Source organism: Leptospira meyeri (assembly GCF_004368965.1).
GTDB classification, from domain to species: Bacteria; Spirochaetota; Leptospiria; order Leptospirales; family Leptospiraceae; genus Leptospira_A; species Leptospira_A meyeri.
In genome coordinates this window covers 230,687-288,357 of the sequence record NZ_SORO01000001.1, presented here as the reverse complement: position 1 = coordinate 288,357, position 57,671 = coordinate 230,687, and the positions used below count along the sequence as shown (strand labels likewise).

Genomic DNA, 57,671 nt, shown 5'->3' with positions numbered 1-57,671 from the left:
TCCTAGAGAGTCGAACCTAATCTCCGTAGTTGAAATAATTCCTTCTGCGACAAGAGATTCCTTTCGGATTACTTTTCCTTTCAAATTGGAAGTTTCCTTTGACCAAACACTTCCGTCCTCAGATTGCGTAGTTGTTTTCGTAGCGAACCGAGAACCATCAAAATAGTATTCAATTGATTCCTGCTTTTCTCCGTTTAGGAAAACACCAATTTTCCTTCCATATGAATCATATTCATAATTCGTTATATTCCCATTGGTATCTTCGACGCTAAGTTCAACATCAAACTTTGGATCATAATTTTTTCGACTAGTTTGATTCAAAGCATTTCTGGTGAGTGTCGGTTTGCTTCTGGTAATATCTTGATATTCATAAGATAAAGTTCTTCCCAATGAATCCGTCGACGTCATCATATTTCCGATAGAATCATAAGAAAAATATAATGAATACCACTGCCCTAAACCAACCAATTTACTTTCGGAAACAACATCTACTCCCGAATATGAATATTTTTTATTTTCTATCAAAGTCCCATTGATTGATTTCTTGATTTCGATGAGTTGAGCTAGGATTTTTAAACTGCTATTATTAGTATAATAAAATTCTTCCGTGGTAATTTTCCCGTTAAAATTTTCCTCACTGGAACTAATTTCATAACCGTGACTAGAATCGTAATTTAATGTCCGAGAAATCTGATCTTTCAACTGTCCATTTTCGTATGATAAATTATTCTGATATGATTGTTTAATTAATTTTGTAATACTACCATGAGGCTGAAATTTACTATAACCTATAAACTCTTCAGAAACAATCGTATTATTCCCTGTATAAATCTGCTTGCTTCCGACTAGACCAGGGAAATTAGGATTGTGCATATAGTTAATAATTTCTTTTAATTTCAGAGTCCCATCTAAGTAAGTTCTTTTTGTAATAGATTCAAATCCGTAATTTTCGTTTGTGTCAATATCTCCAGGCTTAAATCGAGCATTGTAATATGAATAAACTATTTTCTCTTCAGTAAAATCTGGGCCTGAAGAAATGCGAATATCAGAAACCAACATTTGCGGAGAAAGGTTAGGCAGTGATGTGGCATAGCTTCCACTACCCTTAACAACTGCTCCTGGCATATTCTTTTTCCATACATAAGCAATTTCTGTTTCAACACCATTTAAATTATTGATAACCTTTGTGAGCATTCCTCCTTTTACCAATGGAGAATCGGAGGATATTTGCCTTGTGGCACTATTTTTCCCAAATTGATAGAAAAAATCAGGTATTCCATCACCGTTGCGATCTTCGAAGCGACTCCCATTGATTTCAGTAGATTCAACATTAAAGTCAAATCTACCAACAAACTTCCCATTTCCTTTACCGTGGTATACGTGATAGTTTGTCGTATTCAATTCTTTGACAACGAAATCTAAAATTCCGTCTTCATTTAGATCAGCAAAATCAAAACTTGATACTTTACTAGCATACGGATCATCTTTTTCTGCGAAACGATCTGGTCTCACCACAGTATTTATATAATTACTCGAATAGTTGTCAAAATCAAATTTCCCACCAGTATTGAATGCAACTTTAACTTCATTATATAAAGAATAAGCATCTTCAACTCCATAATCATATGGATTAAAATGACTATTACGATTTGTAAAAGAAACATAATCTGCTAGTCCATCACCATTGATATCAACTAACCAATTTTTTCCCATATAACCAACAAGATGACGGGGGACATCCTGGATAGTTTGAGAAAGTGTTTTATTGTTTAAATTTATTTTTGTAACTACTAGCTGATATGCAGACCCACTTAAGTCCGCATTTCGGATACGACTGATCTCAAAATCTAGTTCATTCGCATGTCTATCAACAATCTCTTTGAGTCGATCCTCAAAAAATTGTCTATCAACTGATTTTGTTATAGTATCCTTTTGTGCCGCAGTAGCCGTGTTGGGATTGTTAACTAAGTCCCAATACAAAGGGCGATCATCAGGAAATACTCTTTCTGCTAGAAAATACTTACGGGCGTCATCCGTCTGTCCCCCATCAAAAAAAGAAAAGATTTCATTAGTATAGGAAAGTCTTTCTGCTTCGGCTGCACCAACTTCCTGAAACTGCCTTTCCTTGAGTGCTGCTAATTGGTATTGTTCTGGTGGTGGATTTACATTTACGACAAGGAGATGCTCTGGAATCCCATCTCCGTCAATATCTGCAAACTGATTCATACGGTGGGCGATAAAAGGATTTGAATCCATTGTTTCTTGCAGAGGACTACGATGCCCCTCGAACCAAATCACCTTTTCTGTAGCAAAACTTCTGCCTTGTGAGAGATAAATTGACATTCGATCATTCCAAAAATGAACAAAATCGGTTCTTCCATCTCGATTAATATCTACTGTATAGTCCCTTGGTGCTAAATTAGCTGTACGAGTATAGTTTTGAATGTAAGGTGTTAACGTAACATTTACAAAGGCAGTTGGATTTTCAAATCCACTCCCATTAGAAAAAGCAACGTGAAGTATCCCTGATCTTTCAAAAATAAAATCGGTTTTTCCATCGCCATCTATATCAGCTATGTCTATGTAAGTGTTATATTTAATAGGAAAATTCGGAGAACTAAAAACACGGTTGTTTACATAGTCATTGGATCGAATGTAAATTTGATCTCCGTCTGCTCTTCCTAAAAATCTAGAATATTCTGTAATTCCATCGCCATCTACATCCGTTGGCAGAACAATTCTATTGGCAGATAAAACGCCGTTATTGCATGAATCAACACCGAAGAAGGCAAATTCTCCGCATTTCATTCTAACATATGGTGGGCAAGCTGGGTAAAGAGTACAAATACATGCAATCGGTCCCCAGTTACATGAATCTCTGTTTTTATTCCCCAATGGATATCTTCCAATAAACTCTGTTTCTGGATTGTATTGAGGCATATCAACATTCAAAGCATTATAATCAAAACCATTCCCTGTTCCACCACCAGCCCTTGGAACTGCCCTGGGCATCACTTTATTATAAGCTTTAGCAAGCTTAACTTGTGACTTTGGAGGCTCAGATGCTTTCATCGAGAGATACTCAAAAATCACTCTCTTAAGAAGCTCAAACATTCTATCTCCAATATCCTGGTCTGCACCATAACCATCAGAAATGTTGTTAGCACCAGTAACTAATTTTGAATCGATGCCATTATGGCTAGTTGCATAAACAAATTCTAAGGGAAGGTGGGTTGATAATGAGAAAAAATTGTCTTTCTCAAAATCGATTTTCGCTAAAAGTGAATCCTTTGTTTTCGGATCAACGCTGTAAGTAAATTCATAAGAATGAACATGCGAATTATCTGAATAAAACTTTATTTCCTTTAACCGCCAATCACGAACAACTAGCTGTTTTTCTGAATAATCGTTTAAAAAATCTTCACGTTCTTCATAATTAAGTTTGATGTATCTAACTCCACCAGCATACGTAATTTTAGAAAGGTAAAGCTCTCCTTTTCTTAATTCCCACTCATAACGAATTACTTCGCCATGCGGTTCTCGTTGCTCTGCAAGTGCCCAAACACGGACTGCACCGTTATCAGCGAGAACTTGGGCATTTTCTCCGCCATAGGTAAAGCGATTTCCTGATTTGTCGTATGCAATGATTTGGCTTGGACCTAGGCCGAAGCTACCTTGAGGATAGAAAGAAACTAAGCTTTCATTTTTGGAATAGTATAACTGACCAGAACCATCACTATCTACTAATTGTCCATATTCCGACGACACAAAATGATCAGCATTTGATAAAGAAATACCATAAAGACTATCTCTCTTGATGTATTCAGCTCCATCTAACGACCAACCTTTCCCTAATAATCCATCACCACCGCCAGAATTATATGATAAACTCAAAGTCGGAGTAAGTCCACCAGTGCCCGAAGGAATCTCCAAAGGAATCGAAAATGAAGCATTCCCACCTGCATCAACGTTAACCTCAGGCATCTGTTGGGGTAATTTTTGTCCTCCTAAAAACGACAAAAATGAAAAAGAAAATAAAACGATAATAATTAGATTAAATATAACTTTTCTCATAACTCTCACAAAACTAATAAAGAATATAGTCTTGCCATCTAACAGGCATCCAAAGACCATGTCAACGAATACTTCCGAGAATTGATGAACCGAAGCACATTATCTCTGTTAACAATATTAAATATCTTTTTCCTAGGTATTTTCGCCATCCCAACCTATCCTGCCGAACTACGATTTCCAAATGGAGAAGTCTTCCATACGGAATTCGTTTATGAAGATGAACGTCTGCTTGTTGTCAGATTTAAGGGTTCTGAGTATAAAGTCCCTAAAAAAGATCTTGAATATTATGATTTAGTTAACAAGAGACAGCTAAATAATTCCTACAAAATTGCAATTTTATCGTTAAAAAATGGAAGTGTGATCAAAGGAACCATCGCAGACAAAAGCAAAGATGAGGTGATTATTAAGTCAGAACTGGGATTTTTGACAATAAATAAGAATGAAATCAAGAACGACGTGTCAGAAACCGACGAGCGTCCAGAATTTCCGATTATTTACCTAGCAAATGATAAACTTGATAACCAAACAAGAGTTGGAGGGAGCATTACATATTTGCCACTATTCCCGCCGTTAGGCAATCAAACTCCGCCGCTTTATGGAGTATCTATGTTTACCGAACCAGCTTTTTTACGTTTTAAAAATACGTATCAATTGGGCTTTAAGTTTGAGTATTTACAGTCCACTGGTCCAATCAATGAAATTACAACTCAATCTGGCTACGTTTACCTCCATCAATCCAAAATCTTTCAATCAAATCCTCTATTAGATTTTTATGGAATTGTAGGTATAGGAATCTCATCTATTTCCTTTCGCTTTGATCAGAACAATTCTATAATAGGGCAAAATCCATCTGCATATATCGAATTAGGCTGGCAGGGTCTTAAATATGGACATTCGTTCTATCGCATCGGCTGGAAGAACTTGTGCTTTTTTGAAATAGAAAAAATCCATTGTGGTTCGGGGCTGGAAATGTCAGGAGGAATCAATTTCTAATGAAATTTATTAAATCATCATTTTTCTTTATATTCTTTTTGATTTGGAATTGTTCAAATCCGCTGACTGAGGGAGGAAAAGCTAACAATGCTAAGGTTGAATGGCAATTAGTTGCCAATTTATCAACTAACTCAGCGGTAGTGACCTGGAAATGCTCGGGCAAGGTTCCTGGTTTTTTAGTTACTACAGGACCTAATTACAATAATGTTGATACATCCTTTTTAGACAATGAAGTTCATGCAGTTGTCCTCTCCAACTTGGTTACAGATTCGGATTACAAATATGTTCCTTCCTGCGGAACCAAAGAGATCGGTATTGGTATTCCATCAACTTTTAAAACTCTCTCGGATAATGCAGTTATATTCCGTCGGAGTATCTGGATTGTAGGAGGAATTGGTTCTGATAAAAATGCAGTAAGTGAAATTGATTATTTTGATCCAGTTGAAAATATTTGGCACTCAGCTGTTACAAATGTTCCGACACCAAGGCTCAATGCTCAAATAGTATCGTTCAAAAACAAAATCTATGTAATTGGCGGAATTGTCAAAAACGGTGCAGTTTATACAATGAGTCGATTAGTTGAAGCTTATGACCCACTAACTAATACTTGGAATCGAAATCTGTCCGATATCCCCTCTACTCTGCAAGGAGGCGTCATTGGTTCCTTTGATGAAGAAATAGTCATTTTAGGAGGAACCACTACTACTGATATGACCACTGGTACAATTTTTAATACTATTTATAAGTTTTACCCAAACATCGGAAATACTGGGACTTGGGTAAGTTTATTATCTAGCACGAACATTTTTCCAAGAATTGATATGGCTGGGTGCACTTACAACGGAAGTTTAGTTTTTACTGGTGGAAGATTCTATTCCGATGGTCTTGCTTATGCAACTACAGATGCCTATGCTCCATCACTCAATTCAACATCAGGTAAAATTGAAGCATCTATTTCCCTAGCTCGTCACGGCTCAGGGTATGCGTGTTATCGACCTATTTCCACAGATCCATTCCCAACTGACACTCCCGCATTATTCATTGCAGGAGGTTCTACTGGAACGAATATTTCTCAACCAGTCACTGCTGTAACAAATTCGAATCGATTTGAGTATTCATATTTGGGAACCGCCTCTAATGCTTTTGTCACAGGATCAAATACTCCTATAGCTCTTTATTATCCTGCGATGGAAGTTTCCTATGAGAAAAGGAAACTATATCTATTCGGTGGTGCATCAGAATTCAACCTACCTGTTGATCAAGTATACTCTCTTGATTTAGCAAATCCTGGCGGGAATCCGTGGGTTCCTGAATCAATCAATATGCCGAGAAGTCGCTTCGGTCATAAAGCGATTATCTTAAGTAGGTAAATATGAAAAAGATAGGTATTGTTTTCTTTCTCCTTATTACCTCCTTTTTACTTGCAGACTCCATTTCTGAAGAAGATATTTTTCTATACAGACATTCCCTGAAAGAGAAGAAGTTTTTTGAAGCTCAAGATATGCTTTCTAAGTTTCAGAATTTGAAAATCGACCAAACTAAACTAGAATTATTAGAAACTGAACTGTGGATAGCTAAAGGTGAAGACCTTTATACTAGAAAACAATATAGATCTGCTTTTCCCTATTATAGTGATGCTTATGCTCGATGGAGAACAAATCCGTTGATAAAAGAAAGGTATACTGAACTTTCGGGAAAGTTACTCCACGATGAAGAGCTTCCAAAACAATCGATGACTCAGAAAACATTTAAACTGCCGATTGAAAAAGAAAAGGAAATTGTTTATTTACCCACCAATGCTGAAGCATATTTCATAATTAATAGTTTTCGAATCGGTGATTTAGAAGATCAAACTAAGTATTTTTATGGGATTGGAGGTTCTATCTTTACCTTACTACTCATTCAGGTTATAATAAATCTGATGCTGCTAATAAGAAAATAACAAACCGAAGTTGACTATTGATAAACAATTACGAAAATATATTCCTTGAAGTTCATCTATAGAAATAGACTATGCGATTAGCCTATCTTCTTTCAAAACTGAAAACTGCATAGATTGACAAACGATGGAGAGAGACATTATTTCACGGTGTGCCCTCGATCACGTAATCATAAAAAGCGGGAACCTAGAATCATTCCCGATATGGGTTATAGGGATTACTAAACAGGTATTTTCAATTTATTTCGAATTGCATTTTTTAGCTTAGAAATATGATATTTTAAATAAATCCAAAAATCTACAATTAACCAATTTCTACTAATTTCCTTTTTGACTTTACTATCTTCAAAGTATTCTGGTAATTCTTTTAAGTATTGATTTCTAAAGTCAGCATCTAGATACTCCACTTGGTCGACTTTATATCCATTCCCTGCCCTATTAGCTTGAATAACAGATATATTTGGTATATCTTCACCTTCAAGACTACTTACGAATCTTTTATATTTATAACTATAAAAAGAAACGCTATACTTTTGTGAAGATGCAATAATTTCCTTAAATTCATTAGTAAAAGTTTTATCATAAAATACTAAATAGTATCCTTCATCCAAACGAGATAAAACTTTCCCTGCATATACATTGTCTTTTGTAAATATGTAAATTTTATGATCATTTTTTGAATAGCCAACTAAATCTCCTTTTTTCAAATTAATGTTAGATTTAAAGATATAGCAAAAATTTTCGGAATGGTTTACGTTACCCGCACTATGCGTTTCAAAGGTATATTTAAGCATTTGCTCCCATCTTTTAGCAAAGGTATCCTTAATTCGATTGATTTCATTTTCTTTATTTTCAACCAACTGAATCAATCTTCTGTGATCATCAGTAATGACTTTAATTTCTTCTCTTTCAATCCAGTTTTTAGTCCATCTTCTAACAACTGCCAATGTTTTTTGGTGAAATAAATTAATTAATGGTTCGATAACAAAAGGGACAAAAATCGTAACTAAAATAGGTAAGCTAACCCTCCATTCATCATTCCACAAAGAAGATTTAAAGCATTCTAAACCATAATAAATATCGTTTTTATTTAGTTTCGTGAATAAAATTAGTAATATGTCAAAATTTTTAAAAGTAAACGAAGCAATAAAGGTTCCAATAAACGGATGACTTAATCTAGATTTTATAACGTCTTCAATTAAATTAGATTTCTTTTCTGAATCTTCGGGCATTTTGTAACCTCTTTAGGTATAAAAAAAGCGAGGAGGTTTATTCCTCGCTGCCAATAACCTAACATATTGTTAAATCTGTCTAGTCAATTATAGTAATATTATGGCGATTGTAGTTCAAGAATTGCGGCCTCTGATTTACAAACCTTTTTTTACAATTTAAAAACCTTAATCAGATAACCGATCCAGAATGAGGACGCTAAGAACGGAATATAATCTATGTAAAATTCTTGTCTCTTTTTACGGTCACATCGACAAAATATACAGTTCAGAAGACTTAAAAAGTAATAGTGAATATTTTCTTCGAGTAGATATAAAAATTGAAAATTTTGTTTAGCTATCTATTCATGGAAGACGATTAAATATTCTAATATATAAAAGGGATATACCTATATGACTTATTTTTATATAATCTATACTCTTCTCCATACAAATTTTCTAGAAAATCTTCCTCGCAACGAACCTGTATTTCAAATATCAAAACAAAAATAATATTTAAATAGAAAACTAGGTGTGTCGGCCAAATAAGGCAAACACCAAGATTTAGGAGAAATAATCCAAGATACGTAGGATTTCTTACAAAACGAAAGATACCGTCAGTAATCAAATCCTCTTTAGAATTCTCATCTATACCAACTCGCCATGAATTTTTCATTTTTATTTGTGCATATAAGCAAAAACAAAGACCAAACAACCCAACGATAAAACCAGTAATATCCCATTCGATTCCAACCAAGAGATTGAATTGGGCATTTAACCCAAAGAAATCTATTTTTAAGGTATGAATTCCAATAATTAATATTACGTAATAGGTAATTGCTTTAAAAAGGATATTCATTAAGGCTTGTAAATTGGATTTTGATTGACCGATTACTTCTGGATCTTTTCCAGTTTTTTTCTTTTGAATAACCCTTTTAGTTTTCCATAAAAATATATAGAGCGAAAACAAAATTCCAACAAGAACGGTTTCTATTAACATAACAATCTCCCATCAATAACACGAAACTTTAGAACTTCAAAAGACATCTTACAATTCACTAATTAATTGCGAATTTTTTCATCTGTAATCTGACTGAATTTAAAATCGCGAGAAGTGCAACCCCGACATCTGCGAAAACGGCTTCCCACATTGTTGCCAGTCCACCTGCACCTAAGATCAGCACAATACCTTTTACCACAAAAGCTAGAATGATATTTTGCCAAACAATCAGTCTTGTCTGCTTTCCAATATTGATTGCCATAGGTATTTTACTTGGTTTGTCGTCTTGTATTACTACGTCGGCAGTTTCAATTGTGGCATCACTTCCTAGGCCACCCATCGCAATACCCACGTCACTTAACGCTACAACAGGTGCATCATTAACCCCGTCTCCGACAAATGCCACGGTTTCTCCTTTCGATTTGATTTCCTTTATCTTGTTGACTTTATCTTCTGGAAGCAAATCGCCAAAAGCATTCTTTATACCTAGTTTTTCTGCAACGAATTTGACGATCGTGCTTTTATCGCCGCTTAGCATTGTAGATTTTACACCAAGCAAATTTAACTTATGAATTGTGATTTGAGCATCTTCTTTTATGCGATCAGCAATAGTAATATAGCCGACAAACTTTTTATCGTAAGCGACCGCAATTACCGTATAAACAATAGCTTTGGGATCAATGTCGTAAACGATCGCAAATTTATCCATCAGCTTAAAATTCCCGACTAATAACTGCTTTCCATCCACCTCAGCTTTTAATCCATATCCAGAGATTTCCTCTATATTCTGCAAAGAAATCCCATCACTTACTGAGTCAACAAAGTCGATGATAGCAGTTGCTACTGGATGACTACTATGACTTTCCAGAGCCTTTACCATTTTTAGAATTTCAGCTTGGTTAAATCCTGGAATGAAAACAACTTCTTGGACTTTAAAAACTCCTTCAGTCATTGTCCCAGTTTTATCCATAACCAAGTTTTGAATGCTAGCAAGAGCATCTAAAAAATTACTACCTTTAATCAAGATTCCATTTCGACTTGCTGCACCAATGCCACCGAAGTAACCCAAAGGAATGCTTATCACTAATGCACAAGGGCAAGAAATAACCAGAAAAACCAAAGACCGATACAACCAATCCTTAAATTGATAGTCTGATATAAAAAAATAAGGGAGTAAACATGTTGCTATAGCTAACAGAACAACAATAGGTGTATAAATCTTTGCGAATTTCCGAATAAGTAATTCTGTAGGTGCTTTCCTAGAAGTCGCGTTTTGAACTAATTCCAAGATTTTACTTAGTTTACTATCTGCGTATATTGCTGTTACTTTTACCTGGGAAACAGTATTAAGATTAATCATACCAGCCAATACGGTATCGCCTTTTGCTTTCGTATCAGGTTTACTTTCACCAGTTAAAGCCGCTGTGTTAAATGATGCTATCTCAGATATTAATATTCCATCGAGACCAAGCTTTTCTCCTGGTTTAAGTTGTATAATCTCATCAATGTTTACGATTTCGGCCTTTACTGTTTGTTGCTGATTATTTTTTAAAACAGTCACTTCATCTGGTCTTTGATCAAGCAAAGACTTAATGCTAGACTTAGCTCTTTTAACCGCTATGGTCTGAAAGACCTCACCAATGGCATAAAATAACATTACTGCAACACCTTCAGGATATTCACCAATCGCAAATGCTCCGATAGTAGCAATACCCATCAAAAAGAACTCAGAAAAGATCTCTCCATTTCCAATGCTAATGCCAGCTTCCTTCAATACAGGGAAGCCAACAGGACTGTAAGAAAGTAAATACCAAAATATCCTAACCCAACCATTAAACCATTCAGGCTTTAATACATTATCGAAAAAAATCGCAATGAGAAGAAGCACTAGAGATATAAGGCTTGGTAAAAATAATTTTATCGGATGACTGTGATCATCCTCATTTTCCTCACCATGTTCGTGATTATCTATTTCATTTTTCAATCCTTTTGCCTCTACTTTGGAGTATTCATCTTCTTCCTGAGTGCAACAGAGGGACTTAACCTTAGCTTTCTGAATATATTTATCTTTCATGTTCAATTTCCTCACAAATAATCGCTGAACAATTCTGCTTCTGCTTAATCTTCCTCGAGCCATTCGTAAAATACTGGAAGTAGAAATAATGTTAATAATGTAGAGGAAATAAGTCCTCCGATGACTACAGTTGCCAATGGCATTTGTACTTCTGCACCTAACCCTTCACCAATTGCCATTGGAATAAAACCTAAAGATGCAACCAAAGCTGTCATTAAAACAGGCCTTAGTCTCGATACAGCAGCTTCTTGCACTGCTTCTTTAAGAGACATTCCACTCTTACGCAAATGATTTATGTTATGTATTTTGACAACTCCGTTGAGTATAGCAATGCCAGATAATGCGATAAATCCGATTGCCGCCGAAATGCTAAAGTTCATTCCTCTCAAGTAAAGAGCAAAGATGCCTCCTGTCGTTGCAAAAGGAATACTCAAATAAACTAAAATTGCTTGTTTATAACTATTTAAACTCTTGAGTAAAAGAAAAAATACAGAGAACAAAGTTACAGGAACGACAATTGCAAGTTTTGACTTCGCCTTCTCCAAATTTTTAAATTGTCCTCCCCAAAATACCTGATAATTATCAGGTATGCGAAGGTTAGCTTCAATTTTTTCCTTTGCTTCTTTAACAAAACTTTCCATATCACGATTTTCTAAATTAATAGAAATCGCAGCATAACGACGACCATTACTTCTGGAAATAGTAATTACTTTTTTTTCCAAAGTATAATTAGAAACCTCACTCATAGAAACTGCACCCAGATCCAGCGTTCCTATCGGCATTTGTTTTAAATCAGAAAGTGAATCACGATATTCTTCTGCAAGCTTCACAACAATCGGAAATTTTTTATCGTTTTCATAGTAGTTACCAACGCTTCGACCACTCAAATATGCATTATATGTGCTATTGAAATCTTGAATGGTGATACCATATCTAAGGATACGATCGTAATCTGGCTTAAAATCTAAAACTTTTCCGTGTCTAAGTGCTAAAATAGGATCAAGTTCAACATCACCCACGCCATCGATGGATTTCAGATTTTCTTCAGCTGCGTTTTGAAGTGAAATTAAGGTCTCTAAATCGTTTCCTAAAATACGAAAGGTAATATCTGCACGACTTCCTTCCAACAATTCGTTGAATCTTGCTTCGACAGGTTGGCCAATAGATATCTCATCTTCAGGAAATTCATTATTCAATCGAATTCTTAACTTCTCGATAAATTCATTCCAGTCCTTTTCCTGAATCAGGGAATCGATAGAGTCCTTTTTCAGGATTACAAAAGTATCAGACATATAAGTGCCCATCGGATCATTCGCAACTTCTGTAGTCCCAGTTCTTGAAAACACAAATTCAACTTCTTTGAATTCACGCAAAAAAGTCTCAATCTTCTTCTGTGATTCGGTGGATTTAGATAAACTGACATTACTATCTCGAACCACAGTAATCATAAGGTCTCCCTCTTTCAGCTGAGGAATAAAATCACCTCCCAACCTAAAGAAAATTAGGCAAGAGACACAAAATAAAGAAACAGCAATTAACAGAGCGAATCGTCTCTGTTTAAATCCGAAAAGAAGAATAGGTATATATAGATTCTTAAGTTTATCGAATCTGCCGTTCTTTTTAGATTTTTTAATGTATCCTTTCACAATGAACAGACATAGTGTTGGAATGATTAGTAAGGTAATTAAATAACTTCCTCCAAGTGCTAATAATACTGCCTCCGCCATAGGACGGAACATCTTTCCTTCTACTCCATCTAAAGTTAAGATAGGAACATATACAGTTGCTACTATGATAATACCAGATGTGACTGGTGCCAATATTTCCCTAGAAGCATCCAGCACAAATGATATTGGATCAGAAACAGGACTGTCACCTAATTCTTCTCTCTTCGCAAGCACATTCTCGACCATAACAATGGCAGCATCAACGAGTAGCCCGAAATCAATTGCACCGAGGCTCATTAAATTTGCAGATATATTAAAATAATACATCCCTATTGCCGTGAACAACATAGAAAGAGGAATAATGATGGCGACAAAAATGGATGCTCTAAAATTTCCCAAAGCAAGAAATAGAATCAATACAACTAGTAGTGCACCTTCTGTTAAGTTTTTAAATATTGTTGCGATTGTCGCATTAACAAGAAAGCTTCTTTCGCTTAATATGTTGATCTCTACATCTTCGGGCAATTGAATCTTCTTTAAGAAGTCTTTCAGATCACTTACAGTTTCCCTACTATTCGATCCCATCAACATCATCACTGTTCCAAGAACGATTTCTTTTCCGTTATGTGTTGCTGATCCTAGCCTCTGCATTCCATGAACTCTTACAACTGCTACATCACCTACTCGAACTAAATTACCTAAACCATTCTGACGGATTGGAATTTTTTTCAATTCTTCCAATTTCAATCCACTTCCGAAAGATCTGGCGATGATCATTTCATCGTTTTTCTCTATATAACCTCCGCCAAAATTATCTCCAACGGAATCAAGAGCATTAACGATCTCATTAATACTAATGCTTTGTGCCTTTAACTTATTTGGGATTAAGTCAATATGTATTTCCTGTGCATATCCTCCTATTGTATCCACTTCAGCAATGTTCTTCACATTAGATCTGATTTGATTTCTTATACTTAAATCTTGTATCGTTCGAAGATACGTCAGTTTTTCTGATTCATCTAACATATCCAACTTAGAGCCAGATTTTGCAGTAACAGAATACATCAATATCTCTCCAAGCCCTGTAGTAATAGGCGTTAATTCAGGCATAGCCCAAGGTGGGATTCTATCTTTTACATTCTGAAGTCGTTCCATTACGATTTGCCTAGCACGATAGACGTCAGTCCCATCTTCAAAAGTCAAAACCACATTAGACAATCCGAACTTGGACAATGACCTAATATCGACCACACCAGGAATTCCCGATAACTCCGTTTCGATAAAGAATGTTATTGTTTTCTCTACCAGTTCTGGATCTAAAGAACCTGATTTTGTATTCACTTCGACGATTACATTAGAAATGTCTGGTAATGCATCAAGAGAAACCCTGGAGAGAGAATACAATCCTAATGAGATCAACAGAAACGAGAAAATGATTACAAAACTTCTATTTTTGAGCGAATACTCTAATATTCTACTTAACATTGATGGCTCCTTCGAAATCAGGATTATTAGTTAAAAACAAAATCTCGGTGATGTTGTCCACAAACTGCATTTGATAGTCGTATATAGCTTCATGAGTCTCATGAAGTTGTGTTTCAAGTTCCAAATAATTAATTAGGCTGATACGACCTTTGATAAATTCATTATCCGCATAACTTAGTTTTTGTTCTATGGAAGAAACTAGAGAAATGGAAAATTTATCTAAGGATTTGTTAATGGAATCGTATTCTATTAAGCTGGAGTTTAGCCTGGTCGTTAAGATTCTTATTTGATGATTGAGAAGATAGTTCTCAGATAAGGTTCTAGCTTGCATACTCTTAACAACATCCTCGTTAGTGTCCAACGACGGTATAGCAAACGAGACACCTAAGTCAAAGAATCTATTGGCAACCCCAGACTTATCTTCCCCAACCGAACCTTGCAGTTTTAAATCTGAATACTTATCTAATCTTGCAAGTTCTACTTCTTCCTTTGCTTGTTGGATTCTGCTCTGAGATTGTTTTAATACAGGATTCTTACTGATCATTGCTGACAAAAGATCACTTTTAGGTAAAGGTTTTCCTTTCTGAAGCCAAGGAGATCGAATTGAAATTTCCTTTTCCAATCCTAAGAAAAAATTCAGCTTCTCCCATTCAACCGATCTATTTTTCTCAAGAACAATTAAGTGCTTCTGAAGTGTTAACAAACGATTCTGCACAAGATACAGCTCAACTTTTGTTTCAGGGGAAACGAAAACTTTCTTCTCGATAAAGGATTCAATTTGAGAGACTCGCTTGATCCTATCCTGAATGTGAGAAGCCTTTTCTGAAGCGATTAAGTAGGAGTATACCAACTTAATCACACTGAATCTATATTCTAACTTACTTTGCTCTAGCTCTGCTAAAAGGGACTTTTCATTTGCTTCGGCAATTTTGATTCGCAAGTCTCTCTTTCCTGGATAGTAGAAGTCTTGGCTTAAACCCAATGCGTATTCGGGACCAGATTCATTACTTGCCCGTCTTCTACCGTAATCCAAAGAAATGTTCGGGTTCTTATATTTTCCCGCTTTTTGTTTTAAATTTTCAGCTTCTTCTACTTTCGCCTGCCCAGAGAGGATTAAATCCGCTTTGGATTCGGCAATACTCAGTATCTGATCAAGAGAAAAAGACTGAGAATATAGTGGTACCGTCAAGACGAAGCTGAACGCAAACGCATTCCTTAATAATAACATATTTTACTCCAATATAATATAAAGCGAAGGAAGAAGTGAGCTTTATATCAGATTTGAAGTTTTGTTTGAGTTAGTTGTTGGGAAAAATAAAGATCTGAAAATACCAACTCAGGATTTTGGTATTCAAGATGGTCAATTAGTGAGATTGAAATTTCAGAAATAAAGGATACGGAAAAAACGATAAAAACAGGTTTGAAATACTTAGTCGATTCGAAGATAGAATAATCTTTCTGACAAAAACAATCTTCGAAGCTATGGCTTTTTCCATCACAGGGGGCTTCCGAATTTTGATGTTCCTGATCGATTACTTTGGAAATAAACTCATCATTTAAGCACTGAATATCAAATGTCTCAAGGAAATTACAGAATACAGAGATAGATATTCCGAATAACAATATAGATGTGAATATTTTTCTTAACATTCTTTTAAGCCAGCATCATACGAGGAGACGATCTAACTTTCCAAAAGTTAACTAGATTTACAAGAAAATTTACTACCTAAATGCAACTGGTTATCAACATCTTAAAAAAATCGAAGGCTTTCTTATTTAACAGACCAACTTAATTTATTCGCTTCCCAATCATAAAACCATCGACTCTTCAAGTTCACATCTTTCAGCATTACTTAAAACTTTCTATAGTGATACCTATGCAATGTGACGAACTAATACTAAAAGACATACTAAACAAATCACTCCACGATGATGAGCATCCAAAGCAATCGATGACGCAGAAAACACTTAAAGTGTCGATTTAAAAAGAAAAGGAAATTGTCTATTTGCCATCAATGCAAAAGCCGACTTTATAATATATGGTTTACTACTTAAAAATCAGTTACGAAACAGAATTCCTTAAAGTTCATCTATAGAAATAAATAGAGATTTAATCTACACTTTCTCAAAAACTGAAAACACTAGAGATTGACCGATGATGGAGAGAAACATTATTTTACTGTTTTCCCTCCATCATGTAATCATAAGAAGCGAGAACCTAGAATCATTCCCGATATGGGATATTATCGTTAGGGCATAAAAAAAGCGAGTGGTTTTAATCCTCGCTTTCAATCAGCTTCCGATTTATATATATTTTTAATGTTTAACTAGTTCTCTCTTTTTACGGCCTCTACCAGAAAAATTTACTGAATTTTTTAATCGTAAAACTTCTTGTTTAGACTCTTTTTCAATTTCATCCTGAAATAGTATTTTGAAATCAATTTCTAAATACTTATTCAAAACTATTGCTACTTTTTTCGAAATTTCGGCTTTACCAGATAAAAGTTTCGATGTCAATGGGGCATCTCCTAGAAGAATTGATAAATGATTCTGAGTAATTCCCTTTTGATTCATTTGAAAATGAATTAGGGCTGGTAAGTTTACTTTATCAATTCCCAACTTACCATTCTCATATTCTTTAACGGCTTCTAGTAATGCTCCATATCTAGTTTTCTCTTCTATCGATTTTTTTTTAGTCATTAAGATTAAAATTTCTTTTAACGCTGTTTCAAATTCCTCCTCAGTGTTTACCTTTCTGACCTTCACGACGTTGTTTAGTTTTGTTCTCATGGGTTTTAAGTTTATCTTTATTATCTTTAAGTTTATCTTTATTAGTATTGCTGTTATTCTTTGCTATTTTCTTAATATTTAAAGTATCGTATTCATCGTGTGTAAAAACGCCATAAAAAATAAATGTCCTATTCTCCAAATCAATGAAGAGGATCATTCTAATTTTGTTTGTAATATCAAAAACGTAACAATTCGGAGAAACATAATCCACCCGCCAACGAAGTTGGTAAATTTCAATGATTTCCTTGGAAGTAGTTACTTTTGATACTTTAAAACTTTCTATTATTCCGATTATAGTTAGTTTATGCTCCTGAAATTTCTTTTCCTTTAGTTTTCTTTCTAGATGTATTCTGTTTACAAATTCCATTAAATTTACCTTTCAGATTAATTATTGACCTTTCGATCCACTTCGATTGCGACATTGTTCTCTCCTAGTGGGGTATAAATTATTCATTTATACCCATGAAAGCAGGGTATCTAATTAAAAAAATCTGTCAAGTATTAATTTGTATTTTTTACAACTAATTATACTGATATAAAAAAAACCTAGAATTTATTCCAGAGGCTCTAATTGAACGGAGTATTTTTTTGTTAAGTGTTATGATAAACTCCTAACTGATTTTCTAGAGTTTCGGCTTCGGTCTTCCTTACCCTCTTTTCAAGTTTAAAAATCCTACTCGGAGAATTAGACCAAAATGATGTAACTAGAAATGGAATGGAGTCTATGTAGATATCTTGTTTATTCTCTAAGGCAACTTCCCCGTAATAAACCGTTTGATTCTTATCGAAGATCCGAACTATTAACCTGTGTTTGTATCCACCGAGTAAGGAATCTCCTCTCGCTGTCTCAAGACCTAAGTCAATCAATACCGAAGGATTCTCTCTATTCCTTTTCCACCATAGCCTTGTCGCCTTGACTTCAAAAACCTTAGTTAAATGTGCGAAGTCATACCCTTCCCTATAAACGAAATCATAGGTTTGATTCACCCTGATTTGATCTAATCCATAGGAAGAAATCTCTGTTTTAACTGTAGATTGGCAATTGAATGCGATTAGTGTAAGTGTTTTTTTATGTTAAATTAGTAGGCTCCTTTGGTCATTTTAAACCGTTACTTTAACAAGCATAATTTGTACAATACATTTGTATGGCACACTTATGTTACGTATTTTTGGAAATCGGGACATAATAAGTCAAAAACCTTGACGAATTATCTACGATCCGTAAAGAATCGTTTATATGACTCAAGCCGAAACAGTGGAAAAAAGCTCGAAAAAGAGGATTCTAGGGGATACTACAGGAAATGAACATCTTACCCCTGATTCTTCCAAGCCCACTAGGTCTTTAGCACACACTAACCCACTTAGAAGCTCCCTCAGACCCCGCAAAAATAAACCATTCAGAAATTACACAAACCCCCTCAAAGCTTCTCCAGAACTCGACAAAATCTATGCCACAAAAACCTTAACGATACTTTCCAAATTATTTCCTAAGTCCTGCAATTGTCCTAACCCCAATTTAGTTTTCCACAAATTCAAAAACAGACCTACAATGGCAAGATGTAGTAACTGTTACAAACAGGTTAGTATAACAGCTAACACCCCTTTAGATAGATTCAAATTACCCCTATCCTATTTTTCATATATCCTAGAAAATCAAATTCTAAGTTACCCTAAGTCTTACACTTCTAGCGAGATTTCCAGAAAGTTAAATTTACCGTATAAGGCTAGTTATAGACTCAAAAGACGAATTCAAATCTTTTGTTCGCTACTTAATGATAAACTAAGGGAACAAATGTATCGGGAACTAGATGAACATTATAAGAAAAATCCAATCACACTTCCAAAGGAAGGAAGTTATAAAGAAATAGCTAAGGAAAACCCTGTTTGCGTAGCAGATTCAGTGATTTTGTTCAGTTCAAGTTTGAGAGCAAACTCTTTCCGTTCTAGAAGATATAACACTGGAACAAGTTCAATATATCTTTCCAATTCTGTAAGAAACGGAGAGCAAATGGGAATTTTGTGCCATACTACTGGAGTTGTCGGCAAGTGGACATTCTATGAGTCCTTACCATTAGCTAACAGTTATTATCTTCAAAAAGATTTAGAATCCAAAATTCCTAAGAGTGCAATTCTTTGGACAGATCAAGGTTATGAATTTTTGTGGGATTATAAAAATCATAAATCTGTGAACCATTCGAAGCGAAGTAATGATCCTAGATACAATATGTCTAGGGAAAGGTGGATTACTAAGCAAGGTGTCACTAGTAATAGTGCTGAAGCAAAGAACGCACTTATTAAGGGAAGCTTTAAGGCTTATCAATATATAACCCCACGCCTCTCAAAATTGTATATGGATGAGTTCTCTTTTCTTTCTAACGTGAGGTTTGCAGAACACTTGAGAGAGCTTCTAATTGGGTCTAGTGTGTGTGAAGGAGATAAGTTTTGCTCGAAGGGGGACTCGAACCCCCACACCTTGCGGCACTACCACCTCAAAGTAGCGTGTCTACCAATTCCACCATCCGAGCGGGTGTATGTAGGACAGGTTAGGAAAACGGGTTCTTTCGTCAAGGAGATGAATTTTCTCTTGTCACTCCTCCTTGCCATTCGGTAGGTTGTAGGGGTCATCCATATGCAAGTATCCGATCTAACCTTTCGACTCAAACTCCTCTTTATCGGTTTTTTTTCTCCCCTTCTTATTTTGATTGGTCTCCTCCTTTCGGCGCCCTACTGGTTGAAATCATCTGAAACTTACCAAAAATCAGATGCAGCTGTTTTAGAGATAACAACCACTCCGCTCACAAAAAAGAATTTAAAAGCGGTTGTCACCTTATCCAGCCGCTCTGATTACAGAAAACTGATTCTTGTTATACGAGAAGATAAATCGCAAAACCAAGTTTTTTCCCCTTTGGAAATCGAATCCAAAATTAAGGAACAACTTGTCTCACAAGGTATGAGCCAAAACTTGCTCTCTTCTCTTGTAATCCAAACATCCAAAATGGGTGACACAGACGAGGCATCCAAAAACCTATTAAAAATAGCCGTTTCCGATAACCTAGGAAGCATTTTACTTCTCTGTCGGGAGTATGAAACCAAAAGAGTTTTAGGAACCTATCGTAAAACCTTAGCCAGTTTGCCAGTCAAGGTTACCGCTTACGGATTTCCTTCAGAGTTCTCAGGTTCCAATTGGTTTTTAACCGAAGATGGGGTCAGAGAAATCACTGGTGAATTTGTACGTTATCTGTATTCTTATATTAGAGGTATCCTTTAAATGGATGAAATTAAAGATTCCAACGAACTGATTGAACAACGCATTCAAAAAATTAACGATTTAAAAGCAAAAGGAATCAATCCTTACCCCCTTCGTTTTTTTCCCAATGCAGATTCAAAATCCCTAATTGCAGGATTTGATCCAAACCAAACAGAAAAAAAATCATTCAAACTGGGTGGACGTTTGCATGCAAAACGTGTGATGGGTAAGGCAAGTTTTGCTCATTTAAAAGATGCAGAAGGACTTATCCAACTATATGCGACCCGTGATGATTTAGGAGAAGAAAATTATTCTCTGTTCAAATCATTGGACTTAGGAGATTGGATTGGAATCGAAGGTTGGTTATTCCAAACACAAAAAGGAGAAACCACACTCCACTTAACAAGCGTTCAACTTCTCGCAAAATGTATTCGCCCTCTTCCTGTTGTCAAGGAAAAAGACGGAGTAGTTTATGATGCATTTTCTGACGTAGAACAAAGATATCGTATGCGTTATGTGGATTTGGTCGTGAACGAAAATGTAAGAGAAACATTTAAAATGCGTTCCCGAATTATTTCCGAAATTCGTAAATTTTTAACAAATGAAGGATTTTTGGAAGTTGAAACTCCAATGATGCAACCGATTGCTGGTGGCGCTGCGGCAAGACCGTTTGTCACCCACCACAACACGCTCGATATGGAACTGTTTCTACGAATTGCTCCTGAGCTCTATTTGAAAAGACTTATCGTGGGTGGGATGGATCGGGTGTTTGAACTCAATCGAAACTTTCGTAACGAAGGGATTTCCACAAAACACAATCCAGAGTTCACGATGATGGAAGCCTATATGGCTTTTGGTGATATGGAAACCATGTTATCTCTCACAGAAAGAATGATTGTATCTGTAGCACAGTCCATTGGCAAAGGTCTAAAATTTGCTTATGGGAAAGACCAGATTGATCTTTCTCCTCCATGGAAACGGGTCAAATACATTGATATTATCAAAGATTATTCAGGAATTGATTTTAGTAAAATCACAGATCTAAAAGATGCAATCGCACAAGCAAAAGCCAAAGGTGTGGATTCTTCTGATTCTGTATCCATTTGGAAGGTATGTGATGATGTGTTTAGTTCGCTTGTCGAACCACACCTCATCCAACCTATCTTCATTACTGATTTTCCAAAAGAACTCTCACCGCTAGCTAAGTCCGGGGAAGATGACCCAAAATATGTGGAACGATTTGAACCTTATGTGGCTGGACGTGAAATTGGCAACGCCTTCACCGAGTTAAACGATCCTTTTGACCAAAGAGAAAGGTTTGAAGAACAAGTAAAACAAAGAGAAGCTGGTGATGATGAAGCCTTTATGATGGATGATGATTATATCCGCGCTTTAGAATATGGACTTCCACCAACAGGTGGACTTGGGATTGGAATTGACCGGCTCGTGATGTTACTCACAGACTCACACTCCATCCGGGATACGATCCTATTCCCACTTATGAGACCGGAATAGGATTTAAGAACCAAACCATACTGGCCATGAAAACTTTTCTCATGGATAAACTCTGAGAAAAGTTTTTGGGAATAAAAAAAGCCTCTGCGGATTTTTTCCGAGAGGCTCTTTTTATTTAACAATCCTAAACGATTACTTTTTGTTGATGTTGAGTTTTGGTTCTGACTCGATGGTGCGAATCAGTTTGGACAAATTCGACTGAAAGTTTGCTGTTTGCCCCGAACTTAGACTGAAGTTGATGGTTTCCTTTCTGTTTGTATAACTAACCGCAATGTTTTGGCTTTCTCCGATTTTCGGGATGAGTTCAGATGAAATCGCAGAGCTAATGATGATGGTATCAGAATAGTCAGTATTTGTCCGTTTGAGATTATACCAAGTATCCCCTAACTTTAACGACACACCAATGGGAATATCTACGTCAAAGGTTCCTATTTCATAGAGAAGGAAATACTGCACAATGCCCGTGCCGTTGTCCCTTTCTGCTTTAAAATACATACAAGGGCGTTTTCCAGGAAACAACCCAAGAAATTTTCGCAAGCAGATATCCTTAGAAATTGCCGTTTGTTGCTCTAAGGTTGGTTCCGGTGTGACCACATAGGCTTTGGTTCCTGAGCAGGAAACAACAACCAAAAAAGTGAGAAAAATGGAGGAAATTCGGGTGAGGGAGAAGATTCTTTCCATGGTAAGCTCAACCTTTTTCGAGGTGCAAGGTTTAGCAAAGGAAAAAATCCTGTTCCTATGGTATCTTATCCCAAAGGAAAAATAAAAGTCCTACTCCTGGAAAACATCCACAAGGATGCTTACGAACTTTTCCACCGAGACGGTTTTGACGTCACCCTCGTCAAAGATGCAATGGAAGAAGCGGAACTCATCGAAAGAATTTCAGATGTACATGTTTTAGGCATTCGCAGCAAAACAAATGTTACAATCAAAGCTCTTGAGAATGCTAAAAAATTAATGACCATCGGATGTTTCTGCATTGGAACCAACCAAGTGGAATTAGAAGAAGCAGAAAAACGTGCTGTCCCTGTCTTCAATGCGCCTTACAGCAATACAAGGTCGGTGGCAGAACTTGTGATCGCGGAGATCATTATGCTGGCACGAAAAGCAACCGATCAGTCTCGAGACGTCCATTTGGGTAAATGGAATAAAATTGCAAAAGGTTGTTTCGAAGTCCGAGGAAAAACACTCGGGATCATTGGCTACGGACATATTGGATCACAAGTATCCGTACTCGCCGAATCCATGGGAATGAAGGTAGTTTTTTACGATATCATTTCTAAACTTCCTCTTGGAAATGCATCTTCTGTCCATAGTTATGAAGAACTACTCAAACAATCTGACTTTATAACCTTCCATGTTCCCGAAACAGATGAAACCAAAAATCTATTTCGCAAAGAACACTTGAACCTTGTAAAGCCAGGTGCTTATTTATTAAACCTATCTCGCGGGAAAGTATTAGAAATTGATGCTCTTGTGGAAGGATTAAAAACGGGGAAACTTGCGGGTGCCGGTGTGGACGTATTCCCAGAAGAACCAAAATCAAACGATGATCCGTTCTTAAGCCCACTCCAAGGTTTGCCAAACCTAATCCTTACGCCACATATCGGTGGTTCTACGGAAGAAGCACAAAAAAACATTGGAACTGAAGTTGCCGAAAAACTGTTGAAATATGTAAACAATGGATCAACAACTTTTTCTGTGAACTTTCCCAATATTGAGCTTGGAAATTTAAAATCAGGATACCACCGAATTTTAAACATCCACCAAAACCAACCAGGATTTTTAAGAGATATCAACTCGATCATTTCCGATTTAGGTGGGAACATTTTAACACAAAATTTAAGCACCTCATCTAATATTGGTTATTTGAGTATGGAAATTGATAAAAATTTGGGTGATGAGTTAAAAGACAAAATCAAAGCCCATAAACATTCCATTCGGACTCGAATCCTGTATTAAGAACTTGGGAAGGAACCATCCAAATGATCGAAATCCTTCCCATTTTTACAAACTCTCCCCTTAGAAATTTTAGTTACCTCGTTTATTCAAACAGAACAGGCGAGGCGTATTGTATTGATCCTTTTGATGCAAAACAAATCCTAAACCAATCGAAAAGGTTAGGAGTGAAAATCAAAGGTATACTTAATACCCATGAACATGGAGACCATACTCAAGGCAATTTAGAATTAAAGGAAGAAACAAAAGCCATTGTTTACGGTCATAAAAATGCAAAAGATAAAATACCCGGATTAGATCAAATTTTAAAAGAAGGTGACATTGTTTTTTCCGTGGAGGAAGAATTGCTAACAGTTTGGGACACGCCCGGTCATACATTTTCTCACCTAAGTTTCGTTCGAAAAAACCAAAAAACTATATTAGGAATTTTTTCCGGAGATACTTTATTTAATGCAGGTGTAGGAAACTGCTTTCGAGGTGGAGATCCCCAGGTATTGTATGAGACCATTTCTTCGCGTTTTGAATCCCTTCCTGATTCTTGTTTGCTTTATCCAGGCCATGATTATTGGGAAAATAACCTCAAATTTTCTGAACATATCGACCCCAAAAATGAGTTTCGGAACAGTTACAAATCATCCTTAAAACCTTTTCAAATTTCAGAAATGGATGCGGAAAAAATAATAAATCCTTTTTTTAGAAGAAATACGAACTCAGTCAAAGACCGACTAACAGAGTTAAAAGAAACCTATACCGATGATCGTTCTGTATTTTTGACACTTCGAAAACTAAGAGATCATTGGTAATTTTGTATTTTACAAATGACAAAGAAAGTTTAAACTTTAGCCAATGACGATCATTACTATTTGTTTACTTGCCTCTATTGGCCAAATTTATTTATCAAAAGGAATTGTTGCCATTGCAATGGCAAAAGAAGGAAAAGGATACGACAACCACCATCCGAGGATGCAACAAGCAAAACTTACTGGTTGGGGAGCTCGTGCTAATGGAGCACATCAAAACGGATTTGAGGCATTTTCCATTTTTTCTATCGCCATTTTATTCAACCTACTCCTAGAAGTTGATTTTTATTGGTTAGAGATTCTTGCGATGAGCTTTGTGGCTTTGCGATTTATATATATATATCTTTACATTGCGGATCTACCAAAAGCTAGGTCTACCATTTGGACTTTAGCTTTTCTTTGTACAATGATTATGTATTTACTTCCGATTCTACCTTGAAAAAAATTCATCTGCTCTATCTCAGTGTTTTTCTTTTGGTTGGTTTTTTCCTTTATGCCCAAACAGAAGAAAAAGAGGCACCAAAAGAATCCATCCCAAGAGAGTTTGATTTTCAAAAAGCCAAACGCATTCTAAAAAGATTTTATAAAAAAGTGGGAACCGACTTCTATTGTGGCTGTTCTTTTACTGAAGATAAAGAAAATTTTGGCAGACTCAAAATTGATTTTTCATCTTGTGGGCTCGCAAGCAGAAAAGACCGCGATCGCCAAACATGGATTGAGTGGGAGCACATTGTACCTGCTCATAGTTTTGGAAGCCAACGGGAATGTTGGACACAAAAAAACTGTGAAGCCAATGGGAAATCAGTGCGCGGACGAAAATGCTGCAGGGCAGCTGATCCTGAATTCAACCGAATGGAAGCGGATATGCACAATATTGTTCCCGTTCCCGGAGAAATCAATTCTGACCGAGGGACATTCTCCTACGGCGAAATTGAAGGGGAAGATAGAATCTACGGGCTTTGCGATTTTGAAATCAATTTCAAAGAACAAACGGCAGAGCCGAAATCAAACATCCGCGGGGATATTGCTAGAGCCTATTTTTATATGGAGTGGAAGTATGGAATTCCCGTTCCAGAAAATAGAAGAAAACTCTATGAATCTTGGAACCAACTGGATCCGCCCGATACATTTGAAATTCGAAGAAATGAAATCATTGAGAAAATTCAGAAAGTAAAAAATCCATTTATCGACTGAGTTTTACACGACATTCCGTTTCTAAAAAATTCCGAAACACCATCATTCTCCGGGATGGTGTTTTACTGAAAGGATGAACCAACCAAACACTTCCAAAATTTTTTAAAGGATAGTCTTCTAAAACAGGAATGAATTTTCCCTCTTGGAGTCCTTCCTCAATATCCCAAAAAGAACGAATAAGGATCCCTTTCCCCTTTAATCCCATTTGCACAAGACTTGCTGCATCGTTTGATACAAAATTTCTTTTTTTACTCAAAGATTCTAATGTATGATTTGTCCCAGAAAATTGGAGATTTTTATGAAGGTCTAAATATAAAAGATTATGTGTTTCTAAATCTTTTGGGCTTTGCAATTCTCGATTTGTTTTGAGATAACCTGGACTTGCAACAGCTACAATTCGATTTTTAAACAATTCCACTCCCATTAAACCAGGTGGAATATCCGAACCAACCCGAATTCCTAAGTCAATTGATTCCTCCATTAGATCTAACAAACTATCGGTGACAATGAGTTGGATGGTAATTTTGGGATTTTGGACTTGGAACTTCTCAATGACATCGGCAACAAAATTATGAGACATGGAACTCACACAAGTAATACGGAGTGTTCCCTCTAACTCGTCTTTGTTGGTTAGTGAATTTTCTAATTCTTTGACACTCTCCAAAATGGCTACGACCTTTTGATAAATCAAATCGGCATCTCTTGTCGGGATCACTTTTCTCGTATTTCTATAAAAAAGCTGTGTATTCCAAATCTTCTCCAAACCCTGGATTCGCTTGGCAACAGCAGCCTTCGTCACACCCATTCGACTGGCAGTTTGGGTAAAACTTCGGTCTTGGACCACAAAGACAAAGGTTTTAAGGTCATCAACATCGCGAATGGAAGAAATCATCTCACCATTGTAAACCAAAACGATACAAATTGTCAATTATATGTTATATTGAATATTTTTTATATACAAAAAAGAGAACCAATAAAGACCGGGTTCTATGAATGCAATTGAACTCAACGGAATTTCACTAGCAAGTTTAGTGTTACGAATCGCTATCGGAACAAACCTTTTAGGACACGGCCTAGTCCGAATTGGAAATAAGTATGGAGTTTTTCGAGAATGGATGAACACTCTTTTTTCCAATACACCAATACCATCGACCCTGATTAGTACAATGGGTTACATCATCCCTCCCATGGAACTTCTATTAGGTGTTTTAATCCTAATCGGCTGGCAAACAAAATTAAGTTTATTATTAGCCAGTCTTTTGATGTGTTCCCTTATTTTTGGAATGTGTTTGTTAGAAAAATGGGAAATCGTTGGAATTCAAATGATCTACATGGTATGTTATTTTTTAGCTTTATACTCTGTAGAAAACCAAATTCTATCCATCGATTCATTTTTGAAAATGAGGAATTTATGAAAGCAATCGCAGCTGTTTATGATTCAAACGAAAAAAAATCAGTATTACGAACGTTAGATATTCCATCCGAGCCAATTGGGCCCCATGATGTTCGTGTGCAAATAAAGGCAATTTCTGTCAATCCAGTCGACTACAAAATCAGAAATTCAATTACAATGGAAAATCCAGGTCCTAGAGTATTAGGATGGGATGCTGCGGGTGTGGTGACTGAACTGGGTGGGAAGGTTTCGACTCTACAATTGGGAGAAGAAGTTTTTTATGCAGGGGACCTCAAACGTCCAGGAAGTAATGCTGAATTTCAAGTCGTGGATGAATTCATTGTAGGAAAAAAACCAAAAACTTTAAATTTTAAAGAGGCAGCTTCACTTCCTTTAACAACGATTACTGCTTATGAATCCATTTTTGAAAAATTAAAACTTAATCCTTTGGCAAATAAAACTGTCCTCGTAGTAGCCGGTGCAGGGGGTGTGGGAAGTATTACGATTCAAATTTTGAAACAAAAAACTAATTCAAAAATTATTGTGACCGCTTCTAGAGAAGATTCGATCTCATGGGTAAAATCCCTCGGTGCTGATTTTGTCCTGAATCCCAAAAAAGATTACTTAGAACAAATTCAGTCCATTGGTCTAAAGGGTATCGATGAAATCCTTCTTTTTAGTGATCCAAAAGACCATTTTGAAAACTTAGCCAAAGTGATGAATCCCTTTGGAAATATATGTTCGATTGTCGAATCTGGTTCTCCCCTCAACATGAATCTCCTCAAGTCCAAAAGTAATGGATATTTAAATGAATTTATGTTTACGAGATCCATGTTCCAAACAGAAGACCGAATCAAACAAAAACAACTGTTAGAGGAAATTGGAGGGCTTGTGGATATGGGAAAAATCACCCCGACAAACAAATTAGATTTGGGAGAAATGACAATCGAAAGTCTAAACAAAGCACACGAACTGTTACAAACTGGAAAAACAATTGGTAAAATTGTACTCGGAGGAATGAAAAAATGAATACAGGCCTAAAAGACAAAAAAGTTTTAATCACAGGATCCACAAAAGGAATTGGATTTCAGACCGCCCTTAGTTTTGCAAAAGAGGGTGCCGAAGTTTTCCTCCATGGTAGATCAGATGCTGCAGTGAAAATTGCCACTTCTGAAATCAAATCAATTGTACCGAATGCAAAGTTAGGTGGTGTGTCAGCCGATTTAGCTTTAGAAGAAGGTATCCAAAAACTTACGAAAGAAATTCCATACCTTGATGTACTTGTAAACAATGCAGGGTACTTTGAACCAAAACCCTTTTTTGAAATTAAGAGAGAGGATTGGAAAAAAATGTATGAAACCAATGTCTTAAGCGGGGCCGAACTCACGCAGCACTATTTGAAAGGAATGATCGAAAGAAACTACGGTCGTGTTGTTTTTGTTTCAAGTGAATCGGCCCTAAACATTCCTGTCGAGATGGTGCACTACGGGATGAGTAAAACTGCACAACTTTCCGTATCTCGAGGAAGTGCGGAAGTTTGTAAAGGAACAAATGTGACAGTCAATTCGGTTTTGCCAGGTCCCACTCTATCAGAAGGTGTGGAAGATTTTATCGAATCCCTAGCAAAGGAAAAAGGAAAATCGAAGGAAGAAATGGCAAGGGACTTCATTCGAGAAAACAGACCCTCATCCTTAGCAGGGCGTTTTGCAAAGCCAGAGGAAATTGCAAATGTCATCCTCTTCTTAGCAAGCGATCTTGCTTCCATGATCAACGGTGCCTCCGTTAGAGCAGATGGGGGAGTTTATAAATCCATATAAAACCTGGATTACGGAAGGATCTGTTTTTCTAAATTTAGGAAAAGGAATTTTGCTTCATTTACAGAAAAACGGCAAATTTCCAAGCTGGAACCAGTATGAAAGAATATGACATCATTGTCATTGGTGCGGGAGCTGGAACCAAACTTGTCACCCCACCTTCCAAAATTGGTAAACGAGTTGCTGTTTTTGAAAAGGAAACTCCGGGAGGGACTTGTCTCAACCGGGGCTGTATCCCTTCCAAAATGGTCATCTATCCTTCCGAACTCATTCGTATGGCAACGGATACGGAAAAATTTCCCGTTTTTTTTAAAGAAAAACCCGTAGCAGATATAACTCAGATTTTCAGACGGGTCAATGAAACGGTAAAGTCAGATTCCGATTCCATTCCCCTCGCCTACGAAAAAAATCCAAATATTGACTATTATCCAAAACAAGTTCGATTTATCGATAGTCGCATCCTTTCAGACGGAGAAGAAACATACACCGCCAAACATATATTTATCGTTACAGGAACAAGACCCAATATCCCAGAAATTCCTGGACTAAAAGAAACTCAGTTTTGGACATCCAGAGAGGCTCTGTCCCCAGACAAATTTCCCAAATCCCTTATCATCATTGGAGCAGGATTTATTTCTTTGGAATTAGGTGCAGCTTATCAGGCATATGGTTGTGAGGTGACAGGACTTACCAGAACTGATATTTTGCGAACGGCAGATGGAGAGATCAAAAAGGAATTAAACAAACATCTACCTTTCCCGATAGAATCTCATTATCAAATTGAACAAGTGGAATTCAAAGATGGATTCTTTACTGTAACAGGAGTTACAAAAGAAGGAAAAAGGACCATTCATTCTGCAGAAAGGCTACTAGTGGCTACCGGAATTCGACCTAATACCGATGATCTTGGTTTAGAACATACAAAAATCCAAACAAACACAAACGGATATATCCAAGTGAATGATCACTTAGAAACTACAGAACCTGGAATTTATGCTTTTGGCGATGTGATCGGTCGGTATTTCTTTCGCCATAGTGCCAACTTTGAAGGGGAATATCTCTTCGACCTTTTGTATGGAAAAAAAGAGAACCAACCCATCAAGTACCCTCCGATGCCAGAAGCTGTCTTCACCCATCCTCAAATTGCGAGTGTGGGATTCACCGAAGAGGAACTCATCCAAAAACAAATTCCTTATTACAAAGGTCTGAACCCTTATTCTTCAAGTGCCACGGGGATGGCAAGAATGTCCAATTCTGGATTTGTAAAAGTTCTTGTCTCAAAGGAAACCGAACAGGTGCTTGGTGCTCATATCATTGGTGAAGAAGCAGCAAACCTCCTGCACCAAATCCTACTTGGGATGTATTTAAAAGCCAAACTAGACGATTACTTAGGAATGATCTATATCCATCCCGCTATTTCTGAAATTACAAGAAATGCTTTCCGAAAAGTAAAAGAAGAAAAAGGAAAAGATGTTAAATGAAAAAGTTTTTATTCAATCGTTATGATAAAGAAACATTAAAAAAACGCGTGCAGATGGACACAAGGGAGCGCCGCGTTATTTCATTTTACCGTTATGTGAAACTAAACGACCCAATTCAATTTCGGGACAAACTGTATGATGCTTTTGAAGATTTGGGAATCCTCGGTAGAATCTATTTGGCAAAAGAAGGAATCAATGCTCAATTTTCAATCCCGGTAGAAAACTATGATGCCCTACGTTCTGCCGTAGATTCAATTCCTGAACTAAACAAAATCTATTTTAATGATGCCGTCGAAGATAAAAAAGAAAGTTTCATCAAACTCGCCATTAAAGTTCGAAAAAAGATTGTAGCAGACGGACTTGATGATTCAAAGTTTGATGCTTCGGATGTAGGAACTCATCTAACTCCATTAGAATTTCATGAAGCACTTTCCGAACCTGGCGTGGTTGTAGTGGATTTACGGAATAATTATGAATCTGAAGTAGGACATTTTGAAAATGCCATTCTACCAGATGTCGGAACTTTTAGGGAAGAACTACCTCTGGTGGAAGATCTCTTAAAGGAAAACAAAGATAAAAAAATTCTACTCTACTGCACAGGTGGGATTCGTTGCGAAAAAGCCAGCGCTTATTTGAAATACAAAGGTTTTTCTAAGGTCCACCAATTACGTGGCGGAATTATCAATTATGCAAAGGCAGTGCAAGATGCCGGAATCCCTTCTAAGTTTAAAGGAAAAAACTTTGTTTTTGATGATCGGTTGGGAGAAAGAGTGACCGACGATGTCTTGACAGTTTGTTATACTTGTGGAAAACCAAGCGACAGACATACCAACTGCGCCAATCTCGGTTGCCATGTTCTTCTTGTTCAATGTGAAGATTGTTCTAAAGAACTTCTTGGTTGTTGTTCAGAAGAATGTAAAAATATCATCTTACTCCCAGAAGATGTACAAAAAAACTTACGAAAAGAAAATATCAAAAACAAAAAATATCCGACACACCATCTAACAAGGAAACTAGTAGGAAAATAAATGCAAAAATTTGCCATCGAATTAGAAGGTCTAGAAAAAACTTATGCCAACGGAGTGAAAGCCCTTCGCTCCATTGATCTAAAAGTAGAATCAGGAGATTTTTTTGCCCTACTTGGGCCCAATGGTGCAGGGAAATCAACAACCATTGGAATATTAAGTTCTCTTATTAATAAAACGGGAGGTAAGGTCAAAATCTTTGGAACAAACATTGATTTCCAACCTGACCTAGCCAAAACCTTCCTAGGAATTGTTCCCCAAGAATTTAACTTTGGAATTTTTGAAGCGGTGGAACAAATTCTAATCAACCAAGCGGGATTCTATGGGATTCCTTATAAGGAAGCCAAAGAAAAAGTGGAATACTATTTAGATAAATTATCGCTTTTCGACAAACGCAAGTCTGCTGCGGGCCAACTCAGTGGAGGGATGAAACGAAGACTTATGATTGCTCGTGCTCTAATCCACGATCCTAAACTTCTTATTTTGGATGAACCTACTGCCGGAGTAGACATTGAAATCCGTCGGTCTATGTGGGAATTTTTAAAAGAATTAAACAAAGCAGGAAAAACCATCATTCTGACAACCCATTACCTAGAAGAAGCAGAATCTCTTTGTAAGAACATAGCCATCATCGATAAGGGTGAGATTGTGGAAAACACTTCGATGAAAAAACTCCTCCATCGTTTGGACAAAGAAACTTTTATCATCGACTTAAAGAAATCGATCAAATCAAAGCCAATGTCAAAGAAGTTTTCCTGGGAATGGCTAGACGACCATAGTTTGGAAGTACAATTAGATAAAAAAGATTCAGTAAACCAATTGTTTACAGAACTAACAAAACTAAACTTAGAAGTGCTGAGCCTAAGAAACAAATCCAATCGTTTGGAAGAACTCTTTTTATCATTAACAGGAAAAAACTAATTATGTGGAAACAAAACTTCACAGCCTTACAAACCATTGTGCGAAGAGAATGGATTCGCATCATTCGGATCTGGGTTCAAACTCTCATCCCACCGGTCATAACTATGGCCTTATATTTTTTGATCTTTGGAGAACTGGTCGGTCGTCAAATTGGGAAAATTGGAGAATTCACCTACATTGAGTTCATCGTACCGGGACTCATTATGATGAGTGTCATTACCAATTCATACAACAATGTAGTATCTTCCTTTTTCTCAAGTAAGTTCCAACGAAACATTGAAGAGTTACTTGTATCACCAACCTCACCTTACACTATCGTCATCGGCTATACCTTTGGTGGTGTAGTGCGAGGAATTTTTGTGGGAGTTCTTGTCACTCTCACCTCTCTATTTTTTACAAACCTTCGGTTCCATAACCCTTTTGTGATTCTCTTTACTGTCCTTATGACATCAATTTTGTTTTCTCTGGGCGGATTTTTCAATGCTCTCTTTGCAAAAAAATTTGATGATGTCACCATCATCCCCACCTTTATTTTAACTCCACTCACGTATCTTGGTGGAGTTTTTTATTCGGTGAAAAACTTACCTGGATTTTGGCAAATTATTTCTTACTTCAATCCCATCCTTTATATGGTGAATCTGTTTCGTTATGGATTTATTGGTGTTACCGATGTGAATTTATATTTTTCTTTTGGATTCATCATTCTACTTTCAGGAATTCTTTTTATCATCAATGTGAGGTTAATGAAAATTGGTTATGGAATCAGAAACTAAACACTCAAGACTGAATCGTATGGAAACCATCCTTCAAAACAAATTCCAACCACAGTCTATCCAACTCCGAGATGTTTCTCTCGAACATGCGGGTCACCCAGGAATGACCAAAGACTCGAAAGAAACCCATTTTAGATTAAAAATGGTTTCCTCCAAATTTTCGGGAAAATCTACAATAGAAAACCACCGATTGGTCTACGCCGAACTCGGAGAAGAATTTAAGAAAGGGCTCCATGCGTTAGAAATGGATCTTTCTGCTCCTTAAGTGAGTCTAATCAGTATGACAAAACCTGTTCTCATCAGTTTTAAACTTTGTCCCTATGTCCAACGATCTGTGATCAACCTACTAGAAAAAAATGTAGATTATGATATCAAATACATTGATCTCGCAAACAAACCCGATTGGTTTTTAAAGATTTCTCCGTTTGGGAAAGTTCCCGTTTTACAAGTCGGGGATGATGTGATTTTTGAATCCGCAGTCATCAACGAATATTTAGACGAAACGAGTGCACCCGCACTTCATCCAAAAGACCCCATCCAAAAAGCAAAACATCGCTCCTGGACGGAATTTGCCAGTGCCCTACTTGTGGACCAATACGGATGGACGATGGCAAAGGAAAAATCTGACTCCGATAAAAAACGTGACGAGCTCCTTTCCAAATTTAAAATTTTAGAAGCGGCCCTTCCATCTCCTTCCGACAATACTCTTTTCTTTGCAGGATCCAAAATGCATTTGGTGGACACCGCCTTTGCCCCATTTTTTATGCGTCTACAATTTTTGGCCGATCACAAACCAGAACTCTACTTACTAAAAGATTTTCCTAAAATCCGAAAATGGAGTGAAACTCTACTTTCATTGCCATCGGTAAAGAATTCTGTTTTACCGGAAGTGCCTAAAGAATATCTTGAATTTATCAAAGCCCACCATTCCTGGATGGGAGGAATACTATAGGATGACAATCCCAGAAATCCAAAAGAAAATTGAAGATGGTCTACCCGGTTGCCGAGTGGAAATTCTAGATCCGTACCGGGATGGAGTCCATATTAAAGCAGTGGTTACCTTTTCTGGCTTTGCTGGCAAGGGGCTGATTGAACAACACCGGATGGTGTATGCCACTTTAAAAGATGAATTAAAAGAAGAAATCCATGCTTTGGCATTGGAAACTAGGAGCGAATAACCATGGAACAAGAGTTAAAGGATAAAATTGAATCCTTAATCAAATCAGAAAACGTGTTTCTATTTATGAAAGGAACACCGGAAATGCCACAATGTGGATTTTCAGCAGGAGTTGTCACAACTCTCAAACAACTCGGAATTCCTTTTGGTTCCTTCAATGTTCTATCTGACATGAAAATCAGAGAAGGAATCAAAGAATACACAAATTGGCCAACCATTCCACAGCTTTATATCAAAGGTGAATTTGTTGGTGGCCATGACATCACGGTACAAATGGCTCAGTCCGGTGAGCTCACTAAAAAAGCAGGTTAATTTCAGATGATTCGCCTCTACCAGTATGATACTTGCCCCTATTGCAGACGAGTGATCCAAACTACGGAATCTCTCGGTCTCATACCAGGCAAAGATATTGAATATGTTGAGGCATCGTATGGGACTCCCGGCCGAGCAGAAGTAGTTCGGCTTGGAGGACTATCTCAGGTTCCCTTCCTCGTAGATGGTGATGTTCAAATGTACGAATCTGCTGACATCATTGCGTATTTAAGATCTAAGTATTCTTAAATAGATTAGAAAAACCAAAGAAAATCATTTAAATCCTAATAAATCCAGGATTTTATCACCAACAAACCTTGGTTTACCGCTGAATGGGAATTCATGGATATACAAAACAGGGTTGAAATTGATTTCAAGAATAGCATAAGTTTTGGGATCTGGTTTTGATTCAATCTGTGAGGAAATGATATCAATCCCACAAATCACTGCCCCAGCCGCTTTGGCACAAGAAACAGCAATGGATTTAAAATCAGGATGTACTTTGTCTGTAACATCGAGGGAATCCCCTCCTGTAGAAATATTAGAATTTTTTCGAAGGAAAATTTGTTCCCCAAGACTCGGAACCGAATCAAAACCAAGGCCCTGATCTTTTAGGATTTGCGATTCGACTTCCGACATCTGGATTTTTTCCAGAGCAGTTTTATGCCCTTCCCCACGCCTAGGATCTTCATTCTTTTTTTGGATCAATTGATGAATCGTATTTTTTCCATCTCCTATGACATTTGCAGGAACGCGGTTACAAATAGCCACCACTTCATCACCTAACACCAAAAATCGATATTCCGGACCTTCAATAAACTCTTCAATGATGATGGAATTAGAAAGTTCCAAAGCAATTTTAACAAAGGAGGTAAATTTTTCTAAACTATCTCCGGGCACAGAGATTCCAATCCCTAGTCCAAAGTTGGTTGTGACAGGTTTGATGACTTTCTTTTTATCCAAAAAGAAAGTATAGTCTTCCAATGCAGATTCTAAATTTGAATAATTTCTACCGATTGGTACTCGGATTCCATTTTCCTCTAACACTAGTTTGGAGGCAATTTTATTCTCCATCACCAGATATGTCATCAAACTATCAAGTCTAGTTTTACTCGCCTCTTTGACAAACTCAGAATGATTGCCTTGAATGAGGCGAAGAAAATTTTCTTTACGGTCGACCATCTCAATTTTGATTCCTCGAGTTAGGGCATCCCGAATGATGATCTGTGTGGAAATTTCTAAATCTTCAAACCCTGGTGGTAATGGTTTTGTTTCTGCCACTTCAAACCCCGCTACAAAGTTTCAAGGGTTTGATTTGAATGGGTTTTTGATTTTTCTTTAAATGACTTCCCTCTAAGTTTTCGATCTTTTGTTGTTCATAAATGGACTGTATACTTAAATCTTCATAATACTTAATTACGTTTGGTGGTAGTGGGTATTGTAAAAGTTCTTCTTTATGCAATTTTGCAAGTGTAAGACCAAATTCTCGGAAACTAAGGTGATGAATTTCTAAATCAAACTCTGACATAGTGGACCCAAGCCCACTTGGATCGTTCCATTTCTCCCAGAAATTTTCCCATGCTTTGCTATAAGGGCCATTTGCATTATTTTCATCCAAAAGATCTGCAATCGGTTGGATTTCGACAAAGAGTTGGTAGGTTAAATCCCGTAGACTCATCTCTTCCCCAAGAAACTTAATTTTAGTTTCTTCCTTTCTGCCGAACCAAGTAGTGACTTCTTGGTTTTTTCTCCAATCGATCATCTCCACCAAATCTGCTTTAGGTGATTCATTTAGCATACAATAGAGAAGGACCATATGTAAAAAATAGAGCCTGTTTTCTTCAACACCTATGGCAGAAAAAGGATCCAAATCCAAAAGCCTGATTTCTAAGTATTCTACCCCACGTTCCACAAGAGCATCGACCACCCGTTCGTCACCCTTAGGCACTTGTTTTGGGCGGACAAGCGAGTAGTATTCATTTTCCAATTGTAAGATATGGTCATTCAATTGATTCGTTGGTTTTCCGTTAAACTGTTTGTATGGTGTGTAAGATTTAGAAACTACCTGACACATATCAGAAGCATACTCTTCCAAAGAATTTACCGAAATTGGATATTTGCCTTGCACTTTACTTGTATATCCAATGTTCGAGAGTCGAAGGGTTGTAGCAAAATCTGATTTTAAAGTTTTGGAATCTATTTTTTTGATTTGTTTGGATTCTTCTGTAAACGTAATATCCGTTAAACTAGAAGAACCAAATAAATACAATAAGGCTGGGGATATTCTGTAAAAATTTCGGATGGTATCAAAATAAATTTGAGATTTAGTCACTGGCGTTAAAGGTTTTTTGAAACGTTTTTCAGAGACCACCGACAACATACAAGTGTCGAAGGAAATATTGTAATGCACTCCTGAAATGGTTTGCATCTTCTTTCCATAACGGTGACCGAGCCCATTCCGATAGATGGTTTTTTTTCGACCTTCGATGGAAGTTCCATAGTTTCCTACATCAATTTTGTTTTCCGATGGCAAAACCGGTGGCATACTAAAGGGCCAAAGATATTCCGAATCCAATCGGCTAGCAGTAAAGGCATGTAACTCAGTGAGTTCTCGTAAAGCATCGGGAATGGATTTATGAACATTGGTGGCATATTCGATTTGTGCTTCAGCAAAATCGGTTTTAATGAGCGGATGGGTAAGACTTGATCCGAGTGATTTGGGATGAGGGTTCATGGAAAGTTGAGATTTTCCATCCACACGTACACTTTCTCTCTCTAATCCATGTTTGGCGCTAAGTAAACAGGCTCTGTATTCTTCTGATAATAAACTGCGGGTTGAATTTTTTTTGGTCGATGTTAATAACTTTCGTTTCATGGTTTAAAAACCTAAAGGGACTCCTTCCCCTTTGGGGTCTGACACGCCAATTAGACGGTCTCCCTCTCTCACAATGGCAAATACTTTTGCACGATGCCTAATATATTGGACTTGGTAAAATGGTAATTCCGTTTCATGAAAGGAGTCTTTTATTTCCGGATCTAGAAAAATACGATCAGGTTGGAATTGGTGGTGGATTCTCGGATAAGAAACACTTTCATACAATCCTTCTTTTTGGACCAGATACCGGTATAAAGTATTAAAGATGGAGGTTGGAATTTGGGAACCACCGGGAGCCCCAATCACCATTTTGGTTTTCCCAACCCCATCCAAAAGAATGGTTGGACTCATACTGGAAAGAGGAGTTTTCCCGGGTTCAATGGCATTTGCCTTGGAACCTACGAGTCCATAAAGATTGGGAACTCCAGGGGCAACAGCAAAATCGTCCATTGTATTGTTTAAAACAAGACCCGTTCCTGGCACCATCTGCACTGCCCCGAAAATTCCATTGATTGACTGGGTTGAGGAAACGGAATTTCCATCCTTATCCATAATGGATATATGAGTTGTATTATAAGATTCTGGTTTTTTATTTTCTTCTTTTGGTCCGGGCCAACTTCCTGAGACTACTTTTTTTTCAATCTCATTCACTTCCTCTTTCGCATACGCTGATGACAAAAGTTTGGATACTGGGACAGTTGTGTACAAGGGGTCTCCACCGAGTTCGGCTCTGTCCCGAAAAGCAACCCGCATTGATTCAATCAAACGAATCATCTCGCCTACATTTCCCGAAGGAAAGGACTTTCGTTTTTGCATTTCTGAATATAAATTCATCATCGTTACAAGATGAACGCCAGAGCTAGGTGGCGGCATGGTTATGATAGTATGTCCCCAGCTAGAACTAACCAAAGGATCAGTCACCTTCACTTGGTAGTTTTTGAAATCATCGATTGAGAGGAAGTTTTCATATTCAGAATAATAGTTTGCAATGAGTTGAATGGTTTCCCCTTCCATAAACTCTTTTTCTGCATTTTCCACAATACGTTCCAAAGTTTTTGCCAAATCTTCTTGAATGAGAAGTTCACCTTCCCTAATGGCCCGGTTATCGATCCCAAAAACTTTTTTCATAGCAGGGTTCATTTCTGGCCACGTTTTAGAAATGACATTTGCCAAATCAGCATACACAGAAAAACCATTTCTCGTATAACGAATCGCAGGTGCCAAGACAACACTTAAAGGTAATTTTCCATGTTGTTTTTGAATTTGTAAAATTCCTTGTACGGTTCCAGGAACCCCTGCACTGTAGGCCCCTTTTAAAGTTTTACCGGGAACCACTGAGCCATCTGGATTTAGGTAAAAAGCAGAAGTTCCTTTTTTCGGAGAACGTTCCCGAAAGTCATAAGCCCATTTTCCTTTTTCGGGCAAATGAATGACCGCAAATCCTCCTCCAAGTAAGCCGGTGGAATGAGGACGAAGGACTGAGATCGCAAAACTAGAAGCTGCAAAAACATCCACAACATTTCCCCCTTGCTTCCAAACCTCCATTCCCGCTTGAGAGGCCAGAGGGTGATCGGAAGAAATGATGATTTCCTTTCCTGAAAATTCATAACGACTTCGTTTATCGGCTGCTCCTTCAATCTGGGGGATGTGAACAGTCACCTCTTCCTTTCCAGGAAAAGAACCATTTAAGAAAGGGAACGTCTCACAACTGTTAAATAAAAATAAAACTAGGAATAGAAACTGCGTTCGATAAAAAAAACTCAATCGAAGATCCCCATTTGCATTTTGGCTTCTTCACTCGCCATAGAACGAGGTTCCCACTTTGGATTCCAAACGACATGAACAACCGCTTCGTTAATCCCATCGACTCGGAGGGCATGGTTTTCAATGTCTTGTTTCATCTGTGGGCCGGCAGGACAAGCAAGCGAAGTGTAGGTCATAGTGATTTCCGCTTTTTCACCTTCTACCTTGATATCATAAATCAAACCCAGTTCAATGAGAGAAATTCCAATTTCTGGGTCTTCCACCATACGAACACTATGGAATACTTCCCATTCTTTTTCCGTTTCTGGATCTCGAATCATAAATTACCCTCACTGAATTTTACTAAGGTCTGCCAAGGAAGAAGACCGCAACGATAACGACCAGGATGGTTACGAAGGACTTTCCAAAAAGATATCTCTTCTTCGTCCCCAATCAAACAAGAATCATCGCCTTCCAAAAATTTTTTCCGATCTAATAGATGAGACTGGAATTGGTTCGGGTCTAGCCCGTCTTTCTTTCGAAAAAGAAGACCTGCCGCACCTGAGCAGATCGAACAAGACTCACCACCAAGTCCCAAAATCTGAAAACCATGGTCTTCTTTTTCATGGTAATAAATAAAAATTTCATCACCGCAAAGAGGATTCAATCCTTTCAGTGTTTTGTATGGAACCGAAGGTTTTTCCCATAACCCAAAGGATTTCCATCTTAGAAAATCTTCAAATTTACTTTCTTGCGACACGACCAAAGATTGATTTTACTTTTTCAATCGAATGTATAAGGGCATCGATGTCTTCTTTTGTATTGTATAAATAAAAAGAAGCACGACAAGTCCCAGGAATGGACAATTGTTTCATAAGGGGTTGGCAACAATGGTGACCCACACGAATGGCAACACCCTCTTCATCTAAAATGGATCCAACATCATGCGGATGGATTCCTTCCATAGTGAAGGATACAACTCCTCCCCTTTTATCTAAATCTTCTGTTCCATAAATACGAAGACCACCAATACGATTGAGGCGTTCCAAAGCATATTCGGTTAACATCCGTTCGTGATCTTTGATATTCTTCATTCCTACTTTTTGTAAATAATCCAGAGCATGGCTAAATCCAATCACACCAGCGATGTTAGGAGTACCAGCTTCTAATTTGGCAGGAAGTGCCGCATAAGTAGAAACTTCGAGTTCCACAGACTCAATCATGTCCCCACCACCAAGCCAAGGAGGCATGGCTTCCAAAATTTCCTCTTTGCCGAATAGAACACCCACTCCCGTTGGCCCAAGCATCTTATGTGCGGAAAATGCATAAAAGTCGACATCCATATCCACCAAATGAATGGGCATATGGCAGGCAGCCTGTGCCCCATCGACCAAAACTTTTGCACCCACTTGTCTTACACGATTGATAATCCTTGTTAGGTCATGAATCGTACCTGTTACATTGGACATTTGGCTGATAGCAACAAGTTTAGTCCTTTTGGTGATGATTTCATTTAAGTTGGACAAATCGTAAGTGGTATCTTCCTGGATGGGAATGAATTTTAAAAATGCCTTTTTCTCTAAGGCTAACATTTGCCAAGGAACCAGATTGGAATGGTGTTCCTGGACGGATAAAACGATCTCATCACCTTCACTGATATTGGTTCGGCCCCAAGTTTGTGCCACTAAGTTGATGGCATCTGTTGTTCCCCGAGTGAAGATGATTGCTTTTGCACACTGTGCTTGAAAAAAATGAGAGGTTTTGATCCTTGTACGTTCAAAGAGTTCTGTTGCATGTTGGGATAAATAATATACCCCCCTGTGGATATTGGCATTGTCATTTGTATAATAATGACTTGTTGCATCAATCACCGACTGCGGCTTTTGCGAAGAGGCACCGTTGTCTAAGTAAACAAGAGGTTTACCATTTGGCAATGTGCGAGATAAAATAGGAAAGTCCTTTCTGATTTGGTAAGGATCTAAACTCATACCGCCTCCAAGTCTACTTCCAAGTCTGTCCCATTCACTCGAACAGGAAACATCAGAAGCGGTTCTGTTGCAGGAAGTGCTAAAACCTTTCCCGTTCGGACATCAAACTTTGCAAAATGCCTAGGGCAAGTAATGACACAACCTTCTAATTTTCCACAAGAGATTTCCTCTCCATCATGCGTACAAGAATCTTCAAACGCAAAGAAGTCCCCTTCAACTTTCGTCACGACAACATTAAAATGACGTGTTTTGACAACCACCAAACTGCCTTCGCCAACTTCGGAAACAGAGACTAATTTTTTAAAGGCCATCATTTGCCTCCTACAAGAATCTCTTTGATCTCAGATTCTAATGACAACTTTACTTCTTCCGAAAAACCAATGGAATGAATGGTTTCACCATAAAAGGCGGTGACGAGCAAAGACTTAGATTCTTCCGGTGTAAGTCCACGGGACAAAAGATAAAAATACTGTTCTTCGTCTATGTCACCCACAGTAGCCCCGTGTGTACAAGAAACATCTTCCGCAAGAACTTCCAATTTAGGATTGGCCTCCGCTCTTGCTTTTTTATTTAATGATAGGTTAAACGATTCTTGGTGGGCAGTCACCTTCTTTAAGTTTGGTGGAATGATTAAATTTCCAGTAAATATATGGTGGGATTTATCAGTCACAATGGCTTTATAACTGATTTTGCTAGTGGTATGGTCAGCATGATGGAACATTTCCATATCTAAATCTTTTAAGTTTCGACCACCAAGAGCAGACACACCATCCACAGTTACCTCTGCACCTTTACCCAGTAAGTGAGCATGCAAAAACAATTTAGAACGAAATCCTCCCATCGGATAATAATGGTATTTTACATGGGAATCATTTCTGCCAAGAATACAAACATTACGAAACCTGTATAAATCCGGATCGCTCGACTCACGGTCCAAAATTTCCAAATAAGAAGAATCTTCTGCAATATAAAAATCCAAAGCCGAAGTCAGATGTAGGTTTTCCGAATCATGATGGTTTTTGATATGGATTTGTGTTTTGGTTGTTTTGCCTTTTCTGAGATAAAAAATCCGCACAGAATGTTTGGGTTGATCACCTTCTTCTTCAAAATCAAAATCAGATTCTCCTTCTTCAAGAAGAATGACCTCGTATTTAGGTGCCACAACCAAACAAAGAAAGGCAAAATAATCTTTTGGTGTGTATTTTAAAATATCTGAAAAAATGGAATCAATGATTTCTTCGGATAATGCCTGTTCCGCTGTATTTTCTTCAGATTCAGAAGAATCTGTGGAAATTTCCTTTGGATCAAATTGTAATTCATTCCAATCGACTGAACCAATAGGGAATTTTCTCCATTTTTCCTCGGAATCTTTCGGAAGTTCTAATTGGTTCCAAATTTCCAGTAAGGAAGTATGAAATTTTTGATTTTGTTCTTTTGTTAAAACCAATCGATTTTTTATGAGCGAGGAATTCATTTGACCCCTTCTCTCTCCAAAATCCAATCGTAACCAACTTCCTCTAGTTTTAAGGAAAGATCTTTGCCACCTGTTTCCAAAATTCGTCCATCAGCAAACACATGTACAAAATCAGGAACAATATAATTCAACATCCTTTGGTAGTGAGTGATGAGTAAAATCGAACGTTCTGGATTTCTGTTCGAATTGATTCCTTCCGAAACTATTCGCAATGCATCAATGTCCAAACCAGAATCAGTTTCATCCAAAATGGATAAAACTGGTTTTAACAAACTCATTTGTAATATTTCAGCTCGTTTTTTTTCTCCCCCAGAAAAACCATCATTCACATAACGACCGATAAATGACTGTGGGACTTCTAAAAGATCCATTGATTGTTTTAACTCTTGTTTGAATTCTTTCACGGGAACTTCTTTGCCCCGGTGTGCTTTGAGAATGGACTTTAAAAAATTTCCAATGGTAACACCAGGAAGCGAAGTTGGGTACTGGAAGGACAAAAATAGTCCAAGCCTTGCCCTCTCATCTGTTGTTTTGTTTAAAATGGATTCTCCCCGAAAGAGAATGTCCCCCGATGTGATCGTATATTTTGGATGGCCAAGAATGACATTGGAAAGGGTACTCTTTCCTGACCCATTGGGTCCCATAATGGCATGAACCTCTCCGGGTCCGATGGTGAGATTGACTCCCCGGAGGATCGTTTTGTCCCCTACACTAGCGTGCAGAGATTTAATTTCGAGAATAGCGGACAAGGTGGTATCCTGTTTTGTATGTATTTAGAATGATTCTATAATTTAGACGAATCCCTTCTACCAGGAAAAAGCACCACTCAAAAAAAACAAGATTCTATTCCGACCAACCCACCTGCGCAATCAGGATCTTTCCATCCATGAGAGAAAAGGTAAAAATCACGTATTGGTTTTGGTTTGTGATATCGTACAAAGGGTAAGTGACCCCCCATTTTTTACGGAACCGCTCCGACTCTTCTTTGTGTTTTAAAAAGTATGGTTTCCAAGCGTAATTGTTTCCAATTTGTCTGGATCTTTCCAAATACCCACCGTTCAATCGATCCAAATCGTAGGTTGGAGTGATTTGATAACCTTCTCCATCACAAACAAAGACTTTTAGGATCTCTCTTGGCAATGAACCTAGGATTTGGCCAAACCGGTATGAGAATTCATCTTCTTTGACATCAGAAAGTTCATAAAACAAATCTTGGAGTTGGTCGATGATCCTTTGTTCCCGAACTCCTTTTTCCCTTAGTTCTTTCGAGCGAACGCTGGAAAAGTTTTCGAGTACTGTTTTCATTTTATCAGAGAAAGTATTGCGGTTGAGAAAGTGAGGATTGGGGGTGGAAAAGTAAAAACCCTGCAATAGATTGGCCCCCATCGAAAGTGCAAGATTCACCTCTTCTTCGGTTTCTATTCCTTCAAAAAGAAGCTGGCTTCCCAATTTTTGTGACATTTCTGAAATAGCGCCAAGGACCTGTTTGAATGAATTTTTATTCAGACTCTCTCGCATAATGCGGATGTCGACTTTCATAATGTCAGGGTGTAAGTATCCAATTCGTTCCAAATTGGAAAATCCTGTTCCCAAATCATCAATCGCAATTTTTAAACCATAATCTCGGAAAATTTGGACAATTTGGATGAGGCGATCGATCGAACCGTCAAACTCATCCTCGGTGATTTCGATCACCACTTGGTTGCGATCAATTCCGTATTTTTCAATCAGTTGGATGATATGGAAGTTTTCGGCAAAAAGATCAGTATGATGGACTCTAGAAAGAAAATTTGGCATCATATTGAAAAAGAGTTTGGTCCGAAGGGAACTCTCTTTTAAAGTCTGCACTGCCTTTTCCCTAAGGATGCGGTCAATATTATACACAGGAACCGGATCCTGGTCCCGATTGTGGAAAAGCCCACCTAAAGAGTGGTAGGTGTTTTCCTCAGGATTGAACTGGCGACCCAGCACTTCATACGCAGAAATGGAGCGATTGATCGCATTGACGATGGGTTGGAAATGAGGGACAAAGTATGTCTCGTTCCAAAACTGGTTTCCTTCCGTTGATTCCGTTGTGAACATGGTTCCCTTTCGTCCAGGCTAGAACTAAGTTCAAAACTGACAAGTCAAAATCCCTAAATTTGAGACAACTTTAAGTAAAAATGACGCAAAGTTGCCCAAAATATGTCAATTTGACTTAGATTGAATACCCATCTGGGACTGCAGTATGACGAGGTACCACGATGATTCCTTCTCGAATTCGTATGTATTCATCTTCATATTCTTGGAGATTTTGTTCGTTTAACAGACGCACGTTGGCTCCAATGGCGCAGTCTTTGTCGACAATTGTCCGGCGTATTTCACAGTTAGGTCCAATCCCAATGGGGATCTTCCCTGACTTCCGATCAAAGTATCCGTAATGGTCAAGACCCATAATGATTGAGTCATAAATCTTGGTTCCCGAGGCAATGAGTTGGCGAACTCCAATGATGGAACGATGCACCTCACATTGGTTCAAAATGGTTCCTTCTGAAATGAGAGCTTGGTTGACCACTGCCTGAATGATTTTAGAAGGAGGGAGTGCTCTAGCCCTCGTATAAATCGGAGTTTTTTCAAGATATAAATTGAACTTAGGTATATGATCGGTTAACATCAAGTTGGCTTCGTAAAAAGCTTTGATTGTTCCGATGTCTTCCCAATAACCGTCGTAAGTATATGCCTTTACTTTTCTTTCGCGGATGGCCTTTGGTAAAATCTCCTTTCCAAAGTCGGCCATATTCCGGTCTTCTAACACATCAATCAGAGTTGATGTGTTAAAAATATAAATTCCCATATTGGCAAGGAAGTTACCATGTTTTGTACGACAGGATTCTACCTGAGTTACATCTTGGGGTTTTTCGATGAATTCCTGAATGAACCCACCCACTCCCGATTTTACAATTCCTAATCCATAAATTTGGTCTTCAGGGATTGCGTTGGTAGCCACAGAAATTTCTGTTTCTGGATCCATCAAATGGCTTTGCATAAAATCTGATAAGTCCATATTATAAAGTTGGTCACCGGAAAGAATGAGGACGTATTTCGGTTTTTGTTCTCTGATATAGGGAAGGACTTTTCTTACAGCATCCGCTGTTCCTTCAAACCAATTGGCACTGGAAACAGTTTGTTCTGCGGCAATGATTTCTACAAAACTCTTTTGATGGATATTGTTTGTTGCATAGGTACGATTGATATGTCGATTGAGGGAATAGGAATTAAATTGGGTAAGGATAAATATCTTTTCAAAACCACTGTTAAGTGAATTAGAAATCGGAATGTCGATGAGGCGGTATTTTCCACCAAAACTGACAGCAGGTTTGGATCTTTTTTCTGTTAGAGGTAATAAACGAGTTCCTTTTCCCCCACCTAAGATGATGGTCAATACTTCATCTTTTTTAAGAATGAAGTCTACACAATCAATAGAGTCTTCTTGAAATCGCATACCTTCCCTTGTAATTCCATTGGACGAAAAAGCAAGAAAAGGTTAAAAAGATTTCTATTTTTTTAAAAGAGCCTCTAAAATTTGTTTTCCATCCATCTTTCCCGTATATGGATTTACGGCTCTTTCTGGATGGGGCATCATTCCTAGAACGTTTCCAGCTTCATTACAAATCCCTGCGATATCATGTAAAGAACCGTTCGGATTTTCTTTATAACGAAAGACCACCTGTCCATTTTTTTCTAATCGTTCTAAAGTATCTGCATCGGCAAAGTAAGCACCTTCCCCGTGAGCAATGGGAATAGAAAGTGTCCCTTTGATTTCTTTTGCGATCTGATTTTCTGAAACGGGAACGAGGTCCACATCCTTACAAATGTACTTTAAAGTTCTATTATGAAGTAAAGCTCCTGGAAGGAGTCCGGATTCAGTGAGGATTTGGAATCCATTACAAACTCCTAATACCTTTCCCCCTTGGTTTGCGTATTTCACAACCGATTCCATAGCATTCGAAAACTTCGCCATAGCCCCGCATCGTAAATAATCTCCAAAAGAGAACCCACCGGGAAGTACGACTAAGTCCGGTTTATCAGAAAACAATTCTTTGTACCAAGTGTATTCTACACGAGCACCGAATTCCGATTCCAGAACTGATCCCACATCTTTATCACAATTGGAACCAGGAAAGGTAACCACCCGAACCTTCATACTTTCTCCACAACCAACCGGTATGTTTCAATGACTTGGTTTACTAAAACTGATTCACAAATTTCTTTAGCGAGTGTTTCTGCCTCAGCCTGTGACTTGGCATCGATTTTCATTTCGATGTATTTTCCAACTCTTAAGTCAGAGATGGAACTTTTCCCTTGGTCGTGAAGGGTGCGGAGAACGGTTTGGCCTTGGGGGTCAAGGACCGATTCTTTGAGGGTAACATTTATTTTTGCGACAAACATAGAGTGATTTTATCTTCCAATTCCAAGTATTTTTTACGTAGTTCTAGGATCAAGGATTCGGGCAAAGCGGGTGCAGGAGGATTTTTGTCCCAATCGGTGGTTTCAAGCCAATTTCGTAGGATTTGTTTATCAAAACTTGCCGGGGTTTTGCCTAGAGCATAGGTTGAGGCATCCCAATACCGTGAGGAATCCGGTGTTAGGATTTCATCAATTAAAATGGGATTCCCATCAATCAGGCCAAATTCAAATTTTGTATCACAAAGAAGAATCCCTTGGTTTGCCATTTGTTTATGAGCAGCATGATAAAGATGAAGAGAAAGGGTTTTTAGTTTTGAAAATAGTTCCTGACCCACCTCTTTTTCCATGGTAGATTCACTTACATTTTCATCATGACCAGAATCGTTTTTCCTAGCCGGAGTAAAAATAGGAGATTCAAACCGGTGCGATTCCAAAAGACCTTGGGGATACCGAACATGGGCAATGGTTCCTTCTGTTTTGTATTCCTTCCAAGCAGAACCTGTCAAATACCCACGAACTACACATTCAAAATCAATTCGTTTTGCTTTTTTGACAAGGACGGAGCGATCTCTCAAAGACTCCTCATTTTGAAAGGGAGGGGGAAACTTAGAAACTTCGTCAGTAATCAAATGATTTGGAATTTCTGGGAACTGACGAAACCAAGCAGTCGAAATTCTTGTGAGAATTTTTCCTTTGTCAGGAACAGGTTCTTCGAAAACAACATCAAATGCAGAAATTCGATCTGTTGCGACAAGAAGAAGTGAATCTCCTAAATCATACACATCTCTTACTTTTCCCTTATAACTAGGAGTCGGAATCATAACTGTATACACACCATTGCCATATCATCACTCGGAGTGGAAGCACCACAAAATTCTAATATTTTAGTTTGGACCGACTGCAAAATATCGGTACCCGACAAGACTGACTTATGAAAAATTTCCTTCATTCCTTCTTCTGTAATGTATTCAGACTTTGGGTTCATTGCTTCACTTGCCCCATCGGTATACATAAAAAACATAGATCCTGTTTTTAATTGTACGGATTGTACTTCATCATTGGCAGCAAAATTAATCCCCATAATCATGGGACTCATTCCTTTCAAAAAACTAGTTTCACCATCCATATAAACAATAGGAGCAGGATGGCCTCCGTTGATATAAGAAAGTTTTAGATCCTGATCAAGAATCGCATAACAAAAAGTAATTGCATAATCTTCCGGCAAAACTAATTCCATATTTTTTCTTAGATGTGCCACTCGTTCTCTAAGATCCATTGTGGAGACTAAGTTAAATAATTGCATTTTGAACATGGCACCAATGAGGGCCGCACTCGGTCCATGCCCAGAACAATCAGCAATGACAATATGCAGTTTTTTTTCTTCGATCCATGAATCAACAAAGTCTCCACCAATTTGTAAGTAAGGATGGAATAAAGTTTGAGCTTTGATTCCGTTCCAGATAAAACTTTTTTCCGGGATCAATTGGTCTTGGACTCGTCTTGCCGTTTGTAATTCTTTTTCGTATTTACTTTTTTGCCTGTATAACTCGTCCTGTAAGTCCTTCAAACGAATCACAGAATGAATTTTTGCTACAAGTTCCCTTTTGTTAAAAGGTTTATTAATAAAATCATCACCACCATTTTTCATGGCTTCTTGAAACCCAACTTCTCTTTCTATCGATGTGATAAAAAGGATTGGAAGGAGTTTGAACTGATCCATCGTTCGAAGTTCTCGACAAAAGGAAAATCCATCTTGGACTGGCATATTCACATCTAATAAGAGTGTATCGATCGCCGTGTTTAATAATACCAAACGTGCCTCTTCTGCAGAAAAGGCAGTGTATGTTTTAAATCCCTCTTGTTGCAAAAGGTATTTCAAAAGTTCCACGTTTTCTGGAACATCATCTACAATGAGTATGGTATGAGTGGACTCTTCTTTTGGCATATTTTAATCCAGTTCCGATTTCAGCTTGGATCTAATATCTTGGATTTTTTCACTACGGTTGGAAACAAGAAAAAGGAAAAGAAAGAGAAAGTGGAAGGCAATTACCCCAAGCCACATACTTTGTTTCATGTCAGAATCCATCCCTCCCTTTCCCAGAACACTACCGGGATGGTTTCCTGGATTTTCAATCCACCGAATGGCTCCCCAAGTAAGGACAGCACTGACGGCACAAAGGACGGAAAGATAAGCCGAAAGAATGGCTTTTTTCGATTTAGCAGGAACTAAATACCGAAAAATAAAATAACTTACCAAAGAAATACAAAGAATAAAGAAAGATTGCAACCTAGCATCCGTTTTGTCCCAAGGAACACCCCATGCACTATAGGCCCAAATGGGGCCAGAAAACAAAACTCCAACCGCAAATAAAAAGGAAAGTTGATTTGCGGTAAAAGCAAGCCTATCCCAAAGCAAATTTCTGGTAAAAAGAAAAACTAATGAAAAAACAAAGGAAAGGATGGGGCCATATAACGCGACCCAGGCGACCGGTACGTGTAAATAAAATATCCTGTGACTTAATCCTTGTTCCAAAATGACATTAGGATACACTAACGAAAAGATAACGGCAAAGACAAGTGTGGTGCACACAACGAGATAAAAACCGATGTCGAAACCAGGGTGGAATATCCGAATCTTACGTTCCATTTTATTCCAAATTTTCAAAGATAGAAAGAAATTCTAGGAGAAAACAAGGTCTCAGTGCTCATTCCTTAGAATCTCAATCATCACTGAACCTAGGGTTGCGTAAAAAATCATAAAAAACAAGAGAAGGCCCACGGAAGGTAGGTAAAACCCTGGTTCCAACCAATACCGATGTTCCGCTTCTAACCCAAAAAGAAAAAGGGGAATGGAAAATGGCAGTTGTAATAAGGGGATGATAATTTCTTTCAAACGACTTTCAAAAGCAATAAGCCCAAGAGAAACTCCAAGAAAAACGAGAGACCCACTGCCAAGGTTTGCAAAAAGCCATTCTCCAAAATACCGATCCATACTCATATTTTGAAAAAAAACAGAAAGAACAAGAACAAGAGCTCCGTTCACAAGGATGGTACAAAACCAAATTGCAAACGACTTGGCCAAATAAAGGGAAATGGGACTCACAAATGAGAGACTTGCCTCCCAACCCATTGATTCTCGTTCTTCCCAAAGACTTTGGCTAACAATCACAAAGTTAAGAATAAAAATAATGGCCCATTTGATCCCTCTTACACTTCTTTCTGATAACATCTCATTGACTTCGATCGAAGTATAAAAAATAAAAACCACTGAAACACTCAAAGTAAAAAGGGAAAGTATCCCACCAAGAGACCGACCAATCAGATAAAATTCTTTTTTAAGTAAGGTGAGTAACAAAAGCTCCCCCCTTCTCAATTTGTAATTGGGATGTACATTTTAATTCGCCGGGAATTGAATGGAGGACTGCCAAAATTAATTTTGATTTGGATTCTTCATTGAGAAGATCACTGAGAATTTTTGAGGAATCAGCATCTAACCCGGTATAAGGTTCATCAAACAAAATTACCTCTGCTGAAGAAAGTAATACACGAAGGATGGCAGCCTTTTGTTTCATTCCACGCGAAAAGGTGTGAATGGGATCCCAAATCCGTTTCTGTAACCGGAAGGATTCTAGAAGATGGTTCTTCTTTGTTTGATCCAAAGGACGTCCATCTAACTGAGCAAAATATTCCAGATTCTCTTCTAAACTTAAGGAGGAGTAAAAACCCAACTCATGACCAAGATAACTCATTTTTTTTTTGCCTTGGTTCCAAGTCCACTTGGGAGATAACTGTGAATGGTGGTAAATTTCTTTGAGAAGTGTGGACTTCCCAGCTCCATTTTCGCCGAGCACTGCCACAAGGCCCGTCTCAAAAAAAGAAAGATAAATCTCTTTCAGTAAGACCTTTTCGCCGACAGTTATAGTAAGCGCTTTTGTTTCCAAAAGGGTTTGGTTCATTCTACACCATGTTCTTCCGTAGCTTTAGTCTCGCACTTCTGTTTTTATTCCCCACCTTCATTTGGGGACAAAAAATAATTGGAAACGTGGAATACCCAGAAATCCTCTGGGGCAAAGATCAGGAATTTGATACTTCTGATTTCCCCAATGGATCTTTTATTTATCACAAAGACGACTTTATCCTCGCCAGAGGAAAACTGTTCCAAGGCGAACCCCCCAAATCCAATGGAAGTTTTACCTACGAATCAGAAACCATCACCAATTCAGGAAAATGGAATAATGATACTCTTGAAATTTTATTTTCTGGGAAACCAAATGTTCGTCTAGAAGTGATCAAACGTTTAGAAGCTGGCATACGTTTTGATCCCCAATTTTTTCCCTTCCGGTACAACTTAGGACGTTTGTATTCACTTGAAATGAAATATGAAAAAGCTCTCGTTGAATTTGAATATGCCAAAGCAGAAATGCCAAATTATTTTAAAACTTATCTCCACATCGCCATCCTTTCAGAAATCACGCGCCAAGTATATTATGCGATCATGAATTACAAACTTGCGGTAGAAAAAAACCCCTATGATACCGAAGCATTAATTCGACTGGCTGACCATTATTTGGCGACAGGTTTAAAAAACAGAGCCCTCCTCTATTTGAACAAAGCTTTGAAGATCGAGGAAGAAAGTCCTAATGTGAAATTAGGATTTGCAAGACTAGAAATGGAAAAAGGAAACTTTCATATCGCTTATAAAATTTTTAATCGTACTACTCTCACCACCGCGGAAGGAAAACCAAAGCCTTACGATAAAAAATTTCATTATTATTTTGCAGAAACAGCTTCCAAAGTCACCGATTATGAAACCGCTGAAGAAGAATATACAAAGATGCTCACGTTTACAAATGATCCTTTTTTTGCCACAGTCTCATCCAAAGTGATCGCAAGAAGACGTGACATTGCGAAAAAATTCGCCGAAGCAAAACGAACTCAATTGGATGATTCAGAAGAAGAAACGGCTCCCCCCAATGAATGATTCCTTGCTTCTTTTAAAGTTTGTAACAACTTAGATTTTGGGTTCGAAAGGATTGCATTCGTTGGGCCAAATTCTACAATTTCACCACCATCCAAAACAAAAATTTGATCACACATATATGATAAAAATCCTAAATCATGAGAAACAATAAACATACCCAAATTTTCAGTTTGGTTGATTTGTTTTAGTTCTTCTGCAATTTTTTTTTGGACTAGAACATCAAGAGCGGTGACTGGTTCATCCAAAAGTAAATATTCTGGAGATGTAAGTAAGGCTCTTAAGATTGCAAATCGCTGTAATTGACCTCCACTTAACTCTTGCTTTGTTCTATTCAATAATTCCTTTGGCAAATCAAATCGGTTACAAAATGTTTCAATTCGAACCCATTCATTTTTTTTTGTCTCCTCCGATAAAAAAAATCCTTTTTTGATTCGAATTGGCTCGAGTAACAGTTCTCTCATCGTACCTATATGGGAAAAACTTCCATGTGGATCTTGGAAAACTGGCTGGAGTTTTGGATTTTGCCTTTGCGGTAATTTCTCTTCTTTCCAAAAAAGCGATCCACTCCACTCGTATCCAGCAGCTTTGTCTAGGAGTCCCAATGCCAACCGAAACAAAGTCGATTTTCCAGATCCAGATTTTCCGATCAGGCCGGTAATCAGTTTTGGATTTGCTACTAAATTGATATTCTGTAAAAGTGTGCGACCACCAACACGCACCGAAATATTTTTAAGCGTAAACATAAGATTCAGTCCATAAAATCATTGCGTTTCTTATTTTTAACATAAAGTTGAAAGAGAAGGAGAATGGAGAATTGGAACAAATTAAGATCACAGAAGTAGGTCCAAGAGATGGACTGCAAAACGAAAAAACCATTCTTTCCACTCAGGATAAATTTGAATTCGTATCACGTCTAGTAGAAAGCGGATTCAAACATATAGAACTCACTTCCTTCGTCCGCAAAGATCGAATCCCACAGATGGGAGATGCATTAGAACTCTCAAAACTCATCCTTCCCAAATACCAAACCCAAGTGCAGTTTTCTTCTCTCACCCCCAACGCCAAAGGGTATGAAGGTGCAAAGGAAGCAGGTTTTTCCGAGGTGGCAGTTTTTACAGCAACCTCGGAAACCTTTACCAAAAAAAATATCAACATGACAATCCAAGAGAGTTTGGATTTTTTTAAACCCATTTTTTCCCAGGCAAAATCCGATGGAATCAAAGTCAGAGGATACATCTCTACTGTCATCGCATGCCCTTATGAAGGGAAAATAAAACCCGAAAAAACTTTAGAGGTCGCTGAACGACTGCTTGATGCCGGAGTGTATGAAATTTCACTCGGGGAAACTATTGGAGTTGCGGTTCCTTCGGAAGTAGAATCTCTTTTGGAAGTACTTTTAAAAAAAATCCCCAAGAATCTACTAGCTGGTCATTTCCATGACACCTTTGGAATGGCCATTGCAAACACCAAACAAGCACTCTTAATGGGACTTCGTAGTTTTGATAGTTCTGCAGGTGGCCTTGGCGGTTGCCCTTATGCCAAAGGAGCTGCGGGTAATGTTGCCACCGAGGACTTAGTTTATTTTTTACATAGGGAAGGGTATGATACAGGAATCCAATTGGATTCTCTGGTTTCAGCAAGTCGGTTTATGGAAGAAAAAATCGGAAGAACACTGACTTCAAGAACTTACATTGCCATGAAGAATGCAGATTGATTTATACCTACTCCACAATAAGTTAGAAGATCTAAGAAAGAAATACCAAAATCTAAGTTATTTAGAAACAGATCCTATTTGTTTTCCGAAACAGTATGAAGACCCACTTGATATAGAAGTGGTTTCTTTGATTTCCTGTTTGTATGCCTATGGAAACGTAAAAAGTATCCAAGGTTTTCTAAAACCAATCTTTATTAACCTAGGAAACTCTCCCTACCAAACCTTCTTAGATCAGGATTCAAAGTTTCAAACCTTTCTCTCTGACTTAAAGGTTTATCGATTCCAAACAAAAAAAGACAACCAAATCTTCTTTCAAACTTTAGCAAGGGTAGTCGCAGAGAAGGAAAGAACATCCCCTCTCTTAGAATCAATTTTTCTAGATACAAACGAAGTATTTGAGGAAACAAAGTCCATCCCAAGGTTCCAAAGTTTTTGGGAGGAGGAACTGAAAAAAACAACGGGAAAAAAAAATCTTTCTTATGGGTTACAATTTCTCATCGGAAAACCCGAAGCCAAATCTCCCAAAAAACGTTTATCCCTTTTTTTACGTTGGATGGTAAGGAATTCCTATCCTGATTTTGGTATTTACAAAAGGATACAACCAAACCAGATCCCATTCCCCTTGGATGTTCATATCCAAAAATTAATTCAAATTTTAGGAATTACAAACCGGAAAAGTTTTGGAGTTAAAGAAGCATATCTGATTAAAGAATTCTTTAAAAAGTTAAATCCCGCTGATCCTTTGTTATACGACTTTTATCTCACCAGAGTGGGAATTATTGAGAAATGCACTGCGAAATATAAGGAAGATATTTGTGAAGTTTGTTATTTAAAGGATGTTTGTTTGGTATTTGGTAGTGCCACGGGGAATTGAACCCCGATTGCAAGGATGAAAACCTTGTGTCCTAACCATTAGACGATGGCACCGTTTTCAGAACGTGTTTAAGAATTATTAAAACTCTCTTTTTGAGTCGTCGGGGATTCGAACCCCGGACCCATTCCTTAAAAGGGAATTGCTCTACCAGCTGAGCTAACGACTCGTTCTGTAGCCAAGAATATCGAACCACCTTTCTCGGTCAACAACTACTTGAAAAAAAGATTGAGAGCTCCCGTTTTTTTTAGTCCATAATGATCGTGTGCTCACGATCAGGTCCCGTCGATACAATTCCAATTTTTGTATTCACTAGGTCCTGTAAGGACTTAATGTAAGACTGGCAAAGTGTTGGTAACTTTGAGAATGTATTGATCCCAGAGATGTCATCCTTCCATCCTTTGAACTCAGCAAACAACGGTTTGACGTCTTCCAATCCTTGCGATGGGAAAAAATCCAATTTTTTACCTTTGTATTCATAACCAATAACGACTGGAATCGTTTCGTAATGACTTAATACGTCAATTTTAGTCAATACAAGTGAATTGATCCCGTTCACAGTTACAGCATGTTTGATCATTTGTACATCAAACCAACCACATCTTCTCGGCCTTCCCGTAGTGGAACCATATTCTCCACCTAACTTTCGTAGCACGTCACCTGCTTCGCCTAAAATCTCTGATGGAAACGGCCCCTCCCCGACTCTGGTTGCATAGGCTTTGGTAATCCCAATCACATCCTGTAAATATCGAAAACTCACTCCTGAACCGGCAAGTGCTCCACCAGTAGTTGGATTGGAGCTAGTCACATAAGGATAGGTACCAAAATCAATATCAAGTCCAGTTCCTTGTGCCCCTTCGAGAAGAACTCGTTTGCCTTTTTGTAATTCTGAATTGAGGTAGTACACTGTGTTCACAATGTTTTTGCCCATTTTGTCAGCAAAATCCAAAAGGAAATCATACATTTCTGTGATATTGACCGGTTCCAAGTCATAGTATTTAACCAATTCTTGGTTTTTTACTTCCAGAATATGAGTCAGTTTTCGTTTGAGAAGGTCCTTATCCAAAAGGTCTCCAGCACGAACACCGTTGCGAAGCATCTTGTCCGCATAACACATTCCGATCCCTTTTTTTGTGGTCCCAATCTTTCTTTCAGGCGAAGAGCCTGCTTCTCTGGCCTCATCGATCAATCGATGGTATGGCAGAAGAATATGACATGAATCACTGATAAGAACTTTTTCTTTTACTTTAAATCCATGCGATTCTAAATCAGCACATTCCTTTAAAAAGTATTCTGGATCAAGAACCACTCCGTTTCCAATCACACAAGTGGTATTGTCATAAATAATTCCAGATGGAACCAAATGGAAAATGTATTTTTTCCCACCAACCACAACCGTATGACCGGCATTCGCGCCACCTTGGTACCGAACAATGATATCTGTATCTTTGGAAAGATAATCGATTACCTTTGCCTTTCCTTCATCACCCCATTGTGCTCCGACAACTAAATTTGCAGGCATAATTCCCTCATTTCACCTTATTTACAATTTCTTCTATGGAATCAAGATGTAGGGCAAAACCACATGCATCTTTCTTAATTCCCGTAAAACTTTCATACAATTCGTTATAAACGCCACCGGCAAAAACCGGTTCCGGATCTCCTTCCACATACCCTTGAAACATAAACCCGGTATAATAGGATAGATCTCTCACGAGTGAAGGATCCCAAATACATGGAATCTCTCCGAGAACTTTTGACCACTCAGCAAAAAAACTCGTAATGGATTCCAAATCTCCTTTCAGGACATCCCATTCTTTCGGCTCTAAAATCTTTTGCAATGAATCCTGGAACCTTGGCATCTCGATGACGGGAATGGGTCGGAGTAACAACTGGATCATCTGCATATGAGACTCCGATGTGTTTTCTCTTGCCGCCAGAGAAACTAACTCTGGTAAGTTTTTTGTATATAAAAGTTGTCGTAGAACTTTAGTTTGTTCTTCATTCCAACCAAGAATTCCTAAAACAGAACGGAAGAAAGAGGAGTGACCAAAAACAATAGTAAAAGAAACTTTCGGAACTGAAGTATTCCAAAGCCGATTCAAAATTTGAATTTGAGATAGGATATGGTTTGCATCGCTCTTCCCAAGCGACTCCACGCCAATTTGTAAAATTTCTCGTCTTGACGCATTGCGTTTTTTGTGGTCACGAATCTTACGTGCAAAGTAAAATACATTTTGGTTCTCTTCCCAATGGGAACGAGCAGCCATTCCTTTTACCACTTGGAGAGTTAAGTCCACACCAGGGGAAAGTTCATTCCCATCCCAGTCTTTTGTCACAAGTAAACTCTCAAAGCCATGATCCAGATGAGAACGAAACGAATTCGAATAGTCAAATGAGGGAAGGCTGATTTCAGAATAACCTTCTTTTTCAAAGAGCTCTGAAAATGATTGTAGTAAAATCCGCCGGTTTTTGCTTTCTTCAGGGCCTAAAAAATGAAATCCATCCGGAATCCACTTTTGTTCCGAGGAAATTAATTTGTTTTTTTGATTCATACCGGGATCTCGATCACCCAAGAAGTCAGTTTAGAGAAATCCAGGATTTACGCAATCAATTGTAAAAATCGAATAGACAAATCGAAAGTTTTCAGTAATTTAATGTCGGTTTAGAGGCATACATGACAGAAAAAGAAGCCACTTTGGGACGCTGGCATAAAGAATTTTTTGAGAACATCCACC

At 37.8% G+C, this 57,671-nt stretch carries 57 protein-coding genes and 3 tRNA genes (2 of these 60 running past the window's edge); 25 read left to right on the top strand and 35 right to left on the bottom strand.

Translation table 11 applies throughout. The features are described 5' to 3' along the window. A protein-coding gene (locus tag CLV96_RS01420; protein WP_166669658.1) for an RHS repeat-associated core domain-containing protein crosses the window boundary here: on the bottom strand, positions 1-4,074 show its 5' portion. It extends 2,916 nt beyond the left edge of the window; the window shows 4,074 of its 6,990 coding nt (coding positions 1-4,074); it begins with the start codon at positions 4,072-4,074; its stop codon lies beyond the left edge, outside the window. 84 nt (positions 4,075-4,158) lie between these two features. Between CLV96_RS01420 and CLV96_RS01415 the strand changes: the two genes are divergently transcribed. From CLV96_RS01415 to CLV96_RS01405, 3 genes are read left to right on the top strand one after another with little or no spacing between them, the layout of a single operon-like run. After that, positions 4,159-5,067 (top strand): LA_3334 family protein, encoded by a 909-nt coding sequence (locus CLV96_RS01415; RefSeq protein WP_004788723.1) that lies wholly within the window; start codon positions 4,159-4,161, stop codon positions 5,065-5,067. Further along, a complete protein-coding gene (locus CLV96_RS01410) occupies positions 5,067-6,437 on the top strand; it encodes a kelch repeat domain-containing protein (RefSeq protein WP_004788595.1) in 1,371 nt (456 codons plus the stop codon). The genes CLV96_RS01415 and CLV96_RS01410 overlap by 1 nt, the downstream gene beginning before the upstream one ends. Positions 6,438-6,439: 2 nt before the next feature. After that, positions 6,440-7,009, top strand: coding sequence for a hypothetical protein (locus CLV96_RS01405; RefSeq protein WP_004788854.1), 570 nt, complete (start codon positions 6,440-6,442; stop codon positions 7,007-7,009). A gap of 218 nt (positions 7,010-7,227) precedes the next feature. Here CLV96_RS01405 and CLV96_RS01400 read toward each other — a convergent pair whose 3' ends face one another. The 9 genes from CLV96_RS01400 to CLV96_RS01360 all read right to left on the bottom strand — a co-directional run bounded on the left by CLV96_RS01400 (position 7,228) and on the right by CLV96_RS01360 (position 19,755). Beyond that, positions 7,228-8,238 (bottom strand): hypothetical protein, encoded by a 1,011-nt coding sequence (locus CLV96_RS01400; RefSeq protein WP_004788546.1) that lies wholly within the window; start codon positions 8,236-8,238, stop codon positions 7,228-7,230. 364 nt (positions 8,239-8,602) lie between these two features. Next, positions 8,603-9,214, bottom strand: coding sequence for a methyltransferase family protein (locus CLV96_RS01395; protein WP_004789021.1), 612 nt, complete (start codon positions 9,212-9,214; stop codon positions 8,603-8,605). A gap of 58 nt (positions 9,215-9,272) precedes the next feature. Continuing rightward, positions 9,273-11,288: a heavy metal translocating P-type ATPase gene (locus CLV96_RS01390; protein WP_004788767.1), complete on the bottom strand. Its 2,016-nt coding sequence runs from the start codon at positions 11,286-11,288 to the stop codon at positions 9,273-9,275. A gap of 44 nt (positions 11,289-11,332) precedes the next feature. Next, positions 11,333-14,440: an efflux RND transporter permease subunit gene (locus CLV96_RS01385; RefSeq protein WP_040917698.1), complete on the bottom strand. Its 3,108-nt coding sequence runs from the start codon at positions 14,438-14,440 to the stop codon at positions 11,333-11,335. Further along, a complete protein-coding gene (locus CLV96_RS01380) occupies positions 14,430-15,629 on the bottom strand; it encodes a TolC family protein (RefSeq protein WP_243836380.1) in 1,200 nt (399 codons plus the stop codon). The genes CLV96_RS01385 and CLV96_RS01380 overlap by 11 nt, the downstream gene beginning before the upstream one ends. An 86-nt stretch (positions 15,630-15,715) precedes the next feature. After that, positions 15,716-16,090, bottom strand: coding sequence for a hypothetical protein (locus CLV96_RS01375; protein WP_004789288.1), 375 nt, complete (start codon positions 16,088-16,090; stop codon positions 15,716-15,718). A 666-nt stretch (positions 16,091-16,756) separates the two neighbouring features. Further along, positions 16,757-17,230 carry a hypothetical protein gene (locus CLV96_RS01370; RefSeq protein ID WP_004788899.1) on the bottom strand — a complete coding sequence of 158 codons (474 nt, stop codon included), beginning with the start codon at positions 17,228-17,230 and terminating at the stop codon, positions 16,757-16,759. Further along, positions 17,181-17,597, bottom strand: a complete 417-nt coding sequence (locus CLV96_RS01365; RefSeq protein ID WP_040917701.1) for a type II toxin-antitoxin system HigB family toxin — start codon at positions 17,595-17,597, stop codon at positions 17,181-17,183. The genes CLV96_RS01370 and CLV96_RS01365 overlap by 50 nt, the downstream gene beginning before the upstream one ends. Positions 17,598-19,673: 2,076 nt before the next feature. Beyond that, positions 19,674-19,755, bottom strand: a tRNA-Leu gene (locus tag CLV96_RS01360). A gap of 104 nt (positions 19,756-19,859) precedes the next feature. On the opposite strand from CLV96_RS01360, the gene CLV96_RS01355 reads away from it, so the two are divergent. Further along, positions 19,860-20,498 (top strand): hypothetical protein, encoded by a 639-nt coding sequence (locus CLV96_RS01355; RefSeq protein ID WP_004783556.1) that lies wholly within the window; start codon positions 19,860-19,862, stop codon positions 20,496-20,498. Between the two features lie 9 nt (positions 20,499-20,507). After that, positions 20,508-21,992 (top strand): lysine--tRNA ligase, encoded by a 1,485-nt coding sequence (lysS, locus tag CLV96_RS01350; RefSeq protein ID WP_196795767.1) that lies wholly within the window; start codon positions 20,508-20,510, stop codon positions 21,990-21,992. A 132-nt stretch (positions 21,993-22,124) separates the two neighbouring features. On the opposite strand, the gene CLV96_RS01345 is transcribed toward lysS, so the two are convergent. Then, the gene (locus CLV96_RS01345) at positions 22,125-22,673 is read right to left on the bottom strand and encodes a hypothetical protein (RefSeq protein WP_004783848.1); all 549 of its coding nucleotides are present in this window, start codon (positions 22,671-22,673) and stop codon (positions 22,125-22,127) included. A 57-nt stretch (positions 22,674-22,730) separates the two neighbouring features. Between CLV96_RS01345 and serA the strand changes: the two genes are divergently transcribed. The 4 genes from serA to CLV96_RS01325 are packed head-to-tail and all read left to right on the top strand — an operon-like array spanning position 22,731 to position 25,945. Further along, positions 22,731-23,954 carry a phosphoglycerate dehydrogenase gene (gene serA, locus CLV96_RS01340; RefSeq protein ID WP_004783864.1) on the top strand — a complete coding sequence of 408 codons (1,224 nt, stop codon included), beginning with the start codon at positions 22,731-22,733 and terminating at the stop codon, positions 23,952-23,954. A 23-nt stretch (positions 23,955-23,977) separates the two neighbouring features. After that, positions 23,978-24,754: a hydroxyacylglutathione hydrolase gene (locus CLV96_RS01335; RefSeq protein ID WP_004783778.1), complete on the top strand. Its 777-nt coding sequence runs from the start codon at positions 23,978-23,980 to the stop codon at positions 24,752-24,754. A 43-nt stretch (positions 24,755-24,797) separates the two neighbouring features. Next, on the top strand, positions 24,798-25,190 hold the full coding sequence (locus CLV96_RS01330) for an MAPEG family protein (protein ID WP_004783903.1): 393 nt from the start codon (positions 24,798-24,800) through the stop codon (positions 25,188-25,190). Further along, positions 25,187-25,945, top strand: a complete 759-nt coding sequence (locus tag CLV96_RS01325; RefSeq protein ID WP_420813643.1) for an endonuclease — start codon at positions 25,187-25,189, stop codon at positions 25,943-25,945. Before CLV96_RS01330 ends, CLV96_RS01325 begins: the two co-directional genes overlap by 4 nt. On the opposite strand, the gene CLV96_RS01320 is transcribed toward CLV96_RS01325, so the two are convergent. Continuing rightward, the gene (locus CLV96_RS01320; RefSeq protein ID WP_243836379.1) at positions 25,935-26,873 is read right to left on the bottom strand and encodes a LysR family transcriptional regulator; all 939 of its coding nucleotides are present in this window, start codon (positions 26,871-26,873) and stop codon (positions 25,935-25,937) included. The genes CLV96_RS01325 and CLV96_RS01320 overlap by 11 nt on opposite strands. 61 nt (positions 26,874-26,934) lie before the next feature. Between CLV96_RS01320 and CLV96_RS01315 the strand changes: the two genes are divergently transcribed. The 12 genes from CLV96_RS01315 (at position 26,935) to CLV96_RS01260 (ending at position 35,090) form a co-directional block, all read left to right on the top strand. Next, positions 26,935-27,360 (top strand): MauE/DoxX family redox-associated membrane protein, encoded by a 426-nt coding sequence (locus CLV96_RS01315; RefSeq protein WP_004783718.1) that lies wholly within the window; start codon positions 26,935-26,937, stop codon positions 27,358-27,360. Beyond that, a complete protein-coding gene (locus tag CLV96_RS01310) occupies positions 27,357-28,367 on the top strand; it encodes a zinc-binding alcohol dehydrogenase family protein (RefSeq protein WP_004783936.1) in 1,011 nt (336 codons plus the stop codon). Before CLV96_RS01315 ends, CLV96_RS01310 begins: the two co-directional genes overlap by 4 nt. Beyond that, positions 28,364-29,155, top strand: coding sequence for an SDR family NAD(P)-dependent oxidoreductase (locus CLV96_RS01305; protein ID WP_004783812.1), 792 nt, complete (start codon positions 28,364-28,366; stop codon positions 29,153-29,155). The genes CLV96_RS01310 and CLV96_RS01305 overlap by 4 nt, the downstream gene beginning before the upstream one ends. A gap of 95 nt (positions 29,156-29,250) precedes the next feature. Next, complete coding sequence (locus CLV96_RS01300; RefSeq protein WP_004783627.1) at positions 29,251-30,633, top strand: dihydrolipoyl dehydrogenase; 1,383 nt, start codon at positions 29,251-29,253, stop codon at positions 30,631-30,633. Next, positions 30,630-31,661 (top strand): oxygen-dependent tRNA uridine(34) hydroxylase TrhO, encoded by a 1,032-nt coding sequence (trhO, locus tag CLV96_RS01295; protein ID WP_004783548.1) that lies wholly within the window; start codon positions 30,630-30,632, stop codon positions 31,659-31,661. The genes CLV96_RS01300 and trhO overlap by 4 nt, the downstream gene beginning before the upstream one ends. Then, positions 31,662-32,579, top strand: a complete 918-nt coding sequence (locus CLV96_RS01290; RefSeq protein ID WP_004783953.1) for an ABC transporter ATP-binding protein — start codon at positions 31,662-31,664, stop codon at positions 32,577-32,579. 2 nt (positions 32,580-32,581) lie between these two features. Then, on the top strand, positions 32,582-33,352 hold the full coding sequence (locus tag CLV96_RS01285) for an ABC transporter permease (protein WP_004783855.1): 771 nt from the start codon (positions 32,582-32,584) through the stop codon (positions 33,350-33,352). Continuing rightward, positions 33,336-33,617: a BolA family protein gene (locus CLV96_RS01280; RefSeq protein ID WP_040916953.1), complete on the top strand. Its 282-nt coding sequence runs from the start codon at positions 33,336-33,338 to the stop codon at positions 33,615-33,617. Before CLV96_RS01285 ends, CLV96_RS01280 begins: the two co-directional genes overlap by 17 nt. 15 nt (positions 33,618-33,632) lie before the next feature. Further along, positions 33,633-34,304, top strand: coding sequence for a glutathione S-transferase family protein (locus tag CLV96_RS01275; protein WP_004783725.1), 672 nt, complete (start codon positions 33,633-33,635; stop codon positions 34,302-34,304). 1 nt (position 34,305) lies between these two features. Beyond that, positions 34,306-34,530: a BolA/IbaG family iron-sulfur metabolism protein gene (locus tag CLV96_RS01270; RefSeq protein ID WP_004783881.1), complete on the top strand. Its 225-nt coding sequence runs from the start codon at positions 34,306-34,308 to the stop codon at positions 34,528-34,530. A 2-nt stretch (positions 34,531-34,532) separates the two neighbouring features. Further along, positions 34,533-34,841, top strand: a complete 309-nt coding sequence (grxD, locus tag CLV96_RS01265; RefSeq protein ID WP_004783781.1) for a Grx4 family monothiol glutaredoxin — start codon at positions 34,533-34,535, stop codon at positions 34,839-34,841. A 6-nt stretch (positions 34,842-34,847) separates the two neighbouring features. Next, positions 34,848-35,090: a glutathione S-transferase N-terminal domain-containing protein gene (locus tag CLV96_RS01260; RefSeq protein WP_004783875.1), complete on the top strand. Its 243-nt coding sequence runs from the start codon at positions 34,848-34,850 to the stop codon at positions 35,088-35,090. Positions 35,091-35,114: 24 nt separating this feature from the next. Here the strand turns inward: CLV96_RS01260 and gshAB are convergent, their stop codons facing one another. The 18 genes from gshAB to CLV96_RS01170 form a co-directional block, all read right to left on the bottom strand. Next, on the bottom strand, positions 35,115-36,122 hold the full coding sequence (gene gshAB, locus CLV96_RS01255) for a bifunctional glutamate--cysteine ligase GshA/glutathione synthetase GshB (RefSeq protein ID WP_004784009.1): 1,008 nt from the start codon (positions 36,120-36,122) through the stop codon (positions 35,115-35,117). A 1-nt stretch (position 36,123) separates the two neighbouring features. Further along, positions 36,124-37,716 (bottom strand): glutamate--cysteine ligase, encoded by a 1,593-nt coding sequence (gene gshA, locus CLV96_RS01250; RefSeq protein ID WP_004783604.1) that lies wholly within the window; start codon positions 37,714-37,716, stop codon positions 36,124-36,126. A gap of 3 nt (positions 37,717-37,719) precedes the next feature. Further along, positions 37,720-39,480, bottom strand: coding sequence for a gamma-glutamyltransferase (gene ggt, locus CLV96_RS01245; RefSeq protein WP_004783687.1), 1,761 nt, complete (start codon positions 39,478-39,480; stop codon positions 37,720-37,722). Continuing rightward, the gene (locus tag CLV96_RS01240; RefSeq protein ID WP_004783529.1) at positions 39,477-39,800 is read right to left on the bottom strand and encodes a metal-sulfur cluster assembly factor; all 324 of its coding nucleotides are present in this window, start codon (positions 39,798-39,800) and stop codon (positions 39,477-39,479) included. Before CLV96_RS01240 ends, ggt begins: the two co-directional genes overlap by 4 nt. Next, positions 39,797-40,219, bottom strand: coding sequence for an iron-sulfur cluster assembly scaffold protein (locus CLV96_RS01235; protein WP_004783977.1), 423 nt, complete (start codon positions 40,217-40,219; stop codon positions 39,797-39,799). Before CLV96_RS01235 ends, CLV96_RS01240 begins: the two co-directional genes overlap by 4 nt. Next, positions 40,203-41,447, bottom strand: a complete 1,245-nt coding sequence (locus tag CLV96_RS01230) for a cysteine desulfurase (protein WP_004783771.1) — start codon at positions 41,445-41,447, stop codon at positions 40,203-40,205. Before CLV96_RS01230 ends, CLV96_RS01235 begins: the two co-directional genes overlap by 17 nt. After that, the gene (locus CLV96_RS01225; protein WP_004784015.1) at positions 41,444-41,758 is read right to left on the bottom strand and encodes a Rieske (2Fe-2S) protein; all 315 of its coding nucleotides are present in this window, start codon (positions 41,756-41,758) and stop codon (positions 41,444-41,446) included. The genes CLV96_RS01230 and CLV96_RS01225 overlap by 4 nt, the downstream gene beginning before the upstream one ends. Then, the gene (locus tag CLV96_RS01220; RefSeq protein WP_004783800.1) at positions 41,758-42,921 is read right to left on the bottom strand and encodes a SufD family Fe-S cluster assembly protein; all 1,164 of its coding nucleotides are present in this window, start codon (positions 42,919-42,921) and stop codon (positions 41,758-41,760) included. Before CLV96_RS01220 ends, CLV96_RS01225 begins: the two co-directional genes overlap by 1 nt. Beyond that, positions 42,918-43,670, bottom strand: a complete 753-nt coding sequence (sufC, locus tag CLV96_RS01215; protein ID WP_004783640.1) for a Fe-S cluster assembly ATPase SufC — start codon at positions 43,668-43,670, stop codon at positions 42,918-42,920. Before sufC ends, CLV96_RS01220 begins: the two co-directional genes overlap by 4 nt. Before the next feature lie 94 nt (positions 43,671-43,764). Further along, positions 43,765-45,003: an EAL domain-containing protein gene (locus tag CLV96_RS01210; RefSeq protein WP_100720553.1), complete on the bottom strand. Its 1,239-nt coding sequence runs from the start codon at positions 45,001-45,003 to the stop codon at positions 43,765-43,767. Between the two features lie 115 nt (positions 45,004-45,118). Then, entirely contained in the window at positions 45,119-46,402 is a 1,284-nt protein-coding gene (locus CLV96_RS01205; RefSeq protein WP_020777677.1) for a sugar phosphate nucleotidyltransferase, read from the bottom strand. Positions 46,403-46,456: 54 nt separating this feature from the next. Then, positions 46,457-47,104, bottom strand: a complete 648-nt coding sequence (purQ, locus tag CLV96_RS01200; RefSeq protein ID WP_004783589.1) for a phosphoribosylformylglycinamidine synthase subunit PurQ — start codon at positions 47,102-47,104, stop codon at positions 46,457-46,459. Further along, a complete protein-coding gene (gene purS / locus CLV96_RS01195) occupies positions 47,101-47,349 on the bottom strand; it encodes a phosphoribosylformylglycinamidine synthase subunit PurS (RefSeq protein ID WP_004783768.1) in 249 nt (82 codons plus the stop codon). The genes purQ and purS overlap by 4 nt, the downstream gene beginning before the upstream one ends. Then, positions 47,331-48,188, bottom strand: coding sequence for a phosphoribosylaminoimidazolesuccinocarboxamide synthase (locus tag CLV96_RS01190; protein WP_004783899.1), 858 nt, complete (start codon positions 48,186-48,188; stop codon positions 47,331-47,333). Before CLV96_RS01190 ends, purS begins: the two co-directional genes overlap by 19 nt. Next, positions 48,185-49,312, bottom strand: a complete 1,128-nt coding sequence (locus CLV96_RS01185) for a PP2C family protein-serine/threonine phosphatase (protein WP_004783932.1) — start codon at positions 49,310-49,312, stop codon at positions 48,185-48,187. Before CLV96_RS01185 ends, CLV96_RS01190 begins: the two co-directional genes overlap by 4 nt. A gap of 3 nt (positions 49,313-49,315) precedes the next feature. Beyond that, positions 49,316-50,014 (bottom strand): cytochrome c biogenesis protein CcsA, encoded by a 699-nt coding sequence (gene ccsA / locus CLV96_RS01180; protein ID WP_004783879.1) that lies wholly within the window; start codon positions 50,012-50,014, stop codon positions 49,316-49,318. Between the two features lie 51 nt (positions 50,015-50,065). Further along, the gene (locus tag CLV96_RS01175) at positions 50,066-50,722 is read right to left on the bottom strand and encodes a heme exporter protein CcmB (protein WP_020777596.1); all 657 of its coding nucleotides are present in this window, start codon (positions 50,720-50,722) and stop codon (positions 50,066-50,068) included. Beyond that, the gene (locus tag CLV96_RS01170; RefSeq protein WP_004783972.1) at positions 50,703-51,323 is read right to left on the bottom strand and encodes an ABC transporter ATP-binding protein; all 621 of its coding nucleotides are present in this window, start codon (positions 51,321-51,323) and stop codon (positions 50,703-50,705) included. Before CLV96_RS01170 ends, CLV96_RS01175 begins: the two co-directional genes overlap by 20 nt. Positions 51,324-51,331: 8 nt before the next feature. On the opposite strand from CLV96_RS01170, the gene CLV96_RS01165 reads away from it, so the two are divergent. Further along, positions 51,332-52,348: a tetratricopeptide repeat protein gene (locus CLV96_RS01165; protein WP_004783770.1), complete on the top strand. Its 1,017-nt coding sequence runs from the start codon at positions 51,332-51,334 to the stop codon at positions 52,346-52,348. Here the strand turns inward: CLV96_RS01165 and CLV96_RS01160 are convergent. Continuing rightward, a complete protein-coding gene (locus tag CLV96_RS01160; RefSeq protein WP_004783843.1) occupies positions 52,303-53,091 on the bottom strand; it encodes an ABC transporter ATP-binding protein in 789 nt (262 codons plus the stop codon). The two genes, CLV96_RS01165 and CLV96_RS01160, sit on opposite strands and share 46 nt — an antisense overlap. A 71-nt stretch (positions 53,092-53,162) precedes the next feature. Here CLV96_RS01160 and CLV96_RS01155 point away from each other — a divergent pair, with 71 nt between their 5' ends. Both CLV96_RS01155 and CLV96_RS01150 read left to right on the top strand, forming a co-directional pair. After that, complete coding sequence (locus CLV96_RS01155) at positions 53,163-54,062, top strand: hydroxymethylglutaryl-CoA lyase (RefSeq protein WP_004783614.1); 900 nt, start codon at positions 53,163-53,165, stop codon at positions 54,060-54,062. Then, positions 54,052-54,936 (top strand): TIGR02757 family protein, encoded by an 885-nt coding sequence (locus CLV96_RS01150; RefSeq protein WP_243836377.1) that lies wholly within the window; start codon positions 54,052-54,054, stop codon positions 54,934-54,936. Before CLV96_RS01155 ends, CLV96_RS01150 begins: the two co-directional genes overlap by 11 nt. Here CLV96_RS01150 and CLV96_RS01145 read toward each other — a convergent pair. The 4 genes from CLV96_RS01145 to CLV96_RS01130 all read right to left on the bottom strand — a co-directional run bounded on the left by CLV96_RS01145 (position 54,915) and on the right by CLV96_RS01130 (position 57,488). Beyond that, positions 54,915-54,989, bottom strand: a tRNA-Glu gene (locus CLV96_RS01145). The genes CLV96_RS01150 and CLV96_RS01145 overlap by 22 nt on opposite strands. Before the next feature lie 40 nt (positions 54,990-55,029). Further along, positions 55,030-55,102 (bottom strand) — tRNA-Lys (locus tag CLV96_RS01140). 78 nt (positions 55,103-55,180) lie between these two features. Further along, positions 55,181-56,455, bottom strand: a complete 1,275-nt coding sequence (locus CLV96_RS01135; protein ID WP_004783637.1) for an adenylosuccinate synthase — start codon at positions 56,453-56,455, stop codon at positions 55,181-55,183. Positions 56,456-56,462: 7 nt separating this feature from the next. Further along, positions 56,463-57,488: an ATP phosphoribosyltransferase regulatory subunit gene (locus CLV96_RS01130; protein ID WP_004783552.1), complete on the bottom strand. Its 1,026-nt coding sequence runs from the start codon at positions 57,486-57,488 to the stop codon at positions 56,463-56,465. A gap of 122 nt (positions 57,489-57,610) precedes the next feature. Here CLV96_RS01130 and CLV96_RS01125 point away from each other — a divergent pair, with 122 nt between their 5' ends. After that, a protein-coding gene (locus CLV96_RS01125; RefSeq protein ID WP_004783622.1) for a 1-acyl-sn-glycerol-3-phosphate acyltransferase crosses the window boundary here: on the top strand, positions 57,611-57,671 show its 5' portion. It continues 1,955 nt past the right edge of the window; only the first 61 of its 2,016 coding nucleotides appear in the window; its start codon is at positions 57,611-57,613; the stop codon falls past the right edge of the window.

Coding starts and splice junctions, on each gene's coding strand:
- CLV96_RS01415 (WP_004788723.1), top strand. CDS start 4,159: ATGAACCGAAGCACATTATCTCTGTTAACAATATTAAATATCTTTTTC.
- CLV96_RS01410 (WP_004788595.1), top strand. CDS start 5,067: ATGAAATTTATTAAATCATCATTTTTCTTTATATTCTTTTTGATTTGG.
- CLV96_RS01405 (WP_004788854.1), top strand. CDS start 6,440: ATGAAAAAGATAGGTATTGTTTTCTTTCTCCTTATTACCTCCTTTTTA.
- CLV96_RS01400 (WP_004788546.1), bottom strand. CDS start 8,238: ATGCCCGAAGATTCAGAAAAGAAATCTAATTTAATTGAAGACGTTATA.
- CLV96_RS01395 (WP_004789021.1), bottom strand. CDS start 9,214: ATGTTAATAGAAACCGTTCTTGTTGGAATTTTGTTTTCGCTCTATATA.
- CLV96_RS01390 (WP_004788767.1), bottom strand. CDS start 11,288: ATGAAAGATAAATATATTCAGAAAGCTAAGGTTAAGTCCCTCTGTTGC.
- CLV96_RS01385 (WP_040917698.1), bottom strand. CDS start 14,440: ATGTTAAGTAGAATATTAGAGTATTCGCTCAAAAATAGAAGTTTTGTA.
- CLV96_RS01375 (WP_004789288.1), bottom strand. CDS start 16,090: ATGTTAAGAAAAATATTCACATCTATATTGTTATTCGGAATATCTATC.
- CLV96_RS01370 (WP_004788899.1), bottom strand. CDS start 17,230: ATGAGAACAAAACTAAACAACGTCGTGAAGGTCAGAAAGGTAAACACT.
- CLV96_RS01365 (WP_040917701.1), bottom strand. CDS start 17,597: ATGGAATTTGTAAACAGAATACATCTAGAAAGAAAACTAAAGGAAAAG.
- CLV96_RS01355 (WP_004783556.1), top strand. CDS start 19,860: ATGCAAGTATCCGATCTAACCTTTCGACTCAAACTCCTCTTTATCGGT.
- CLV96_RS01345 (WP_004783848.1), bottom strand. CDS start 22,673: ATGGAAAGAATCTTCTCCCTCACCCGAATTTCCTCCATTTTTCTCACT.
- serA (WP_004783864.1), top strand. CDS start 22,731: ATGGTATCTTATCCCAAAGGAAAAATAAAAGTCCTACTCCTGGAAAAC.
- CLV96_RS01335 (WP_004783778.1), top strand. CDS start 23,978: ATGATCGAAATCCTTCCCATTTTTACAAACTCTCCCCTTAGAAATTTT.
- CLV96_RS01330 (WP_004783903.1), top strand. CDS start 24,798: ATGACGATCATTACTATTTGTTTACTTGCCTCTATTGGCCAAATTTAT.
- CLV96_RS01315 (WP_004783718.1), top strand. CDS start 26,935: ATGAATGCAATTGAACTCAACGGAATTTCACTAGCAAGTTTAGTGTTA.
- CLV96_RS01310 (WP_004783936.1), top strand. CDS start 27,357: ATGAAAGCAATCGCAGCTGTTTATGATTCAAACGAAAAAAAATCAGTA.
- CLV96_RS01305 (WP_004783812.1), top strand. CDS start 28,364: ATGAATACAGGCCTAAAAGACAAAAAAGTTTTAATCACAGGATCCACA.
- CLV96_RS01300 (WP_004783627.1), top strand. CDS start 29,251: ATGAAAGAATATGACATCATTGTCATTGGTGCGGGAGCTGGAACCAAA.
- trhO (WP_004783548.1), top strand. CDS start 30,630: ATGAAAAAGTTTTTATTCAATCGTTATGATAAAGAAACATTAAAAAAA.
- CLV96_RS01290 (WP_004783953.1), top strand. CDS start 31,662: ATGCAAAAATTTGCCATCGAATTAGAAGGTCTAGAAAAAACTTATGCC.
- CLV96_RS01285 (WP_004783855.1), top strand. CDS start 32,582: ATGTGGAAACAAAACTTCACAGCCTTACAAACCATTGTGCGAAGAGAA.
- CLV96_RS01280 (WP_040916953.1), top strand. CDS start 33,336: ATGGAATCAGAAACTAAACACTCAAGACTGAATCGTATGGAAACCATC.
- CLV96_RS01275 (WP_004783725.1), top strand. CDS start 33,633: ATGACAAAACCTGTTCTCATCAGTTTTAAACTTTGTCCCTATGTCCAA.
- CLV96_RS01270 (WP_004783881.1), top strand. CDS start 34,306: ATGACAATCCCAGAAATCCAAAAGAAAATTGAAGATGGTCTACCCGGT.
- grxD (WP_004783781.1), top strand. CDS start 34,533: ATGGAACAAGAGTTAAAGGATAAAATTGAATCCTTAATCAAATCAGAA.
- CLV96_RS01260 (WP_004783875.1), top strand. CDS start 34,848: ATGATTCGCCTCTACCAGTATGATACTTGCCCCTATTGCAGACGAGTG.
- gshA (WP_004783604.1), bottom strand. CDS start 37,716: ATGAAACGAAAGTTATTAACATCGACCAAAAAAAATTCAACCCGCAGT.
- CLV96_RS01240 (WP_004783529.1), bottom strand. CDS start 39,800: ATGATTCGAGATCCAGAAACGGAAAAAGAATGGGAAGTATTCCATAGT.
- CLV96_RS01230 (WP_004783771.1), bottom strand. CDS start 41,447: ATGAGTTTAGATCCTTACCAAATCAGAAAGGACTTTCCTATTTTATCT.
- CLV96_RS01225 (WP_004784015.1), bottom strand. CDS start 41,758: ATGGCCTTTAAAAAATTAGTCTCTGTTTCCGAAGTTGGCGAAGGCAGT.
- CLV96_RS01220 (WP_004783800.1), bottom strand. CDS start 42,921: ATGAATTCCTCGCTCATAAAAAATCGATTGGTTTTAACAAAAGAACAA.
- CLV96_RS01210 (WP_100720553.1), bottom strand. CDS start 45,003: ATGTTCACAACGGAATCAACGGAAGGAAACCAGTTTTGGAACGAGACA.
- CLV96_RS01205 (WP_020777677.1), bottom strand. CDS start 46,402: ATGCGATTTCAAGAAGACTCTATTGATTGTGTAGACTTCATTCTTAAA.
- purQ (WP_004783589.1), bottom strand. CDS start 47,104: ATGAAGGTTCGGGTGGTTACCTTTCCTGGTTCCAATTGTGATAAAGAT.
- purS (WP_004783768.1), bottom strand. CDS start 47,349: ATGTTTGTCGCAAAAATAAATGTTACCCTCAAAGAATCGGTCCTTGAC.
- CLV96_RS01190 (WP_004783899.1), bottom strand. CDS start 48,188: ATGATTCCGACTCCTAGTTATAAGGGAAAAGTAAGAGATGTGTATGAT.
- CLV96_RS01185 (WP_004783932.1), bottom strand. CDS start 49,312: ATGCCAAAAGAAGAGTCCACTCATACCATACTCATTGTAGATGATGTT.
- ccsA (WP_004783879.1), bottom strand. CDS start 50,014: ATGGAACGTAAGATTCGGATATTCCACCCTGGTTTCGACATCGGTTTT.
- CLV96_RS01170 (WP_004783972.1), bottom strand. CDS start 51,323: ATGAACCAAACCCTTTTGGAAACAAAAGCGCTTACTATAACTGTCGGC.
- CLV96_RS01165 (WP_004783770.1), top strand. CDS start 51,332: ATGTTCTTCCGTAGCTTTAGTCTCGCACTTCTGTTTTTATTCCCCACC.
- CLV96_RS01160 (WP_004783843.1), bottom strand. CDS start 53,091: ATGTTTACGCTTAAAAATATTTCGGTGCGTGTTGGTGGTCGCACACTT.
- CLV96_RS01150 (WP_243836377.1), top strand. CDS start 54,052: ATGCAGATTGATTTATACCTACTCCACAATAAGTTAGAAGATCTAAGA.
- CLV96_RS01135 (WP_004783637.1), bottom strand. CDS start 56,455: ATGCCTGCAAATTTAGTTGTCGGAGCACAATGGGGTGATGAAGGAAAG.
- CLV96_RS01130 (WP_004783552.1), bottom strand. CDS start 57,488: ATGAATCAAAAAAACAAATTAATTTCCTCGGAACAAAAGTGGATTCCG.